Here is a 57,671-nt window from a genome sequence, read left to right as displayed (position 1 = left end):
ATCTTCTACGAGTCTCCACATCGCATCGTGGCGACGCTCGAGGCCGTGGCGGAGGTCTTTCCCCAGCGTGAGGTTGCCGTCTGCCGCGAGCTCACCAAGCTGCACGAGGAGGTCTTGCGCGGGCCCGCTGACCAGCTTGCCGAGGAGCTGCGTGCTCGCGGCGAGGTAAAGGGCGAGATTGCGCTGGTCATCGCGCCACCGAGCGAGGATGAGGAGGCCGGTATCGCGCCGGTTGGCGCCGCGGTAGCGGATCCCGACGAGGCCCTGCGCGAGGATATCCGCGCCGCGCTCGAGGAGGGGGAGCCCGCGTCTGCGGTGGCCAAGCGCCTGTCTCAGAAGTATTCGCGCCGCAAGCGCGATGTCTATGCCATGGTGCTCGATATGCAATAGATGGAGGATATCCAGCCCTTGCGCTAGAATCATCCTCTGTATGCAACGTTTTTCTGGAGGACAAACCCCATGGATCAAAGCAAGCCTTCGTTCTTTATCACGACGCCCATCTACTACGTCAACGCCGATCCGCACCTGGGCACGGCTTATTCCACCATCATCGCCGACGTTCAGGCTCGCTATCGCCGTTCCGCCGGCTATAACGTCAAGTTCCTGACCGGCATGGACGAGCACGGCGAGAAGGTCGCCGAGGCCGCAGCCAAGCATGGCATGACGCCGCAGGAGTGGACCGATAGCCAGGCCCCGCACTTCAAGGAGCTTTGGAGCAAGCTCGAGATTTCCAACGACGACTTCATCCGCACCACCGAGCCGCGCCAGCATCATGCCGTGCAGTATCTGTGGGAGCGCATGAAGGAGTCCGGTTACCTGTATAAGGGCAGCTACGACGGTTGGTATTGCGTGCCTGACGAGACCTACTTCACTGATACGCAGGTCCAGAAGGGCGACGAGGAGTACGGCAGCGTCGGCCAGCATCTATGCCCCGACTGCCACCGTCCGCTTGAGCGCGTGCAGGAGGAGTCCTACTTCTTTAAGCTTTCCGCCTTCCAGGACAAGCTTCTCAAGCTCTATGACGAGCACCCCGACTTTGTCGAGCCTGCGTTCCGCATGAACGAGGTACGTAGCTTTGTCGAGGGCGGCCTTAACGACCTTTCCGTGAGCCGCACGAGCTTTGACTGGGGCATTCAGGTCCCGTTTGACGAGGGTCACGTGACCTACGTGTGGTTCGATGCGCTGCTCAACTATATGACGGCCGTCGGCTACGGTGTCGACACCGACGAGGCGCGTGCCGAGCTGGCCTATCGCTGGCCCGCGCAGTTCCACATCGTGGGTAAGGACATCATCCGCTTCCACTGCGTCATTTGGCCCGCCATGCTCATGGCCATCGGCGAGGCCCTGCCCGAGCACGTCTTTGCCCACGGCTTCCTGACCGTGCGCAATGCCGAGACCGGCAAGGCCGAGAAGATGTCCAAGAGCCGCGGTAACGCCATCGCTCCGCAGGACGTTATCGACATGCTGGGCGTTGAGGGCTATCGCTATTACTTTATGACCGACGTGGTCCCCGGCACCGACGGCGCCATCAGCTTCGATCGCATGGAGCAGGTCTACAACGCCGATCTGGCCAACAGCTGGGGCAACCTCATTTCGCGCTCGCTCAACATGAGCGCAAAGTACTTTGACGGCTGCGCCCCGGCTAAACCGGCGTCTGCCGACGCGTTCGATAACCCGCTGGCAAAGATTGCCGACGGTTTGGTCGAGCGCTACATGGCCAAGATGGACATGCTCGATTACGGCGGAGCCAAGGATGAGGTCATGGAGCTCATCCATGCCGCCAACCACTACATCGAGGACTCCGAGCCCTGGGCGCTTGCCAAGGACGAGGCCAAGGCTGACGAGCTGGCATTTGTGATTTACAACCTGCTCGAGGCCATCCGCATCGCCGCCCACCTGCTGATGCCGCTCATGCCTCAGACTTCTGTCGAGGCTCTGCGCCGCCTGTCCTGTGAGGGCGAGGCCGCGAGCGACGACCTCAAGGGCATTTGCGCTTGGGGCCTGCTTGCTGGTGGTCAGCCCGTCGAGAAGGGCGATCCGCTGTTCCCGCGTCTGGCGTAGAGACCGCGCGAGCGCCATATCGGCAATTTGCTGTTTAGCTGTAAGGGCATGGCCGCCACGGTCCATGCCCTTTTGTTTCAAGACGCCGCCATCATGCTAAGGAGGCAACCATGACAACTTCGCCTTTGGCAAACCCCACGGCCACCAGGGAGCTGCTGGAGGAGTTTGGCCTTGCGACCAAGCATCGCCTGGGCCAGAACTTTCTAATCGACAATCATGTGATCGAGCGTATCTGCGAGCTTGCCGAGCTTGCAGGTGACGAGCGCGTACTCGAGGTGGGTCCGGGTTGTGGAACGTTGACACTTGCGTTACTGCAGGAAGCGGCGTGCGTTACGTCCATTGAGGCCGATCCCGAGCTTGAGCCGGTGCTCGATGCCCACGCCGCCGACTATGCCAACTTCCGCTTTATCATGGGCGATGCGCTCAAGGTGACGCCGGAGCAGATTGAGCAGGCCGCCGGTGGTGAACCCACGGTGTTTGTCGCGAATCTGCCCTATAACGTGGCGGCGACGATCATTCTTCAGTTCTTCCAGACGATGCCCGCGCTTAAGCGCGCTGTCGTCATGGTGCAAAAGGAGGTTGCCGATCGCATTGCCGCAGTGCCGGGCAACAAGACCTATGGCGGCTATACGGCAAAGCTCGGCCTGTATGCGCAGGTGACGGGTCGCTTTGAGGTGCCGCCGCGTTGCTTTATGCCGGCGCCGCACGTGGACTCGGCCGTCGTGCGTATCGACCGTGTTGACGGTGTGGTGCCCGAAGAACTCGATCGCGAATTTGTGGCCTGCGTGATTGACGCTGCATTTGCTCAGCGTCGCAAGACCATCCGCAATTCCATGAGCGCCAACGGTTTTGCCAAGGACGTGCTCGATGCCGCCTTTGAGGCTTGCGGTATCGCACCCACCACGCGCGCCGAGACGCTTGATGTTGCCGACTTTGTCCGTCTGGCCCAGGAGCTAATCCATGATGCCTAATGCCGAACGCGTGACGTTTACCAAGAAAAAGAAGACAGTTGCTTGTCCCGTGCCCTTGGCACCGCTTGCTGACACGCATGCGCATCTGCTTTCGTTTTGGGGCAAAGAAGTGCCCGAGACACTCGTGCGCGCCAAAGCCGCGGGCATCGACCTGTTGGTGACGGTCTTCGATCCCATTGCCGATAAGCGCAGCGTGACGGACTATAGCGACTGGCTGACGCGCGAGATTCTGCCGATGCAGGATATCCCGCAGATCAAGTATCTTGCCGGCGTGCATCCGTATGGCGCGCCGGACTATACCGACGACGTTCACGCACAGGTCGTTGCCGCACTCGATGACCCCTTATGCGCCGGTATTGGCGAAATCGGCCTGGACTACCACATGGACTATGATGACGATATCGCGCCGGCACCTCATAACGTGCAGATTGACTGCATGGCGCGCCAGCTCGAGCTTGCCGCGTGCCGTAACGTGCCGGTGGAGTTGCACCTGCGGCACGAGGACTCGGATGGGGAGCGCACCTCGCATATGGATGCGTACAACGTGCTTCGTGAGGTGGGCGTGCCCCAGGCCGGTTGTGTGCTGCACTGCTTTGGCGAGGACCGCGCCACGATGGAGCGCTTTGTGAAGCTGGGCTGCTATATCGCCTATGGTGGTGCGGCCACCTTTAAGCGCAACGACGACGTGCGCGAGGCATTTGCGGCGACCCCGCTCGACCGCATTTTGTTCGAGACGGATTGCCCGTATATGGCTCCGGAGCCCATCCGCGGTCTTGAATGCGAGCCCGCAATGATCTCCATTACGGCAAACGCGCTGGTTAACGACCGTGTCGATCGCACTGGTGAGGACGCCGAAACAATCGCGCAAGCCGCTTGGGAAAATGCCTGCAAACTTTTTCAAAAATAGTTCTTGCGTTCGCGATGGCGCTCCGTTATTCTAATTCCTGCACGCGGGCGTGGCGGAATTGGCAGACGCGTACGGTTCAGGTCCGTATGGGGGCAACCCCATGAAGGTTCAAGTCCTTTCGCCCGCACCATTGATTGAAAGAGCTCCCAGCAATGGGGGCTTTTTTGTTATGTGCCCATCGCAGGGACTTGAACCTGTGAAGGAGCGAGCGTCAAGAAAACGCGGAGCGTTTTTAGCGAGCTGGCGAGTCCGCCGGCAGGCGGGCGAAGCCGGTGCGGATCCGCGCAGCGGATAGGCGGACGTCCTTTCGCCCGCACCATGGATTGAAAGAGCTCCCAGCAATGGGAGCTCTTTTTGTTGTGCACGATCTCCTTGGACGGGTATCCTAGTACCAACGTGTGCCTATCAGAGGAGAGACCATGCTGTTTTCCGGTATCATCGCCGCCCTTACCAGCCTTTTGATTCCCATCATCATCCTGTTGCTGCTGCTCCCCAACGCCTGTTATGTCGTTGAACAGCAGCACGCCGTAATCATCGAGCGCTTGGGTAAGTTCAACCGTATCGTCAACGCGGGCTTCCACGTGAAGGTGCCCGTGATCGACCGCAAGGCCGCCACGGTGAGCCTGCGCACCATGAAAAACGGTTTTGGCATCGACGTTAAGACCCAGGACAACGTGACCATCGGTCTTGAGGTCTCCGCTCAGTACCACGTGAGCTACGACATGGGCGCCGGCCCGGCAGATTCGGGCATCTACAAGAGCTACTACATGCTGCAGGAGCCCGTCGACCAGATGCGCGACTTCATCACCGACGCCCTGCGCTCCTCCATCCCCGTCTACACACTCGATGAGGTCTTTGCCAAGAAGGATGACATCGCCAAGGATGTCAACGCTACCGTTTCCGAGCAGATGGCCGCCTACGGCTTCACCCTCGTGTCGACGCTCATCACCAAAATCGCACTGCCGACCGAGGTTGAGAACTCCATGAACGACATCAACGCTGCCCAGCGCAAGCGCGCTGCCGCGCAGGAGCTCGCCGAGGCCGACCGCATCAAGCGCGTCACCGAGGCGACCGCCGAGGCCGAGGCTATGGAAAAGGCGGGCGAGGGCATCGCCAACCAGCGCAAGGCCATCGCGCTGGGTATCAAAGATTCGCTCGAGATCATCCAGGAGACGGGTGTCGGCAATGACGAGGCCAACCAACTGTTCATGTTTACGCAGTGGTCCGAGATGATGACGGAGTTCGCTCGCACGGGTAAAACCTCGACGGTCGTGCTGCCGAGCGACTTTTCGCAGTCGGCCTCGATGTTCGAGCAGATGCTGGCCGCCGGCAAAGTTCAAAACGATTCGAAGGAGTAGACGCGCGTGAAATACACCGTCGTTTGCGTCGGTAAGCTCAAGGAGCGCTTTTGGAAGGACGCGTGCGCTGAGTACACCAAGCGCCTAGGTGCCTATGCCAAGGTGGATATCCGCGAGGTGGCCGATATCGACCCGGCTAAGGCGGGCGGCGTGGATGCCGCGCGCGACAAGGAGGGGGCGGCGATTCTTGCCGCCTTGCCATCTCGAGCGCATGTGATCCTGCTGGCTATCGAGGGCAAGGAGCGCTCGAGCGAGGAGTTTTCGGCGAGGCTCGACGATCTTATGCTGCGAGGCAGCAGCGACATTGCCTTTGTAATCGGCGGTTCGGACGGCGTGAGCGATGACGTGCGCGCACGAGCCGACGAGATGCTCAGCTTTGGACGCATTACCTTGCCGCATAACCTGGCGCGTGTGGTGCTGCTGGAGCAGATTTACCGTGCCTGCAAGATCAGTCGTGGCGAGCCGTATCACAAATAGGTCGGCAATACGAAACAATGGCGTGGGACAATACCTTTCGTTTTGAGGAATGTGTCTGAAAGGACTATGCGATATGAAGATTGGATTTGTCGGTTTTGGCAATATGGCGAGCGCTATGGCCGATGGCTGGATCGCTGCCGGTGTAGCTGCGAGCGACATGTGCGCCTGCGCGGGTCGCTACGACGCACTGGTTGAGCGCTGCGAGGCGCGCGGCATGGTCGCCTGCCACGATGCCGCCGAGGTTGTCGCCGCATCCGATATCGTGGTCGCTGCGGTCAAACCGTACATGATCGAGAAGGTATTCGCCCCGCTCAAGGATGCTCTTGCCAAAAAGGTCGTTCTGTCGGTTGCCTGGACCTGGGACAGTGCCAAGTGGGAGCAGGTCCTGCCGGGCGTCGCGCATATCTCGACGGTGCCCAACACGCCGGTTTCGGTGGGCGAGGGCGTCATCGCCTGCGAGAAGGCTTCGACGCTTAACGACGAGCAGCGTGCTGTGGTGCTCGACCTGCTCGGTAAGCTTGGCGCTGTCGTCGAGCTCGACACAAGCCTGCTGTTTGTGGGCGGCACGGTGGGTGGTTGCGCTCCGGCGTTTGTCGCCATGGCAATCGAGGCCCTGGGCGATGCGGCGGTCAAGCACGGTATCCCGCGTGCGGATGCTTATCGCATTGTGAGCCAGATGGTGCTGGGTACGGCAAAGCTGCAGCTTGCAACTGGCCAGCATCCTGCGGCGATGAAGGATGCCGTATGCTCGCCCGGTGGTGCCACCATCAAGGGCGTCGTTGCGCTCGAGGACGCCGGCATGCGCAGCGCCCTGGTCAAGGCAATCGACGCAACCCTCCAGTAAAACCGACCAAAAAAGGGACAGGTTTATGTTGGCAGGTTTTTCCTGCGGTTTTGTCCTTTTAGCGAAAAGTGCCCCGCAACTGGCTCAATTCCAGTTGCGAGGCACTTGCGTTTGCCCAGATAAAACCGACCAAAATAAACCTGTCCCTTTTTGGCAGGTTAGTCCCAGAAGCTGTCTTCTTCGTCCTCGGACTTGGGGCCGCGGTCGACATACATCTTATGGGTGCGCTTCTCCATTACAAAGGCAATAATCGCAAACAGCAGGATGCCGCCGGCGAAAAGGATGGCAAAACCGGTGCGGGTGCCAAACAAAAAGGAAAAAACTGCGTCCATTGGGTGCCTTCTTGCGTAGTTGAGTTGGGTCGTAAACGCTCATAAGTATATACTTGCCCATACATGTACAAGGTTGCAACCTAAATGGAATGTATATCGCCGGAGGATCTAATGCTTGATATCAAGTTTGTTCGCGAGAACCCCGATGCCATCGATGTCGCCATGGCTAACCGCCAGACGTCTTGGGATCGCGAGAAGTTCTTTGAGCTCGACGACGAGCGTCGTGCCGTCATCACCGAGGTCGAGGAACTTCAAGCCACGCGCAATGCCGAGTCCAAGAAGATCGGCGCCCTGATGAAGGAGGGCAAGAAGGACGAGGCCGAGGCCGCCAAAGAGGCCGTGCGCGCCGTCAACGAGAAAATTGACGGTCTGGCCGAGCGCCGCACCGCCCTCGAGCAGGAGCAGTACGACTTCATGGCTCACCTGCCCAACATTCCTTGCGAGGCCACGCCGTACGGCAAGGACGAGGACGAGAACATCGAACGCCGTCGTTGGGGCACCCCGCGCGAGTTCGACTTCGACTTTAAGCCGCACTGGGATCTGGGCACCGATCTCGACATCCTTGACTTCGAGCGCGGCAACAAGCTCTCCGGCAGCCGCTTCACCGTTCTCGGTGGCGCCGGCGCCCGTCTTGAGCGCGCCCTCATCAACTTCTTCCTCGATACGCACACCAGCCGTGGTTTTAAGGAGTGGTGGCCGCCCATCGTCGTCAAGCGTCAGACCATGTTCGGCACGGGCCAGCTGCCCAAGTTCGAGGACGACGCCTATCACGTCTCGGGCGACAACTTCCTGATCCCCACCGCCGAGGTCGTGCTCACCAACCTGCACGCCGGTGAGGTCCTCGACGCCGATACCCTGCCGCGCCGCTACACCGCCTTCACCCCCTGCTTCCGCGAGGAGGCCGGCTCCGCTGGTCGCGATACCCGCGGCATCATTCGCCAGCACGAGTTCGACAAGGTCGAGATGGTCAAGTTTGCCAAGCCGGAGGAGTCCGACAAGGAGCTCGAGAGCATGACCGCCGAGGCCGAGTTCCTGCTGCAGCAGCTGGGTCTTCCGTATCGCGTGATTAGCCTGTGCACCGGCGACCTGGGCTTCTCTGCCCGTCAGACCTACGACGTCGAGGTCTGGCTGCCGAGCTACAACGCCTACAAGGAGATCAGCTCCTGCTCCAACTGCGGTGACTTCCAGGCCCGTCGCGCCAACATCAAGTATCGCGACCCCGAGAACTTCAAGGGTTCGCGCTATCTGCACACCCTCAACGGTTCCGGTCTGCCGGCTGGCCGTACCATGGCAGCCATTCTGGAGAACTACCAGAACGCTGACGGCACCATCACGATCCCCGAGGTTCTGCGTCCCTACATGGGCGGCCTCGAGAAGATCGAGCCGGTCGCGTAGATTGGCTGCATAAGCGATTTGCTAGGGCACTCCTTTTTGGGGTGCCCTTTTTGTGTGCGGCCATACCATGCTGTGCGGACAGCTCAATAGAAAACACACGAACAACTGTTCTGTATACAGCCATCTACCTGCTATGCTTTTGCTAAATAAGAGCGAGAGAAAGGGGACGCGATGGAGCTGTTTGATGATCGGGTGGTTTTGTTTGAGAGCGACGAGGGCGGGGAGTACCTGCTTGGGACGTGTGAGCCGTCTGGCATGGGTGGCCTGGTGGTTCGACAGACGAGCGAGGGGCCGTTGACGCAATGGTGCTACGAGGAGTCGCCTCATGTGGTTGAGACGTTTGTGGCGCACGAGGGGCTTGTGGCCCTAGAGCATTTCTATGGGGTCCAGACATCTAATCAGGTTGCTCGCATGTTGAGCATCTCGTTTGCCGATTATGATTGTGCCCAGCGGGTGAGATCGCTCCTGAGGGAACTTGATGCTAAGTTTGACGTGATCGAAAAGCCAATCGATCGTACGGGGAATGGCGGTATATGCGGAGCAGCATGACAAGACTGCGTTCCACAAAAAAGTTTGAAATTGTGCTTGACTCCAATAAGCTAAAGTGGTTTTATATGTCTTGCGCTGCGGCGTTACCTCAGCTGGATAGAGGGTCTGACTACGAATCAGAACGTCATAGGTTCGAATCCTATACGCCGCACCAATTGAAATTGAAAGCCTCCGGCAACGGGGGCTTTTCTTTTATGCCGCCACCGCATGGATTCGAACCTCGGTCGAGGCGCGAGCGTCAAGAAAACGCGGAGCGTTTTTAGCGAGCGGGCGAGTCCGCCGGCAGGCGGGCGAAGCCGGTGCGGATCCGCGCAGCGGATGCGCGGAATCCTATACGCCGCACCAACCGAAATTGAAAGCCTCCGGCAACGGGGGCTTTTCTTTTAGGTGGACGCCGCATGGATTCGAACCTCGGTCGAGGCACGAACAACTTAATTATCACTCCATAAAATTTTTTCTAATTGTCGCTTGACCCATCGGGGGCTCGCGTGCATAATAATCCGTGCGTTGCGGCGTTACCTCAGCTGGATAGAGGGTCTGACTACGAATCAGAACGTCATAGGTTCGAATCCTATACGCCGCACCAACTGAACTTTAAAGCCTCCGGTAACGGAGGCTTTTCTTATATGTCGACATACTTGAGGAGTTGCTTTCGCCGTGTTTGAAAGTATCGAGTCGATCGACTGCATCAAATGAGTAAAAATCAAATTCGATAACTTTTTTTGAAAAAATGCTTGACCATTATTCAGTCCCTGTGCATAATAATCAACAAGTCGCGGCGTTACCTCAGCTGGATAGAGGGTCTGACTACGAATCAGAACGTCATAGGTTCGAATCCTATACGCCGCACCATTTGAGATTAAAGCTCCCGGCAACGGGGGCTTTTCTTTTACGTAAACACCGCATGGATTCGAACCTCGGTCGAGGCGCGGGCGTAAAGAAAACGCGGAGCGTTTTTAGCCCGCGGGCGAGCACGCCGGCAGGCGGGCGAAGCCGGTGCGGATCCGCGCAGCGGATGCGCGGAATCCTATACGCCGCACCATTTGAGATTAAAGCTCCCCGGCAACGGGGGCTTTTCTTTTGCGCCAGCTTGAGTGCTTTCGTCCAAAGGGACGATTTCCTGTCGACTCGTGTAAGATTCCGAGTAGATGTCGCGACTTATTCGCGACCACTCCTTCTTCAAGCGACCGATCAGGGTGATATTCCGTGGCAGAGCGTCCGACATACAAGCTCAGGTTTCTCGATCCCAAGAAGCGCTTTCCGGCGATGCCCGAGCAGCCTGCGGGACGCTCATATGGCGTGGTCTGGAAACTCTTTGGCGAGGATCAGCATGAATCTTGTTATGTCGTCGAATTCGTTGGCAAAAGCCATGTGTCGCTTTTGGGCTACGTAAGCGTTTCGGGTGAGGTGTACAAGGTGGACCGCCCCGTCAGCGAGGCTCCGCTGCCCAACGATCCCGACATGGAACTGGTCCTTGACGAGTCGGACTCCGGTATTGGTGAGATTATGGTGAGGGGAGCAAACGGCACGATGCGCGCGTGCGCGCGAACCGTCGGCTCTCCCGAAGGTCCCATGCGCGAACAGTCCGATCACGAGACATGGAATTCGACCCGCTCCCTTCCTTACGGTGAGTTCATGGCATCGATGTTCCTGCGCTACGTGATATTCGCTGACTCCGAAAATACCATTGCGAGCACGGCGGACGCCGACGGACTCGACGAGGGTATGCAAAACGTTGTCGACAAGATCAAGCTCGTAAAGTTGCCCGAGCCGGTCGAGGTGTTTTTGGGCTTTAACACGACACCGCTACCTGACGCTATCGAGACGCTGCTCTACCGCGTTGACCATGCCGAGAATCCGAGCGGTATCGAGCGCTATGCCGCCGCCCTTATGAGTGAAATTGACTTGCCTCGCTTGCGCACCATCGCCGCTAAGTCCGAGATGAGCCTGGCTCGCATCGATCGCTCAAAGCTTTTCTATCTCAATTTTGATCGCAGCCTGCTGGACCGGGACGAGATTGACATGCTGCTTGCCATCGAGTGCCGTCTTAACCGTCTCTCCGGCATCCTTGAGCACATCGGGGCCGGATTGGTCCCTGCGGCATCCTCGCCGAGCCTTGAGGGCTGCGCGCTCTTTGATGCGTGGCATATCGCCAAGACGACCAACGATGTTCCCCGACTGCTTGATACGGCCTCGAGCGATAACCCGTGGGGCAAACCGGGTACGGTGGCTTGCCAGCCGGGCGGTGAGTGGGATGTGCGTACCCGCTTCGCGCGTATTGTCGAGGCACTTAACGTGGTCACGCGGCTCGACTATACCTATCGGGCCAACGTTGCCGAAGGGATCATGCTCGTTCGGTTTGGGCAGTCTGTCGTTGATGCCATGCCGCAACGTGAATACGACGCTCAAGATGACGCCTGGCGCGAGTTGGACGAGGACGCGCGTGCGATCTGGGCCGCGGAGCACGATGCGCGCGTGGCACTCACGCTTGCGGCAGCGTGTTTTGCCGCGGGCACCTGCATCACGCGCTGCTATGTGCAGATTGCTGCTCCCGACAGTGAGCAGGGCGAGCGCGTTGTTGCAACGTATTTCTTTGGGCGCGCGGCCTATCTGGCCGATTGCGTGCCTGTCGCCAAGGATCTTGAGAGCATGGACATGGACGATATGCCGTGCAAGCGTGTGCTTGAGGCATATGAGTCAACCGCTCCGGAGACGATTGAACCTGCGGAGGTTCATGCTCGTCCGCGTGATGACCATCGCATGCTGCCGCCGGCGCTGCGCGATCTGCTGCTTGCCGATACGGCTGACGAGCTGGAGGTCATGGAAGAGGACGACGACCCATACGTGGCCCGTGTTGTTGAATTGCGCGAGCAGGCAAAAGTCGACCGTACAGGTGCTTTTGAAGGCTTTTCCCGTCTTGTTGAGGAGTTGGAGGCTAAGTGCGCCGTCGCCGAGCTTTTGGCGACAGGTCCGGTTCAAACGCAGTTTTGCGATAACCAGCTGGTGCGCATGGTGCTACCGGTGTTGGAAGAAGACCGCTCTGTGCGAATCCTTCGTGCGCCCGATGCGCTGTACTTTGCCCAGCACGAGATCTGCAGCTTTTACGCCGAGCAAGAGGACTTTGAACGAGCACTGCCCGAGGTGCGCCATCTTTACGATCTGGCGCGCTCGTCCATGCAGTCGCACTTTGCGCTCATCAACGTGCTTGCGCGTCTGGAGCGCTTTGACGAGATTATCGAGGTGGCGCGCCACGGCCTACGTATTGCCAGCGATCGTTCTGCAATCGGCTACCTGTTCTATCGCTTGGCGTTTGCCTATTGGAATTGCGATCAGCTCGACCTGGCGCTGGCTTGTTACCGTCTGGTGCCGCGCGGCGAGGAGTCGGGCAGCAGCGCGCTGGAAGAAATGCAGGGCCTTATGAACGAGATGGGCGTCAGCGGGCCTCCGACGTTCGAGGAAGCGGTCGAGACCATCCACAAGGCTGGACTAGAGCTGCCGCCAGTGTCCGCCGTGACGAATCAGCTGGCAGATGCCGCTGTGCAACTGGTCGACAACGGTTTCTTTTTCCTGGCGCGCGGTTGTATCTTCCAAATGTGGCGCACCATGGGCAACGACGAGCTCGGCTCCCTCAACCGCTCGCTGGGGTAGGCGAAGCTTTCAAGAAGGAAAGGCTGCTAGGCAATTAGAAAATTTCCTCTTGCTCATCCTTGGCTGTTTGGTTACTATAGAACGGCTGTTACGGAGAGCTGACCGAGAGGCCGAAGGTGCTCGCCTGCTAAGCGAGTATGCCCCAAAAGGGCATCTGGGGTTCGAATCCCCAGCTCTCCGCCAGTACGAATTTGAAGAAGGGTCCCATTTGGGGCCCTTTTTATTATCAAGAATGGCGGCTGGGGATTCGAACCCTCAAAAAAGGAGGCATCCTTTCGGACGCCTCCTTTCAGTGGACTTATTATTCTTGCGCCCTACACCTCGGGCGCCTTGGCGACGGTCTCGCTTTCTGCCGTGAGTGGGCGGTTGTCGATGCGACGGCCCAAGCGATCGAGCTTCACGAGCAGCCATTCAATGGGATTCGGCCCTGCGCCTTCCTCGTCGGCAACCAGGTCCATGACGGCGATCTTGGTGCCATCCTGCTTGAGCGTAACGCTGCCCACCTTGTCGCCCACATGCACCGTGCCCGAAAGATCGTCGTAGCTAACCTTTTCGGTCACCTCGCCGGCAAGGGAAAACACGGTCGCTTGCGCCGTAGGATCGGCGAGCGTGGCGTCGATCGTCTTATCCGTCCAGTCGGTTTGGCCAATGCGCGCCATAAGCGGGTTGCCGTTGGCGGTCTTTTCCTGCGTGTTGGCGATTGCGACCGTCACCTTGTGACCGTAGTACCAATTGGCAAGGGTTGCGGTATCGGTAAAGCGCTGGTCGGTGGTGGTGGAGTTCAAAACGACGGTGTAGATCTCGTCGCCATCGCGGTTGTAGGCACCCGTAAAGCAATAGCCTGCATCATCGGTGGTGCCGGTCTTGCCACCGATGTTGCCATCTTGGCCTAGCAAATAGTTATGCGTGTCCATGGAATGCGAATGGTCGGTGCCGTCGGCGCCCGTGACCTCGATCCAGGAATCCTCGCTCGCTACGACCTCGCGGATCGTGTCGTTTTTCATGGCCTCTTGCATCATCAGCGCTACGTCGTGTGCGGTTGAGTGCATATCGCCAGCCCACTCATCAAAGTCCAGACCATGCGGGTTTTCAAAAAGCGTGCCGGTGCAACCGAGCTTCTTAGCGCGCTCGTTCATGGCTTTCACAAATGTTGCCTCGGCGTCTTTGGTCTTAGGGTCGATCTTCTTGCCCACATATTCGGCGAGCACGATGGCGGCGTCGTTGCCCGAGGGAATCATCAGGCCGCGCAGTGCCTGCTCCACGGTGAGCTCGTCGCCTTCGAGTAGGCCGGCTGTTGAATTGCCCACGGTGGCTGCGGCGTTGCTCACCGTGACCTTCTCGTCCATCTTGCAATTCTCGACGGTTAGGATTGCGGTCATGACCTTGGTGATCGAGGCAATCTTGACCTGCTCATCGGCGCCGCGGGCATAGTAGACGGTGCCGTCTTTGCCCATGACGAGGGCATTGGTCGCATCGATATCGGGCAGGTTTTCGGCCGTGATGCCGCGCGCATCGGCGGTTTTGCCGCAAACATTGTCGGTCGTGAGCACTTGGGCGCCGGCGACGGTGGGCGCGCCAGCGGCAAGGGCGATAGCGCAGACAAAGCCGGCGGCAAGCTGGGCTGAGCGCTTTGCAAAAGAGGTGAGGGACTTCACGGATTTCGCTTTCGACGGGATGGTCTCTTCTGGAACTAGAGTATATCGTTTGCCGGCGTCGGCGATCATCGCGTGCGTGCGTGGCCCACATCCGCGCCCGAACGGGCACAAGGGTGCTTAAGGCCGACTTAATCACCCACGCTTGTTGTGTGTGGCGTGCGTCGCCTCGGGCATAATGGAGCGCGAGAGGAGCACGCATGAACGAGCGCATTTTGGTAGTTGATGACGAGAAGGCCATCGCCGACTTGGTTGGTATCTACCTTACAAAAGAGGGCTTTGATGTCCAGATTGCCTATAGCGGGGCCGATGCTGCCAAGGCAATCCTGGAGCAGGAGTTCGATCTGGCACTGTTGGATGTCATGCTGCCCGATATCGATGGCTTTGAGCTACTGCGTACGATCCGTTCCAGCCATACCTATCCCGTGATCATGCTGACGGCGCGCGATGCCCAGCAAGACAAGATCGAGGGCCTTTCGCTTGGCGCGGACGATTACGTGGTTAAGCCGTTCCGTCCGCTGGAGCTCATCGCGCGCGTGCATGCTCAGCTTCGTCGCTACACCAGCTACGGTAGCCGCGCGCAGGTGGCCGAGTCGCCGACCATCCAGCTCGACGGCCTGGAGATCAACCGCGATGCTCGTTCCGTAATGGTGGACGGTGCGCCGGTGCGCCTCACGCCCATCGAGTATTCCATCTTGCTGTATCTGGTCGAGCATCGCGGCAGTGTGGTGGCCGTGGAGGATCTGTTCCGCGCGGTGTGGAACGAGGATTTTATGCCCGGCTCCAACAATACGGTGATGGTGCACATTCGCCACCTGCGCGAAAAGATCGGTGACGACGCTCAAAAGCCGCGCTTTATCAAAAACGTCTGGGGCGTCGGCTACATAATCGAATAACGCCTTTAATGGTGGGGAAGTGGATATGACAAAAGACGATAGGCAGGCATTCGAGGTGCCCGATCGACTCTTTGAATACGTGAGGTCGGTCGTCGACAACCGCGCGCTTGCAACGGTGCTGCTCTTTTTGCTGAGCCTGCTGCTGATTGGCATCGATAACATCGCTGGAATCTTGGCGGTGCTGCTTGTCGGCTTTTTGCTGATCGATCGATTCGAAATCGTGCGCCGTTGCGTGGTGATTGGCGGTGCCGCGTGGGCCATGACGTTGGCGATTGGCGCCATGGCGCTCGGCGGCATCGAAGGGCCGGTGCTGTTCGATGCCGGCTTTGTATTCAACATGCTTGGCTTTGTGCTGGCGCTTGCCGTGTGCGTGCTGTTCTTTTGCGGCCGCGCCCTGTACTACCATGGCTACGAGCAGGGCGAGCAGCATGCCGATTGTGTGCTGGCCGCTCGTATTCAAGATCGCCTGATCGATCACCCCGACACCTGGGATAACATCGACGGCGACTTCTTGGAGGTCGAGGGCGCCCTTAACCGCGTGCGTGACCGTGAGCGCAAGGTGCAGCAAGCTCTGCGTGACGAGTCGCATCGCAAGGACGATTTGGTCACGTACTTGGCACATGACCTACGCACCCCGCTTGCCAGTGTGGTGGGCTATCTTTCGCTGCTGCAAGAGGCTCCTGAGCTGCCGGTTGAGCAGCGCACACGTTTTACGGGCGTGGCGCTCGACAAGGCGCACCGGCTCGATGCGCTCATCGAAGAGTTCTTCGATATCACGCGCTTTGACTTCCACGATATCGTGCTCACGCGCGGCTATGTTGATCTGGGGTTGCTGCTGGCTCAGGTGGCTGACGAGTTCTATCCCATCCTCAACGAGCAGCATAAGGAAGCCCAAGTTGATATTCGCGAGGACCTGACGGTGCTCGTGGATGGCGACAAGATGGCCCGCGTGTTCAACAACATCATGAAAAACGCCGTCGCCTATAGCTATGAGGGTTCGACTATCACGATTGAGGCCAGGCGCCAAGACGATGGCGGCGTGCGCGTGCGCTTTATCAATCAGGGCGATCCTATCCCTGCGGCTAAGCTCAAGGTGATCTTTGAGAAGTTCTATCGCCTGGATGCGGCGCGTGCGACCAATCGCGGTGGTGCCGGTTTGGGCCTTGCTATTGCCAAGGAGATCATCGCGGCACACGGCGGTACCGTTGCATGTGAATCGACGCCCGAACACACGATATTCACCATCGGGCTGCCCGCCGCATAGCCTGCGTGCCCTTACAAACACTTGACAATGTGCTCACGTGCGTATGAGCCGCGATTCCTACTATCGATACTGCTGAATTGATATCGATATGGAGGTGTGCGGTATGAAGGCTGCTGCGGCTGTGGAGCCCACGGAGCTTGAAGAACTCATGGAAGCGCAGGCCGAGGCCGCGCATGAGCGCGAGGTTGGGGATGCGACTCGCCCCACGGCAGAGGATCTTGCCGCCTCGCCGACGCGCATCGATGTCGAGGGCCTCGACCTGTTCTATGGCGACCACCATGCGCTCAAGGACGTGAATATCAAGATCCGCGACAAGCAGATCACCTCGTTCATCGGGCCTTCGGGCTGCGGAAAGTCCACGTTGCTGCGCTGCTTTAACCGCATGAACGACGGCATCAAGGATTGCCGCATCGAGGGCAAGATCGCGCTCGATGGTCAAGATATCCTGGGCGATTACGACATCTGCCGTTTGCGCCAGCGCGTGGGCATGGTGTTCCAGCGCCCCAACCCGTTTCCCATGAGCATCTACGACAACGTCGCCTACGGTCCGCGCGGTATGGGTGTGCGCGACCGCGTCATGCTCGATGAGCTGGTCGAGGACTCCCTTCGTCGCGCTGCGCTATGGGATGAGGTCAAGGACAAGCTCATGGAGTCGGGCCTGGGTCTTTCGGGTGGACAGCAGCAGCGCCTGTGCATCGCCCGCGCACTTGCCGTGCAGCCCGACATTCTGCTGATGGACGAGCCGACCTCGGCACTCGACCCTGTGTCGACGTTGGTGGTGGAGCAGCTGGCCTGCGAGCTCAAGGAGACCTGCACGCTGGTGGTCGTGACGCACAACATGCAGCAGGCCGCGCGTATTTCCGATTCGGTTGCGTTCTTTTTGCTGGGTGAGCTGGTGGAGCACGCGCCCACCGCGCAACTCTTCAAGAATCCGTCCGATCCGCGCACCGCGGATTATTTGACGGGGCGTTTTGGCTGACGCTGTCTTTTGCAGGTGCCTTTAGGGTTAAGATGCGGTCATATCGGCCGCAAAGGGGTTCAACATGATCTATTACGTCGAGGACGATGACAACATCAGGGATTTGACAGTCTACGCGCTGCGCAAGCAGGGAATCGAGGCCGAGGGCTTTTCGTGCGATGGCGAGTTTAAAGCTGCCGTGGCGCGACGGGTGCCCGATGCTGTGCTGCTCGATATCATGCTGCCCGACACCGATGGCTTGGCGATTATGCGTCGCCTGCGTGCCGATCGCCTGACGGCGACGGTGCCCATCATGATGCTTACCGCCAAGGACACCGAACTCGACAAGGTGATGGCGCTCGATGGCGGTGCCGACGATTACCTGACTAAGCCGTTTTCGCTCATGGAGCTTGCGAGCCGTTGCCGCGCACTGCTGCGTCGCGGCGGCATGGTCAAGCAGGCGAGCGATGTGCTCAGCGTGGGCGATATCGTACTTTCGCCCAGCCACCGCGAAGTGACCGTTGCCGGTGAACCGCTCAAGCTCACGCTGCGCGAATTCGACCTGCTCGAGTACCTCATGCGCAAACCTGGCGTGGTCTTTACCCGCGAGTCGCTGCTGCAGAGCGTATGGGGCTGGGACTTCGACGGCGGTTCGCGCACCGTCGACGTACATGTGCAGACGCTCCGCCAAAAGCTCGGCGAGCATGCGAGCGCCATCGAGACCGTGCGCGGCGTGGGCTATCGTCTGGCCGAGCCTTCGGCCGGTGATGGTGCCGAAGGTGACGACACCGCGTCCACTGCATCGGAGGAGTAACCCGTGGTCTTCGCCCCCCAGGGAAAACAAACGTTGTCGCACCGCGTTTTTGTGACGATCTTTGTTTGCGCCATGGCGGTTATCGTGGCGTTTACGGTGCTGGGTGCGTTCTTTGTGCAAAACACCTTGGCGGATGCCACGAGTGCCAATCTGGCGCAGGAAACCGAGCTCATTGCTGCCGCCCTCGACGAGCAGCAGGAGCCCATCCCGTTCTTGCGTAGCCTCGATCGCGAGGACTTACGCATCACGCTGATTAACAAGGATGGATCGGTTGCCTACGACAACGAGGCGTCGCCTTCCGCACTGCCCAACCATGGTGATCGCCCCGAGGTCATCGAGGCCTTTGAGAGTGGTTTGGGTTCCGCGGAGCGCGCAAGCTCTACGCTCGACGAGATTATGCTGTATCGCGCCGTCACCCTTGATAACGGCCAGGTCGTTCGCTTGGCGCAGGCCCAGCCTGGCGTTGCGGCGATTTTGCTGTCGATGCTGGCGCCGATGCTGCTTATCGCAGCAGCGGGTGCAGTACTCTCGTTTTTTATGGCGCGCCGTGAGTCCCGTGCCATCATCGCGCCGTTACAAGAGGTGGATTTGGATCACCCACGCCGTAGCTATGAGCACGCCTATGCCGAGATGGTTCCCATGCTTGAGCGCATCGAGTCGCAGCGCCAGGAACTCAAGCGCCAAATGGCGGTGCTAGCGGACAACGACCGTATGCGCCGCGAGTTCACGGCGAATATCACCCATGAGCTCAAGACGCCGCTTACGGCGATTTCGGGCTATGCCGAGCTCATCGCAAATGGCATGGTCGAGGGCGAGGACGACCTGCGCAACTTTGGCGGTCGCATCTATCGTGAGGCGGGCCGCTTGGCAGCGCTTGTCAACGACATCCTTACGCTGTCTAACTTGGACGAGGCCGAACGTGCGACTGAAGGCGAGACAGTGCCCATTGGTTCCACGGAGCCTATTGAGCTCTCGCGTGCGATCTACGCGGTTGAGCAGCGTCTTGAACAGGTCGCCCGTCAGGCGAATGTGACGATAAGTCATGAGACCAAGCCTGTGGTCATCGAAGGCGTGTCGCGCTTGATCGACGAGCTCATCTATAATCTGGCAAGCAACGCCATCCGCTACAATCGACCCGGCGGTACGGTTACGTTGCAGTGCGGCACCAACGACGAAGACCATCCGTTCCTCGCTGTCGCCGACACGGGAATCGGTATCGCGCCTGAAGAACAGGGCAAGGTATTTGAGCGGTTCTATCGCGTGGACAAGAGTAGGTCCAAGGCACGCGGCGGAACCGGCCTGGGGCTTGCCATTGTCAAGCATGCGGCCCTGTATCATCACGCCACGCTCGATCTGTCGAGTGAGTTGGGCGTGGGAACCACCATTACGGTGACGTTTCCCATACAGCAGGACGAGCCATTCGCATAGCGATACAACATAGATATTGATGTAGACGCCGCATTTGACTTTCGGGTGCGGCGTTGTTGCGCAATTTTACGATTGCTTCCGACATTTTTACAGGAGAGCCTGTTTCTTATGTATAGAGTTTGGTCTCGGTAAAAAGATGCGATAACATACGGACAGTTTTGTCAATCCGAACTGGGGAAATGAAAGGCAAGCTGCATGACCCTTCTCGAACTGTTCCAGCTGCTGAAGAAGCACCTCAAGCTGGTCATCACCCTTCCGGTGGTCTGCGCGATCGCCATGGGCATCGTGTCCTTCGTTGCGATGGACAACACCTATACCGCGACGACGAGCATGTACATTCTCGCCAAGACCGACGATAGCGGTCAGATGAGCTACAACGATCTCTCGGCGAGCCAGATGCTTTCCAACGATATCGCCACGCTGCTGGATAGCGATAGCGTTAAGAGCGGCGCCGCCAAAGAACTGGGCCTTACCGATCTGGATGACTACAAGGTGTCTGTTTCCTCCGAGACCACCACGCGTGTCATTACGCTTTCGGTTACCGGCACCGATGCCAAGGAGACGGCTGAGGTCGCAAAGGCCATTGCCAGCTCGGTGAGTACGGTCGCTCAGAACGTCGGCGCTGCCCAGAGCATCAACGTTATCGACGAGGCTAAGACCCCCGAAGCCCCCAGCGGCCCCAAGCGCACGCTGTATATTGCCGTCGCGTTCCTCGCCGGTATCTTTATCGCAGTTGCCTATGTCGTTTTGGCAGACATGCTCAATACCCGCATCCGCGGTGCCGAAGAGGCAGAAGAGCTCCTGGGTATTCCCGTTGTTGGCCGAATTCCGGCTATGAAAGGTGGTAAATAGGCATGGCTAAGGCAAAGAACACCGATAAGCTCGTTGTGCAGAATGCCGCCAAGACCCTTCTGGCCAACATCCGCTTTGCGAGCGTGGATGACCCCATTCGCACCATCACCGTTACCTCCTCGATTCCCAACGAGGGCAAGTCTACGGTTTCCATTAACCTTGCTCAGGCAATCGCCACGAGCGGCAAGAGTGTCCTGCTGGTCGAGGCTGATATGCGTCGCAGGTCCCTTGCCGATATGCTCGGCGTCCGCCCCCGCGGCGGACTCTATGCAGTCCTGTCCGAGCAGGTTTCTATCGACCAGGCGATTGTCGAGACGGGTCAGAAGAACTTCTACTTCCTCGATGCCGAGCCGCACATTCCCAATCCTGCCGACATCATCGTCTCCCATCGCTTTGCCAAGCTGGTAAAGGCACTGTCCGCCAAGTTCCAGTACGTCATCTTCGATGCTCCCCCGGTCGGCACCTTCATCGATGCTGCCGAGATTGCCAGCCTGACCGACGGCGCGCTGTTCGTGGTGCGCGAGAACTTTACCAAGCGCGAAGAGGCGCTCAACGCCATCGGTCAGCTTAAGAAGTCCGAGAAGGTCAAGCTCATCGGTACCGTCATGAATTACTGTGAGACCGAGACCAGCGAGTACTACTATTCTTACTACACCAAGGACGGTAAGAAGGTTAAGAAGGGCTCCGACAATCAGGGGACTTCCAAAAAGGGCATCTTCACCAACCGAGCAAACGTTTAGTTGATTAAGGCTGACCTATGCGTGACATTCATTGCCATATCTTGCCGGGTGTAGACGACGGCGCCGCCGATCTCGATGAGAGCTTGGCGATGCTCGAGGCTGCCAAGCGGGCCGGTGTAACCAGAATCGTTTGCACTCCTCACTGCCGTGATCCCTATTTTGATTACGACAAGATGTGGGATGCCTTTGAGCTGCTGCGTGATAACGCTGACGGTTTTCCGCTCCAGATGGGCTTCGAGGTCAACCATCGAAAGCTCGTTGAGCTTGGTATCGATGCCGCGGAGCACCTGCATTTCGATGGGACCAACGAGTTTCTGCTCGAGCTTTCGACGCATGCCGATGCGTATGCGTTTAGAGAGTACGAGAACACGATTTACGATTTGCAGTGCCGTGGCTACCAGGTGATCATCGCTCATCCTGAGCGCTATCGTGCGGTTCAAAAGGATGTAAGCGTGGCGGAGCGCCTGGTCGATATGGGCTGCAAGCTGCAAGCTTCGGCGGACTTTATTGCCGGCGGTCGCTTTGGTCGCGAGAAAAAGCCGGCACAGCGCCTGTTCGATCAGAACCTGTACAGCTTCATCGCGAGCGATGCCCATAACGTGGGTCATTACGATTGCCTGGCGAAGGCTCGCGCGAAGTTTAGCGTGCGCGGAGCTCATTTTCGCTAAAATCTGTCCCTAACGTTCGCATTGAATGAAAGGGCAGCATGGATATCCAACTTAAGACGGGATGCTTTGATGACGCGGCGTTGGTGCGCCGCGTCGTTTTTATGGACGAGCAGGGCTACGAGAATGAGTTCGACGCTATCGACGAGGATCCGAACTGCATTCATGTGACGCTCTATGTAGACGGCGAGCTTGCTGGTTGCTCGCGCGTGTTTCCCGAAGAGCTTGAGCGCGCGGCTGACGCAGGGGCTCCGGTGTCGCCGGCGTGCGACTTGGACGAAGGCGTCGCGGCGGGGGAGACCTACATTATGGGGCGCGTGGCTGTGCTGCCGAGCATGCGCCGTCGCGGTCTGGCGAGCAAGATTGTCGAGGCCAGTGATACGTGCGCGCGTGATGCCGGCGCCAAGCTCATTAAGCTGCATGCGCAGGAATACGTGCTGCCGCTCTATGCCAAGGCGGGCTACACGCAGATTGCCCCGGTGGACTACGAAGACGAGGGCCAGCCCCATGCTTGGATGGCCAAGCGCGTAGATGGCAGATAGGGACGTTCCTTTCCTGCCGGCAGTCGGGGACACTCCTTGGCAATTGGCGTATCAGAGCGTTTGGACATACAGTTTTTCGATTCCGTATGTATATATGCGCGCTAATGGGTTATAAAATCTAAGTCTGGACATAGCAGGTCTGCGATGCGGCTCGGGCAACCGGGCCGTTTTTGCGGACGGGGGTAGCGCGAAAGGACTGCACATGCGTCAATTTAAGACCGAGAGCAAAAAACTGCTCGACCTCATGATCAACTCCATCTACACCAATAAGGAAATCTTCCTGCGCGAGCTTATCTCTAATGCGAGTGACGCCGTCGACAAGCTCAACTTTAAGAGCCTGCAGGACCCGAGTGTCAAGCTCGACCAGGGCGACCTGGCTATTCGCGTCTCTTTTGATAAAGACGCCCGCACCATTACCATCTCGGATAACGGCATTGGCATGACCGCCGAGGAGCTCGAGCGCAATCTGGGCACCATCGCCCATTCCGGCTCCGAGGAGTTTAAGACCGAGAACGCCGAGCAACAGGGCTCCGATGTCGACATCATCGGCCAGTTTGGCGTGGGCTTCTACTCCGCCTTTATGGTCGCCAGCCACGTGAAGGTCGTCAGCCGCGCTTATGGCGAGGACACCGCCCACGTTTGGGAGTCCGACGGTCTTGAGGGCTACACCATCGAGGATGGCGAGCGTGCTGAGCACGGTACCGATGTCATCCTGACGCTGCGCGAGAACGAGAAGCTCGACGCCGACGGCGAGGCCGAGACCTACGATCGCTTCCTGACCGAGTGGGGCCTCAAGAGCCTGATTCAGCAGTACAGCAACTATGTGCGCTACCCGATTCAGATGATGGTGAGCAAGAGCCGCCAGAAACCCAAGCCCGAGGACGCCGGCGACGACTACAAGCCCGAGTACGAGGACTACCAGGAGCTCGAGACCATCAACTCCATGACGCCGATTTGGAAAAAGCGCAGCTCCGACGTTGAGCGGAAGGATTACAACGAGTTCTACAAGTCCACGTTCCACGACTTTGACGATCCCGCGCGCACTATCAGCTTCCATGCCGAGGGTACGCTTGAGTACGATGCGCTGCTGTTTGTGCCGGGCCGCGCCCCGTTCGATCTGTACAGCAAGGACTACGAGAAGGGCCTGGCGCTCTACAGCTCCAACGTGCTGATTATGGAGAAGTGCGACGACCTGCTGCCCGACTACTACAACTTTGTCCGCGGCGTCGTGGATTCTGCCGACGTGTCGCTCAACATCTCGCGTGAGACGCTGCAGCAGAACCGTCAGCTCAAGGCCATCGCCAAGCGCGTGGAGAAGAAGATTACCGCCGATCTTGAGGATATGCGCGACAACGACCGCGAGGCCTACGAGAAGTTCTTTGAGAACTTTGGCCGCGGTCTTAAGTACGGCATCTACTCGAGCTATGGCATGAAGGCCGATGAGCTCGCCGACCTGCTACTGTTCTGGTCTGCCAAGGAGCAGAAGATGATTACCCTGGCCGAGTATGCCAAGGGCATGCCCGGGGATCAGAAGGCCATCTACTACGCCGCCGGCGACTCGCGTGAGCGCTTGGCCAAGATGCCCGTGGTAAAGGGTGTGCTCGACCGCGGCTATGACGTGCTGTTGCTGACGCAGGATGTGGATGAGTTCACGTTCCAGGCTATGCGTGAGTACGTTGCCGCCGATATGCCTAAGATCTACGAGGACGACGCCGCCCGCGAGGCTGCCGAGAAGGCCGTTGCCGACGGTGCCGAGCCCGAGGTCGAGGATCGTCACCTGGAGCTCAAGAACGTCGCGACTGGCGATCTTGATCTGGCGACCGAGGACGAGAAGAAGGAGGCCGAGGACGCCACCAAGGAAAACGAGGACCTCTTTAGCGCTATGAAGGAGGCGCTCGGTGACAAGGTCGAGAAAGTTGCCGTCTCCGCGCGCCTGACCGATGCCCCCGCTTGCATCACCACCGAGGGTCCGCTTTCGCTCGAGATGGAGAAGGTGCTCCAGAAGGGGCCCGAGGGCGCGCCCGACGGCATGCCCAAGAGCCAGCGCGTGCTCGAGCTCAACGCCAAGCACCCGGTCTTTGACAAGCTTGTCGCTGCCCAGAAGGCAGGTGACGCCGACAAGATCAAGCAGTACTCCGGCCTGCTCTACGATCAGGCCCTGCTGGTCGAGGGTATCCTCCCCGAGGACCCCGTTGCCTTCGCGGCGGCTGTTTGCAACTTGATGTAGTTAAGTAGTTACGCCTTTGGGTCCGCCGTTCTAACGAACCTATTGGTTCCGTCGTTCTAACGAACGACGGACCGGTCGACGCTGCAAACGCCCCTAAGCGGCAATCTGACGTTCAATCGTCGGTCGCGTACCAAAGTACGCTTCCCTCCTCTTTCACGTCACCTTGCTCGCTCAGGGGCGTTTTCGCTGACTTATGCTCAACCTGCGACGCTTTCGTGGCCCTAAGTAGTCATCGGGGACGTTCTTGTTTGACTAGTCGTTTAAGAACGTTCCCAATGACTATTCGGATTGCTAATTTGTGCGGGCTGTGGTTTTGTGACCTGCTGAAATTAAAGATACTGTACAACTGTACACTAACTCATCTTCGTAGTATATTGCTACCCGCAAAACTCAGCACCATTGTGCCGCGAGGCACTAAAGCGCCTACGTACAATGGTTGTCGATAGTACGATTCGATTCAACGACAGGATGGATGGTCCAAGCGTGAGTCTCGGCAGCAAACTATCCAACGCAAAGGTCTCCTTTGCGATATTCAAGCGCGACATTAAGCGACTGCTTGTGAACCCCGTCGCCTTGGTGGTTACCCTGGGCGTGTGCGTTATCCCCTCGCTGTATGCCTGGTACAACATCGTGGCAAACTGGGATCCGTACGGAAACACCCAAGGTATCAAGATTGCCATCGCCAACAACGATCAGGGCACTCAGAATGACTTGGTGGGCGAGCTCAACGCGGGCGACCAGGTCGTCGATCAGCTCAAGGAGAACGATCAGCTGGGCTGGACCTTCGTCGATTCGGCCGCCGATGCCAAAGAGGGCGTCGAGAGTGGTGAGTACTATGCGGCCATCGTAATCCCCAAGAACTTCTCCGACAATCTTGTTTCGATGCTCGATGGCAATTACCATCAGCCGAAGCTCACCTATTACGTCAACGAGAAGAAGAGCGCTATTGCGCCCAAGGTCACCGACACTGGTGCCAATACCATCGAGGAGCAGATCAACTCGGAGTTTGTCTCCACGGTGGGCGAGACCGTCGCGGGCATTGCCAAAGATGCTGGCATCGACCTTAAAGACAAGGCGACCCAGACCCGGGATTCGCTGGCGGGCTCGGTGTCCGAGGCGTCTGATACCCTGGGCGAAGTACGCGATTCCATCGGCGACATGAACACCGCCATCGACAAGACGAGCAGCTCGATTGCTTCGGCCGATGCTGCGCTGGCGGGCCTGCAGGGGCAGGCGCCCTCTCTAACGCAGGCAATCTCCCAGGGCAACGACCTGCTGGGCGAGGCTCGCGCCACGGCGGGCAACTCTATCACCTCGCTCTCCAAGGCACTCTCGGAAGGTAGCCTTGCACTCACCAAGACGTCAGCCTCCGCGAACGCTGCGATTGGCAAGCTAACGGGTACGGTCACATCTACGACCACCCGCATCGACAACTCGCTCGAGTCTCTCCAGGCGACGATCGATCACAATAAGGCCGTTATCGGGCACTTGGAGATTCTCGTTAATGACACGTCGACAGGTTCCGAGGAAATTGACGCGCGCATTGTATCGACCATCGATTCGCTTCGCGAGCAAAACCAGAAGCTGCAGAGCATCAAGGATGGCCTTTCTGCACAGTCGAGCGCCATGGCAAACGACGCTACGGCAATCTCGAACGCGAGCAACGCACTCAACGCGGCAATTCAGACCGGTACGGCTAACCTCGGTCAGGCTCAGACCGATCTGGGTCAGAACGCACTTCCGAAGGCTTCGAGCGCGCTTGACTCCTTTGCCGCCGTTTCGGGCGATTTGACCGGCATTGTGTCGGGTATGACCCCCACGATAGCGAGCGCGCGCGGCACGCTGGCGCAGCTCGACGCCACGCTCAAGCAGGCAAAGACCACGCTGTCCCAAACCGACGCCTCCCTTGCCAAGGTTCAGGACAAGCTCGCGACCGCCGCCAATGACATTGCGGCGCTGCAGACCTCTGAGTCTATGGGCGAGTTAGCCGACCTCATGGACGTCGACGTCAATGACGTGGCAGATTTCATGGCATCTCCGGTTGAGCTGACGTCCAAGTCAATCTATCCGGTCAAGAGCTTTGGCTCGGGCATCGCGCCCTTCTACACCAATCTGGCGCTGTGGGTAGGCGGCTATGTGCTCATCGCTATCTATAAACTCGAGGTCGACCGCGAGGGCATCGGTAGCTTTACGGCGCGTCAGGGCTACTTTGGCCGCTGGCTGCTGCTGGTGATCCTGGGTGCGTTGCAGGCCATCATCGTTACGGTGGGAGATCTGGTCATTGGCGTTCAGTGCGTCAATCCGCTGCTCTTTGTACTGGGCGGCATCGCTATTTCGTTCACCTACGTCAACATCATCTATGCGCTGTCCACCACGTTTAAGCATATCGGTAAAGCCATTGGCGTCATCCTCGTCATTGTGCAGATCCCCGGCTCGTCGGGCATGTATCCCATCGAGATGATGCCCGGCTTCTTCCAATGGCTGCATCCGCTGCTGCCCTTCACCTACGGCATCAACCTGCTGCGCGAGACCGTTGGTGGCATGTATTCGTTCAACTACCTGTTCAACCTGTGCATCCTGGGCGTGTTCCTTGCCATCGCGCTCTTTATCGGTCTGCAGCTGCGCCCGTTGCTGCTCAACCTCAATCTGCTCTTCGATAAGCAGCTTTCCACGACGGGTTTGATGATCTGCGAGTCTAATGACCTGCCGCGCCAGCGCTATTCGCTGCGCACGGCCATGCGCGTCATGCTCGATTCGGATTCGTACCGTCGCGAGCTGCTCGATCATGCCGTGGCGTTTGAGCATCGCTACCCGTACTACATCAAGGGCGGTTTTGCCGCTGTAGTCGGCGTGCAGGTGCTGCTCTTCGTTCTGTCGACGGTTCTCGATATCGACAACAATGGCAAGATCATTCTGCTGGTCATCTGGATTATCTCGGTCATTGCCATCTGCGGCTGGCTCATCAACATCGAGTACATTCGCTCGAGCCTCAACACCCAGATGCGGATCTCGGCGCTTTCGGATGAGGACCTGCGCCGCGAGATGCGCGAGCATACGGCTGCCATTCCGGCCGCTCGTCGTATGTTCGGCTTGAATGCGAGCGAGCGGGGGTCTGAACCCAAGACTCAGACTGTCAGCCAATGTGGTCATCGCGATGCGGTCCATGTGCCCGAGAACGGGGATGACACGTTTGTGATGAATGAAAATAACGCCCCGATCGGCAAGCACTCCAAAGGAGGTGAGGCATAAATGAAAAACATCCTGCACCTGTTTAAGCGCGATGTCCAAAATGTGTCTCGCTCCGTGATCGGCATGGTCGTCGTGATGGGCCTGATCATCGTGCCATGTCTGTACGCGTGGTTTAACATCGCCGGCAGCTGGGATCCGTACGGCAACACCGGCAATCTTAAGATCGCCGTGGTCAACACCGACGAGGGTTACGAGAGCGATCTGATTCCCGTCGAGATCAACGTGGGCGAAAACGTGACGGCGACCCTGCGCGGTAACGAGAACTTTGACTGGGTTGTCCTCAACGACCGCGATAAGGCGATTGAGGGCGTTAAGTCGGGCGCGTACTACGCTGCCGTCGTTATCCCTAAAACGTTTAGCGCCGACATGATGACGCTTTTCTCGACCGAGGTGAAGCACGCCGATATCGAGTTCTACGAGAACCAGAAGGCTAACGCCATCGCCCAGATCGTGACCGAAAAGGGTTCGAGCGCCGTCCAGAGCCAGGTGAATGAGACCTTTACCAAGACCATCACGACCATCGGTCTAAAGACGGTGTCCAGCCTGCTCGATTACATGAGCACCGATCAGGTCAGCAACTTTATCGCCAACCTGTCCTCGACACTGGGCGATTCGGTCGAGGACCTGCAGGACGTTCAAGCCAACGCGACTTCGCTTGCGGGCATTTTGAGCTCGACCTCCGATTCGTTGACGTCGGCGAGCGGTATGCTCCAGCAGACGGGTAAGGTCGATGAATCTACCAAGCAGTTGATGGAGCACGCCGAGAGCGGCATTAGTGATTCCAAGGAAGCACTCAAGGCCGCCAACGACGCTATCAACGCCGCGATTGACGGAAGTGCGGGCTCGTTTGACAACGTGTCCGCCGAGCTCGCGAAGGCTTTCGACGCCGCAAACCAGCATGTTTACCTCACGGTGTCCCAGCTCAACGATGCCGCGGCGGCGCTCGATACGCGTGCCAAGGAAATCGACGACACGGCCGACCAGCTTCGCAGCTTTGCCGATCAGGTGAGTGACGAAAAGCTCCAGGACAGCCTCAAGTCTGTGGCTACATCGCTGGGCAGGATCGCGACGGAGTATCGTAACAATGCCAACGACCTGAGGGCAACCGCAAAGTCCCTTTCCGACAGCATGGCAGAGGTCAACAGCACGCGTGCCGAGGTCGACCAGGCCATCGCCGATGCCAAGGCGGGCATCTCGGGCGCTAAGTCCGACTACGATTCCACGTTCTCGGTCAAGGCCAAGGAGCTCAAGAAGACCATCTCGGGCGTTTTGGATTCGCTGAACGGTATTTCGAGCAATCTGGATAGTGCCGTGAGCGGCCTCACCGATGCATCCGGTTCGCTGGCAAAGGGTCTCTCCAAGGCCGCAAAGCTGGTCAACAAGGCTTCCGATCAGCTGGGCGAGGCGTCGGACAAGATCAGCGCGTTCAAGGACGAGCTCGACGGCGCCCTGATGTCGGGTGACCTGGCGACGATCAAGACGATGATCGGCAACGACCCCGAGGGCCTGGCCGTGTCGCTTTCCGGCCCCGTTGCGCTCGACCGCAAGCCGGTCTATCCGATCCGCAACTACGGTTCGGCCATGGCGCCGTTCTATACGATTCTGTCGCTCTGGGTCGGCTCGATCGTACTGGCGGCCATGATGAAGGTCTCGGTCGACGACGAGCTCATCAACGAGCTCATCCCCGTACGCCTGCACGAGATCTATCTGGGCCGTTACCTGTTCTTTGGCGGTTTGGCCCTGCTGCAGGCAACGCTCGTGTGCGCGGGCGACATTCTGTTCTTTGGCATTCAGTGCGACAACCCGCTGCAGTTTGTGCTGGCGGGCTGGGTCGCGAGTCTCGTGTTCTCCAATATCGTCTACACGCTTACGGTTTCGTTTGGCGATATCGGCAAGGCGCTCGCCGTCGTGCTGTTGGTTATGCAGGTCGGCGGTTCGGGCGGTACGTTCCCCATCGAGATGACCGGCCCTGTGTTCCAGGCGATCTATCCGTTCCTGCCGTTCACCCACGGCATCAACGCCATGCATGCCGCCATGGCTGGCGCCTACCATATGGAGTACTGGATTGAGCTAGGCATTCTGGCGAGCTATCTGATTCCGTCGCTGGCACTGGGCGTCGTCTTCCGCCGCCCGGTCATCAAAGCCAACGACTGGATCATCGAAAAGCTGGAATCAACAAAGCTTATCTAGTACAGCAACGTTAACGCCGATGCAGCGCTAATGCCAGCGAGCGAGCCGCATTTGCGCCAAGGTGACGTGAAATGAAAGGGCGCTGACCTTCTGGTCGCGCCCTTGAAATTGAACGTCAGATTGGCGTGAATGCGGCTCGCGCAGCGTCGGCCGGTCCGCCGTTCGGTAGAACGGCGGAACAAAATGCTTTAGTGGGCTGGATTGCGGTGCAACGCTGGTTGTTGCTACAGTAGCGGGGCGTGCCGGGGGTCCGGTGCGCCCCGTTTTATTTGACCATGAGGCGGCACGCGGCCATGCACGTGCGGACACCACGCCCAGACTGAGCGCGAGGATGCCCTATGGCTCAGAATGCCGTTGATGAAATCGAAAACATGCCCGATAGCCCTGTAGCGCGCGAAGACCTGGGTGCCGGCGGCACCTCCCGCGGCGCCGGCGCGCGTTCTCCGTTCTTCTGGAAGGTCTTGCTGCTTTCGGTGGCGGTCATCTGGGGCTATTCCTTTACCACCATGAAAGATGCGCTCGATACCATTCCGGTGTTCGAGCTGGTCTACGTTCGCTTTCTCCCGGCGTCACTGGTTATGTTTGCTATTTTCCATAAGCGCATCATCGCTCATTTCAATGCCCGCAACCTGATCGTCGGGCTGGGCATGGGTGCGCTCATGTGGGGAGCATACGGACTGCAAACGATTGGCCTGGCGCAGACCACGGCAGGCAAGAGTGCATTTTTGACGGGCACGTACTGTATCCTTGTGCCGTTTGCCAGCTATGTCCTGAGCGGCGAAAAGCTCACCCGCTATAACCTGGGTGCGGCACTGCTGTGCCTGGCGGGCATTGGCCTGGTGGCACTCGATAGCGTCGAGTTCAATGCCGGCGATGTTATTACCTTGGGCGGCGCGATCTTCTTCGCCATCCAGATGGCGGTGACTGCCAAGTACGGTCGCAAGATGGACATCAACGTCATCACGTTTTGGATGTTTGTGGGCAATGGCGTGCTGAGCCTGATCTCGTCGCTGCTATTCGAGACCCAGGCGCCTCTGTCCGTGTGGACGCCGAATTTTATCTGTGTGATGGCGTTTCTCTCGGTGGGCTGCACATGCGTGGCTCTGCTCATCCAAAACGTCGGCCTGGCGCATGTCCCGGCTTCGACGGGCTCGCTGCTCCTTTCGATGGAGTCGCCTTCGGGCGTGTTGTTTTCGGTGCTGCTGATGGGGGAGGCGCTCACCTCGCGCCTGCTCGCCGGCTTTGTGCTTATCTTCCTGTCGATTATCTTGAGCGAGACTCACTTCGATTTTTTGCGTCGAAAGCCGCGCCCGCAATTGTAAACAACTTGTTGCGCCGCCCTCCTGGGGCGGCATTTTTTATGCCTCGCCCTTAAAGTTGTACCTTGCGCTTTACGCTATCAAAGTGCTTACTGCAAAAACGTTACTGGAGGGCATTTATGGCACCAGCTCAGTCCGATCTTCAACCGCAATTAGCGCCCAAGGCCACCGCGGCGGCGCAGGCCGCTATCGGTGACGGTCTTGTTGCAGAAGCTCAGGCGTTTGCCAACGAGCTTGCCGCATGGCGCCATGATCTCCATCAAACGCCTGAGCTCGGTAACAACCTTCCGCAGACGTCCGCCTTTATCCAGGCGCGTCTGGACGAGATGGATATTCCCTATGCCGTGCTTGTTGACGGCACCTGTGTCGTTGGCCTAATCGGTGCCGGCGCGGCAGCTGCTGCTCGGGGTAACGGTACGTGCACGGACAAACAGGCCGGTACGGTCATCATGCTCCGTGGCGACATGGATGCCCTGCCTGTTGCTGAAGAGTCAGGCGAGCCTTTCGCCTCTACGAACGGCTGCATGCACGCATGCGGACACGATATGCACGCGACGGCGCTGCTTGGTGCGGCGCGCCTGCTCAAGGCCCGCGAGTCCGAGCTTGTCGACGCCAACGCCACGATTAAGTTGCTGTTCCAACCGGGCGAGGAAACTTTTGAGGGTGCCCGCGCCGCCATCGCCGACGGTCTGCTGCAGAACCCGCGTCCCCAGGCCGCCTTCGCCATGCACGTTAACAGCCAATCGCCGCTTGGCCTGGTGCTCTACGGCAGCCCGGCGCTCTCGGGCGTGTACGGTTTTCGCATCACGCTTCAGGGCAAGGGCGGCCATGGCTCGAGCCCCGAGATCTGCATCGACCCCATCACGGCCGGCGTGCATGTGCACCTGGCGCTTCAGGAGCTTATCTCCCGTGAGGTGCCGGCGGCCAAGGAGGTCGCGCTTACCGTGGGTAAGTTCGCTGGCGGCTTGGCGGCCAACGTCATCCCCGACACCTGCGTGCTCGAGGGAACGTTGCGCGGCTTCGACGTCGAGCTCATGGAGCACCTCAAGACCCGCATCGCCGAGGTCGTCAACGGTGTGGCCGCAACGTATCGCACGCCGGCGACTATCGAGACGCTTTCGGATGTTCCGCCGCTGGTACTCGACGACGGCATGACGCAGGCGTCGCTTGGCTACGTGGGCGCGGTGCTGCCCAAGTCCGCCTTCCTGCCGCTGTTCCACGCCATGGCGAGCGAGGACTTCGCGTTGATCTCGAGCGAGATCCCGAGTGCGTACTTTACCGTGGGCGCTGCCGTGACTGATACGGACGAGCATTTTGCTCAGCATCATCCCAAGGCACGTTTTAGCGATGCCGAGCTTCCCCTTGGCGCCGCGGCCTATACCGCCGTCGCTTTGGGCTATATCGCCGACCACCGGTAGCACCCAACCTTGCCTTTCAAGCCTGCGGGCATGGCCGTAAGGCCTATGCCCTTGTCTTTCAAGGCAATCTTGGGTGCTACCGGCGCCCGGCGCCGGCTATTCGTTTGTTAAATAAGGAGCAGTATGTCCCAGCAGCGTAAGTTCTTCCCCGGCTGGCTCGTGGTGGCCTCCGGCTTTGTGATCATGGCCACGTGCTACATCATTTTCGTCAACTGCATGAGCCTGTTCCAGCCGTTGATCGTCAGCGACCTGGGCATTTCCCTTGCGCAGTACACCATCTCCAACGCCCACTAGCGCTGCGTCTAAGCAGTTTGGCATGGCCGACTTGGGTAAGGTCACGGGCACCATTACCTCGTTCGAGATGGTTGGCGGCACGGTGGGCGCCATCGTCTCGGGAATACTGTTCGATGCCACGGGCTCCTTTACGAGCACATGGATCGTGTGCCTGGCGTGCTCGGTGGCAATGCTGGTGTTCCTGCTGGCGTCTGAGCCCATCGCGGCTAAGCTGCGCGCGAGCGTGGCGGGGGAGTAGGGACGACGTCGCTCGTAGCTCTTTGCCCCGTTTTGTCCGTGGCTGCCTTGGAAGCCGAATGGATGCTCGTACCGTCATTCGGTTTCCCATGCAGCCACGGGCTCAAGAGATGACCCGAAGTCTTTCCGTCCAACGGATTTTGTGATCCGAAGAGGCGGAAGGATTGCAGATTGCACACTGCGGCGGTGCATCTGGCCGAACGAGTCCCCATACCCTCGTTCGGTCAGATGCACCGCCGCTGTTTGTGTTTGTGCCGTATAATGACCACTACCTATGACGCGATACAAAAGAAAGGTGTTTGCCCATGCAGGCACAGAAGGCGGAGGGAACCCGCGACCTTATCGGCGCTGAGATGCGCGCCTGGCAAAAGATGCAGCAGATCGCTGCCGGCGTGTTCGAGCCGTTTGGCTTTAAGCCCATCGAGACGCCCGCCATCGAGCAGGTGGACGTGTTTGTCCACGGCATCGGCCAGTCGACCGACGTCGTGCGCAAGGAGATGTTCCGCGTCTTTAGCGGCGCCAACCTGGAGCGCGTCTTTGCTGAGGGCGGCGATAGCAAGCTCAAGCCCAAGCAGCGCCTGGCGCTTCGTCCCGAGGGCACGGCCGGTGTGGTGCGCGCCGTCGTGGAGAACAACCTGGTGCCCCAGGGCTCCACGCCGTTTAAGGCGTACTACGCCGAGGCCATGTTCCGTGGCGAGCGTCCCCAGAAGGGTCGCCTGCGCCAGTTCCACCAGGTGGGCATCGAGTGGCTCGGCGCTCCCGATCCGGCAGCAGACGCCGAGTGCATCATCATGCTCATGGAGTTCTACAAGCGCCTTGGTTTCGATCTTTCCAAGCTCCGTCTGCTCATTAACTCGATGGGCGATGCCCAATGCCGTCCGGCCTATCGCGAGCAGGTCAAGCAGTTTATCCTCGATCACGCCGACGAGATGTGCGACGAGTGCCGCGAGCGCGCCGAGCTCAATCCGCTGCGTGCCTTCGACTGCAAGAACGACCACTGCCGCGAGATCATGGCCGACGCACCGCTGATGGGCGACAACTTGTGCGATGAGTGCCGCGAGCACTACGAGCAGGTCAAGCGCTATTTGGATGCGGCGGGTATCGAGTATGTCGAGGATCCCACCTTGGTGCGTGGCTTGGACTACTACACCCGTACCGTCTTTGAGGTCGAGGCTCCCGGCGCCGGCGTCGGTTCCATCGGTGGCGGCGGTCGCTATGACGGCTTGGTCGAGCTCGAGGGTGGCAAGCCCACGGCAGGCGTCGGCTTTGCCGTCGGTTTTGAGCGTGCGCTGCTGGCCCTGCAGGCCTTTGGCAGCGACCTGGGTGCCGAGGAGGCCCCGTGCGTCTACGTCGCCAATGCCGGCAAGGAGCTGCGCCAGAACGTCTTTGCCATCACGCAGGAGCTTCGTGCCGCTGGCATCGTGACCGAGGCCGACTACCAGGGTCGTTCGCTCAAAGCTCAGTTTAAGCAGGCCGACAAGGTTGGCGCCAAGCTCATTTTGGTCCTGGGTGGCGACGAGCTTGCCGCCGGCAAGGTCAAGGTGCGCGACATGGAGAGCCATGACGAGGCCCTCGTCGATCTGGCCAACGTGGTCGAGGCGGTTCGCGAGCGCCTGTAGCGCATGATTTTTGAGCTGTAGTGCCGCTGAGGTGCCCAGCTCATTGCGAGCGATTGTTACGGGGGTGTTTCGCTTTTATGCGGAATGCCCCCATTTACGTATGCCGCCCACCGAGAAATACGACCATTTAGGGCAAAAACCCTTGCAATGCAGAAAATACTTTTGTGTGGTAAAGCGCAATCAGTGTCGAAAGTATTTCGCAAGCGCCTATAATGAATACCGCATGTTACGTGCATAGAAGGAGGAATGGGAGGAAACGTGGCTGAGAACCTAAGCAACCAGTCTGTACCCGAAGCCGCGGCGCGCGTCGCTGCCGTGGTCAACCGCCTCGTTAACCGAATCGGCTCGAATGCCGAGTCCAGGGAGCGTCTCGCCGAGATCGAGATCCCCGAGGAGCTGCGCGACAACTTGGCGCTGTTCCTGCGCCTGGAGCGCCGTGTGCTTAGCGAGTATGATCCCGAGATCGCGGACCTGTTCGACAAGATTTTGACAGCCGAGATTGTGGCCAATGCCGGAAATCCCGGCGCCCGTGCTGCCGACGAGTCCGTCGACGAGCAGGGCGTGCCCACCGCCGACGAGCCTACTGCTGTGGCGTTTCGTGAGGTCGTCGATCTGATTGACATCCTGCCGCTCGATAAGCAGCAGGTTATTGTCCGCGCCTTTACGAGCTTCTTCCATCTGGCAAACCTGTCGGAGGAGAACTACCGCGTGGCGCAGCTGCGCGAGCGCGAGGCAGGTGCGTCGACCGATACCGAGGTCGATCCCGCCAACGAACTCACCGTCGCCTATCACCAGTTGGTAAATGAGATGGGTGTCGAGGGCGCCAACGAGCTGCTCGACAAGCTCGAGTTCCACCCTGTCTTTACCGCACATCCCACCGAGGCCCGTCGTAAGGCCGTCGAGGGCAAGATTCGCCGTATCTCCAACCTGCTGGAGGAGCGTCCGCGCCTGGGCGGCTCCGACCTGGTGGAGAACGAGCGCCATATGCTGCAGGAGATTGACGCTCTGGTGCGCACGAGCCCCATCGCGCTCAAGAAGCCCACGCCGGTCGAGGAAGCCGATACCATCATCGACATCTTCGATAACACACTGTTCGATGTGATCCCCGTCATCTACCGTCGTTTTGACGACTGGGTGCTGGGCGACAAGGCCGGCACCGTGCCGCCGCTGTGCCCGGCGTTCTTCCATCCCGGCAGCTGGATCGGTTCCGACCGCGACGGTAACCCCAACGTTACCGCCAAGGTGAGCCGCGAGGTCGCCGCCAAGTACTTCACGCACATGGTGCTCAAGCTCGAGGACAAGTGCCGCCGCATCGGCCGCAACCTTACGCTCGAGGCCGCCTACAGCAAGCCGTCGGCAGAGCTCATGAACCTGTGGAACCATCAGGTCGAGATGAGCGCTCAGTACACGGCTCGCGCCGAGCTGATTTCCGAGCACGAGCCGCATCGCGCCGTCATGCTCGTCATGGCCGACCGTCTGAACGCCACCGTGCGCCGTATCACCGATACCATGTACCACAGCGCCGATGAGTTCCTGGAGGACCTGCGTGTCGTCCAGCGCTCGCTGGCCGCTTGCGGTGCCGTCCGTGCTGCCTACGGCCCGGTCCAGACCATCATCTGGCAGGTCGAGTCCTTCGGCTTCCATATGGTCGAGATGGAGTTCCGTCAGCACTCCGTGGTGCATGCCCGCGCCCTCAAGGATATCCACGAGAACGGTATCCATGGCGACCTGCAGCCCATGACGCGTGAGGTCATCGATACCTTCCGTGCTATCGGTTCCATCCAAAAGCGCTACGGCAAGAAGATGGCGCACCGCTACATCATCTCGTTCACCAAGAGCGCCCAGCATGTGGCCGACGTCTTTGAGCTTGCCCACCTGTCCTTTGCACACGAGGAGGATGTCCCCGAGCTCGACGTGATCCCGCTGTTTGAGCAGCTCGAGGACCTCGAGGGCTGCGTCGACGTGCTCGACCAGATGCTTACGCTGCCCGTGGTGCAAAAGCGCCTTGCCCAGACCAACCGCCGCATGGAGGTCATGCTGGGCTACTCCGACTCCTCCAAGGATGCCGGTCCTACCACGGCCATGCTCGCGCTGCACTCCGCGCAGGAGCGCATTGCCAAGTGGGCCGAGAAAAACGATATCGATCTGGTGCTCATGCACGGTCGCGGCGGTGCCGTGGGCCGTGGCGGCGGTCCGGCCAACAAGGCCGTGCTGGCGCAGCCCAAGGGTTCGGTCAACTGCTTCTTTAAGCTCACCGAGCAGGGCGAGGTCATCTTTGCCCGTTACGGCAACCGCACGCTGGCTCAGCGCCATGTTGAGTCCGTTGCCGCCGCAACGCTTTTGCAGTCGGCTCCGAGTGTCGAGAAGACCAACACCGAGACCACGCAGAAGTTCTGGGATATGGCCGAGAAGCTCAACGCCACAAGCCACGAGCGCTATCTGGACCTGCTGAACACCGAGGACTTTACACCGTGGTTCTCGACCGTGACGCCGTTGACCGAGGTCGGTCTGCTGCCGATCGGCTCGCGTCCCGCCAAGCGCGGCCTGGGCGCCAAGTCGCTCGACGACCTGCGTACCATTCCGTGGATCTTCAGCTGGAGCCAGGCTCGCATTAACCTGGCCGCTTGGTACGGTCTGGGTACCGCCTGCGAGCAGCTGGGCGATCTTGACCAGCTCAAGGCTGCCTACCAGGAGTGGCCGTTCTTCCGCACGTTCATCGACAACATCGAGATGTCGATCGCTAAGACCGATCAGCGCATCGCCAAGATGTATCTGCACCTGGGTGATCGCCAGGATCTGTCCGAGAAGGTCTTCACCGAGATGCAGCTCACACGTAAGTGGGTCCTTGCCATCGTCGGTGACGAGTGGCCGCTGCAGCGCCGCCGCGTGCTCGGCTGCGCCGTCCGCGTCCGTAACCCCTATGTCGACGCTCTGTCCATTGCCCAGGTCCGCGCCCTTCGCGAGGTGCGTATGAACCAGGACGAGATGGCCGAGGAGAAGAAGGCCGAGTACATGAGCCTGATTCTTTCGACTGTGACCGGCGTCTCGGCAGGATTGCAGAACACGGGGTAATCGATAGCCCTGTAGTCGTCCGGGCCCGCCATAGGTTTACTTTTAGGCACGTCCTCGGACATGCAAGAAGCCCTCGCTGCACACTTCGTGCGGCGAGGGCTTCTTGCGTCCTGCGGAGTGTGCCTAAAAGTAAACCTATGGCGGGCCCTGCGATGTCCGGTCTTCGGCGGATTACTGGCTGGGGGAATAATGGCGCGCTTCGCGCGTTTTGGATGGGGTCTATCTCGGTGGCGCATTTGGCGCTTCTCGTCTTACGACTGTTGCGGCTGCGGTCCCGTTTGGGATCACGGCCGTTTTGTTGTGGGTCAAATATGAACGTTGTGTTAATGAGTCGGTGGACGGTGGAGTTTTTCGGTGAGCGGCGTATCCTTCCAACGCTTTATCTAGTGTGTCAGTTGAAAGGAAGAGGGCGCTCGTCATTGTTTGAATGTGAACTGCCGTTTGACCACAAGACGTTACATCTGGAGCTCGAGGATAAGAACTTCGCGGGTGTGATGGAAGGTCATCAAAACGAGTTTAAGACTACAAAATCGCAGGAAGAGCTGGTAGAGGAGTCGCTTGCCAACCCTTATGGCTCGCCTTCGCTCGAGGAGCTTTGTGCTGGCAAGAAGGATATCGTCATCATTAGCTCCGATCATACGCGTCCCGTTCCCTCGCGTGTGACGATGCCTATTCTGCTGCATCACATCCACTCCGCTGCGCCCGAGGCTCGCGTGCGTATTCTGGTTGCTACGGGTATGCATCGTCCGTCGACGCACGAGGAGCTCGTCAACAAGTACGGCGAGGAGATCGTTGCCAACGAGGAAATCGTTATGCACGTCGCGACTGACGACAGCATGATGAAGAAGATCGGCACTCTGCCCTCTGGCGGCGAGTGCATTATCAACAAGATTGCCGCCGATTGCGATCTGCTGCTTGCCGAGGGCTTCATTGAGCCGCACTTCTTTGCCGGTTTCTCTGGTAGCCGCAAGTCCGTCCTGCCTGGCATCGCCAGCTACAAGACCATCATGTACAACCACAACGGTCAGTTTGTGAACGATTCCCATTCGCGTGCCGGCAACCTGTGCCACAACCACGTGAACGAGGATATGTTTGCCGCTGCCGAGATGGCTCACCTTGCCTTTGTGCTTAACGTGGTGCTCAACGGCAAGCACGAGGTCATCGGCTCCTTTGCCGGCGACATCCACAAGGCGCACGAGGCCGGCTGCGAGTTCGTGAAGAGCCTTGCCGGCGTTGAGCCCGTCGAGTGCGAGATTGCCATCACCACCAACGGCGGCTACCCGCTCGACCAGAACATCTACCAGGCCGTGAAGGGCATGTGCGCTGCCGAGGCCACACTTCCCGAGGGCGGCGTGATCATCGATGTCGCCGGTTGTGCCGACGGTCACGGTGGCGAGGGCTTCTATCACAACATCGCCGACAACGATCCGGCGGAGTTTGAGCGCGCCTGCATCGACCGTCCTAAGGACGAGACCCTGCCTGACCAGTGGACGAGCCAGATCTTTGCCCGCATCCTGGCGCATCACCCTGTGATCATGGTCACCGATCTGTGCGATCACCAGATGCTCAAGGATATGCACATGACGCCGGTCAACACCCTCGAGGAGGCGCTCAAGCTCGCCTTTGAGATGAAGGGCGCCGACGCCAAGGTCGCCGTCATCCCCGATGGCCTGGGTGTTGTCGTCGCACAGCACTAGTGCGCGGCTTAAACGAATCGTTTATAACCGACAAGAAAGATAAGGTTTTATGCTTACCAAACTCCTCTGCGAATTCGGCGCGACGGCCCTCATGATCGTCTTTGGCGTGGGCGTGCACTGCGATACCGTGCTCAAAGGCACCAAGTATCAGGGCTCTGGCCATATGTTTGCCATCACCACCTGGTCTTTTGGCATCTCGGTCTGCCTGTTTGTCTTTGGCGGTGCCGTGTGCATGAACCCCGCTATGGTGCTTGCCCAGTGCATCGTCGGTCTGGTGCCGTGGGGCAACTGCATCCCCTTCATGCTTGCCGATATGCTCGGCGGCTTTGTGGGTGCTGTGATCGCTTGGTTTATGTATGCCGATGAGTTCAAGGCTTCCGAGGGTGTCGTCGATCCCATTGCTCAGCGCAACATCTTCTCGACCAACCCCACCACCGAGGGCACGAACTATGCCCGCAACTTCTTCTGCGAGGCTATCTGCACCTTCGTGTTCATCAGCGCCATCCTTGCTGCTGCTAGCCGTGCTGGTGAGAACGTTCTGTTGCTCGCCATCTGCGTCGGCCTGATTGTCTGGGCCGTTGGCATGGGCATGGGCGGCATCACCGGCTTCGCCATGAACCAGGCGCGTGACCTTGGTCCTCGCATAGCCTATCAGGTGCTGCCGATCAAGAACAAGGCTGACAACAACTGGAAGTATGGTCTGCTTGTTCCTGGCATCGCGCCGTTTGTCGGTGCTATTGTCGCCGCGCTGTTTGTGCATGGTTTCTTGGGCATGTTCTAGTCTGAGGCTACATAGTTGTCCGCTGGCCGCATGGGGTAACTTCCCAGCGCGTCCTCGGACATGCAAAAAGGCTCGCCGCGCACTTCGTGCGGCGAGCCTTTTTGCGTCCTGCGGAATGCGCTGGGAAGTTACCCCATGCGGCCAGCTGCGGGATCTTAGTCGCGTTGGAACAAGCAACCCAACATATATATCTGAATTTGGATGGGAGGGGCGCTTTGTTTTTGGGTGCCCTTACAAGAAAACGTGACTTGGGGAAGGGATGGGCGCTTTGTTGGGATGGCGCACTACGTGCGGCGGGGGCTCTTTCGTCCTGCGGAATGCGCTGGGAAGTTACCCCATGCGGCCAGCTGCGGGATCTTAGTCGCGTTGGAACAAGCAACCCAACATATATATCTGAATATGGATGGGAGGGGCGCTTTGTTTTTGGGTGCCCTTACAAGAAAACGTGACTTGGGGAAGGGATGGGCGCTTTGCTGGGATGGCGCTTTGGGATGGGGGCTTACTTAGCTGAAGAGGGGCTGTATGGCTGATAGGTAGTCTTTGGCTACTTCGGCCCTATCTGCTTGGAAGTTGTGCCAGGCCCACCATTGGACCATTCCTACGAAGCTTGAGGCTATGTGGTGTAGTAGGAAGCTTCGGTCCATGGTGGCGGCGGGGCCGTTTGGGTCGGTGGGGACGGTTTCGGCTGCTCGTGACATGATGGTCTTGCGTAAGCAGTCGGCGAAGACGCGTGAGCCGGCGCCGGCTACCAGCGCTCGGACACCCTGGCGACGTTCCCATAGATTGTTGAGGATATGCTCGACCTGCACGAGTGGGTCGTCGAGCGGTGTGCCATCGTCATCGAGGGCGTGGGTGCAGATGTCGCTCACGAGCTCGGACAATAGGTCATCTTTGCTCTTGAAGAGGCCGTAGAACGTGGCCCGACCCACATGGGCGCGAGCGATGATGTCGCCGACGGTAATCTTGCCGTAGTCCTCTTCGCGCAGCAGCTCGGAGAACGCCGCAACGATGGCAGCGCGGCTTTTTGCCTTGCGGGCATCCATGGCTATGCGTCCGCGTGAACGAGCAGGCAGCGAAGCGTACCGGAGCAACCCTCGTAGGGGCGCTTACCGGCGCCGTAGCCGACGGCCTCGATGCGGTAGCGGGCCGGCAGGTGCTCGGACGTGCGCAGTGCGGCGACGGTGGCGGCGCCCGTGGGCGTCACGAGCTCACCAGCGACCGGTGCAGGCGTGAGGGCGATATTGCCCGCCTGACACAGGTTGACGACAGCGGGGACGGGAATGGGCATAAGGCCGTGGGCACAGTGGATGGTGCCGTGACCCTCGGAGAGCGACTCGACCACTATGTCTTCGATGCCCAGGTTGTCGAGGCAGATGGCGACGGAGCAGACGTCGACGATGGAGTCGACGGTGCCCACCTCGTGGAACATGACGGTCTCGGGCGTTTTGCCGTGGGCCTTGGCCTCGGCGGCGGCGAGCGCGGTAAAGATGGCGAGCGCGCGACGCTTGGCGCCATCGCTTAACTGCGAGCCATCGATGATGGCGGTGACGTCTGCTAAAGAACGGTGGTGATGGTGGTGGGCGTGATGATGACTCTCGTGGTCGTGGTCATGCTCGTGGCAGTGCTCGTGTTCGTGCTCGCCATGGTCATGATGGTGGTGCTCATGCTCGTGTGTGTGCTCGGCAGCTGCTTCGTTGCCGTAGAGCCAGGCCATATCGTGGTCGTGGTTCTCGAGTTCCTCTGCAAGCTGGACGTCGAAATCGCAGGCGTCGATGCCATGCTTGCTTACGCGTGTGACGGCGATCGTAAAGCCGTCGACCGGCAGCGTGGCGAGCTGCTCGCGCAGGTGCTCCTCGCTGGCGCCTAGGTCGAGCAGGGCCGCGACGGTCATATCGCCGCTGATGCCCGAGGTGCCGTCGATGATAAGCGTGTGCTGATGATTGGACATGGAATGCTCCTTAACGGGCGCAGGGCGTGCCGGCGCTCAGATGATTGATAAGACTTGCCTGGTAGGCGGCACCAAAGCCGTTGTCGATGTTGACGACCGAAACGCCGCTGGCGCAGGAGTTGAGCATGGCGAGCAGCGCGGCTACGCCACCAAAGCTCGCGCCGTAACCCACGCTGGTGGGAACGGCTATGACCGGACAGCTTACCAGGCCGCCGACAACGCTCGCCAGTGCGCCCTCCATGCCGGCAATGGCGATGACCACCTGTGCCTGGGCAAGTTCCTCGGCATGCGCGAGCAGACGGTGCAGGCCGGCGACACCCACGTCGTAGAGGCGGTCGACCTCGTTGCCATAGAACTCGGCCGTCAATGCGGCTTCCTCGGCGACGGGCAGGTCGCTCGTACCGGCGCAGGCGACGACGATGCGTCCGTTGCCGGTAGGGGAGGGCTTGCCGCCCACGAGGGCGAGCTGTGCGTCCGGGACATATCCCAGGTCGATGCCGTTGCCAAGAAGCTCGGCGGTGCGCGCGGCTTTTTCGGCATCCAGGCGCGTGACCAGGATGCGCTCCTGGCCGGCATCGCGCAGCGCTTTGATAATGGCGGCAATCTGATCGGCGGTTTTACCGGCCCCGTAGACAACCTCGCCGGCTCCCTGGCGCACCCCGCGCGAAAGATCGAGCTGCGCAAAGCCCAAATCGGCGGTCGGAGCCGTCTGGATGCGCGTGAGGGCGTCGGCAGGGGTGACTGCTCCGCCGGCAACATCGCTCAGCAATTGCTCAAGATCTCGCTTATCCATATATGTTCCCTTCGACGGCGCAAAGTCTAGCACTCAAAGGGTATGTTTCCGAACACTAAGACAAAATTGTTCGGAAACTATAGGACAGACTGATTCACTTGTTAGATGGATTGACTAGTCGCGCAGGATGATGTCCATGGCGAGCATCAGGTTGCGTTCGTCGATGGCAAACGGGGCCGCCTCGCGCGTCTTGGGCTTGGCGCAAAACGCGATGCCCGTGCCCGCGGCCTGAATCATGGGGATGTCGTTGGCGCCGTCGCCGATCGCGACCGTGTGGGCCATATCGACGCCGCACTCAACTGCCCAATCTAGCAGCTGGATGAGCTTGGACTCCTTGGTCACGATGTCGGCCGCCAGCTTGCCGGTGAGCTTGCCGTCCACGACTTCCAGGCGGTTGGCCAGGCAAAAATCGATGCCCGCGGCGGCCACGATCTTGTCGGCGACCTCGTGAAAGCCGCCGCTTACCACGCCGACCTTCCAGCCCTTGCTGTGCGCTGAGCGCACAAGCTCCAACGCGCCGGGGGTAAATGTCACGCGCTCAAAGGTGCGCTCGAACACGCTCTCGTCCAGGCCGGCGAGCAGCCCCACGCGCTCCTCGAGCGCCTGCTTAAAGTCAAGCTCGCCGCGCATGGCGCGTTCGGTGATCTGTGCCACCTGCTCGCCCACGCCGGCCTCTTCGCCCAACAGGTCGATGACCTCCTGGTTGATGAGCGTGGAGTCGATATCCATAACGATGAGGCGTGCAGTCATGGCGGGCCTTTCCGAGTGCTGTTTTATTGGGCATATTGTCGCACGTGACGAGCGCGGGCGGGTGCCGCGGTGCGTCAATTGTTTCGTCTCCGTCAAGTCTTTGGGCAGGAGCCACTTTTTCGCGGCACATCAGCACAGGTGCGATAAGATAGAACGCCATGTCTGGCTGCGCGGTTTACGCAGGCCGGGCAAATCTGTACGACACCGCCCGGAACGACACGGGGCGGCACAGATCCATAAAGGAGGATCACTGGTATGAGCCAGACCCGTCCCATCGACGAGCATTCCATGCACACCCGTACCTGCGGCGAGCTTCGCCGCGAGAACGTGGGCGAAGAGGTCACCCTCACCGGTTGGGTGAGCCGTCGCCGCGACCATGGCGGCCTTATCTTCTGCGACCTTCGCGACCGCGAGGGCATTACGCAGCTCACCTTCGACCCCGAGCACTCCGACGGCGACGCCTTTAAGATTGCCGAGACTATGCGTCCCGAGTGGCCCATCAAGATCCATGGCGTCGTGCGCGCCCGTGGCGAGGAGACCACCAACACCAAGCTCGCGACCGGCGAGATCGAGGTCCTGACCGATCATGCCGAGGTGCTCAACACTTCCGTCACCCCGCCGTTCCAGATCGAGGACGGCATCGAGACCAGCGAGGACACCCGCCTGCGCTATCGCTATCTGGACCTCCGTCGTCCCGAGATGATGGCCAACCTCAAGCTGCGCTCCGACTTTACCTTTGCCATTCGCGAGGCGCTGCACAACCGTGAGTTCATGGAGGTCGAGACGCCCTCCCTGTTCAAGTCCACGCCCGAGGGCGCCCGCGACTTCATCGTCCCCAGCCGTATCCAGCCGGGCAACTTCTACGCCCTGCCGCAGTCCCCGCAGCTCCTGAAGCAGCTGCTTATGGTCGGTGGCGTCGAGCGCTACTACCAGGTTGCCAAGTGCTTCCGCGACGAGGACCTGCGTGCCGACCGTCAGCCCGAGTTCACCCAGGTCGATATCGAGATGTCCTTCGTGGACCAGAACGACGTCATGAGCGCGCTCGAGGAGGTCCTGGCCGATGCCTTCGGCCGCATGGGCGTCGAGATGCCCACGCCGCTGCGTCGCATGAACTACTGGGAGGCCATGGACACCTATGGCTCCGATAAGCCCGATACCCGCTATGGCATGCACCTGGTCGACCTGACCGACATCTTTGCCAACTCCAAGTTCAAGGTCTTTGCGACTGCCGCAAACGAGGAGGGCTCTGTCGTCAAGGCCATCAACGCCAAGGGTGCCGGTGCCTGGGCTCGCGCCAAGATCGACAAGCTCGCCGGCGTGGCCTCCACGTTTGGCGCCAAGGGCCTTGCCTGGATCGCCTTCCGCGAGGACGGCTCCATTAACAGCCCCATCGTCAAGTTCTTCTCGGACGAGGAGATGGCTGCCCTGCGCGAGCGCATGGACGTCGAGCCCGGCGACCTTGTGATGTTCGCCGCCGGCCCGCGCCTGCTCTCCGACGAGATCCTGGGCGGCATGCGTTCCCACATGGCCAATGCGCTCGAGGTCAAGCGCGAGGGCCACGACTTCCTGTGGGTCGTCAACTTCCCGCTGTTCCACTGGGACGAGGATCGCAAGGCCTATGCTGCCGAGCACCAGCCCTTCACCCTGCCGACCGAGACCGACATCGCCAAGATCGAGGCCGACCCGCTGGCAGCCGGTTCCTGCACCTACGACTTTGTCATGGACGGCTTTGAGGCCGGCGGCGGCGGTATGCGTATCCACAACGCCGAAATGCAGATGTCCATGCTCAAGCTCCTAGGCTTTACCGAGGAGCGCGCCGAGTCGCAGTTCGGCTTCCTCATGGAGGCTCTCAAGTTTGGTGCGCCCCCGATGGGCGGCTTTGCCCTGGGCCTGGACCGCGTGTGCATGCTGCTCACCGGCTCCGACTCTATCCGCGACGTCATGGCGTTCCCCAAGACGGCCAGCGGCTCCGACCTCATGTCGGGCGCTCCGAGTGCCGTTTCCGGCGCCCAGCTCAAGGACGTCAGCCTGCGCTTGATGTAGGCAAGCGGCTACCTATTGCCTGTAACGAGGGAAGGACGTGTGCCTTCCCTCGTTTTTTATGCGTCGATGTTTCGAGGGCATGGGGAGACCGGGCATCGCGGAAACTGCGACCCAGAATTCGGCAAAATAATGGGGCACAGTTTCCGGTTGAGCTGTCTAACGGAAACTGTGCCCCAGAATGAGCGCTCAAAACGGGACAGGCTTTCCGCAACAACTGTTTGGCGGAAAGCCTGTCCCAGTTTCTTATAGTGAGTCTCTCTGAACGAGCTGCATGTGCATGACGGTGGTGGTTGGCTCGGCACCCTTGATCATGTCGAGCGCAATGTTGGCGGCCATGTGGCCTTCTTCGCGCAGGGGCTGGCGGACGGTCGTGAGCGCGGGGACGCAGCGCGTCGCAATCTCGTGATCGTCGAAGCCGACGACAGAAGCGTCCGCCGGAACGGATAGGCCTGCCTCGTTGAGTGCGGTGATGGCGCCAGCCGCGATACGGTCCGATCCGCAGAGCACGCCATCGAAAGCAATCTCGCGCGCGAGGATCTGGTGCATGGCCTGATAGCCGTCTCCGCTGTTCCAGCCGGTATAGATAACGTTTGCGTCTGGGAGGTCTTCGCCCAAGACGGCGCGGTAGCCGCGCAGGCGGTCGACAACAGCGGGGTTGTCTTGCGGTCCCAACACGGCGACGATATCTTTGCGCCCGCGCTCCTTCATGGCGAGTGCCGCAAAGCGTCCGCCCTCTTCGTCGTCAGAGTAGACCGTCGAGAACACATCGCGATAGGGGTGACCCTCGAGCTGGCCGCACAACACGGTGGGCACGCCCAGCTCGCGCAGTACCTCGAGCAGTTCGCTGCCCTTGTAGGGGGAGACGTTGATTACGGCGTCGAACGAGCGGCGCTCAAAGTGCTCGCGTGCGCGGTTGCGCTCATGCGTAGAAGACGCCTGCAAGATAACGGGCAGATAGGATGACTCCGACAGTTCTTCGGTAATGCCGCTCAAAAACTCGCTATAGGTGGGGTCGCTGAAGAGTTCACTCAGGGGCTCGGTCACGAGCACGGCGATGATTTCCGTGCGTCCGACAGCGAGCGCTCGGCCACGAGCGTTGGGGACAAAATTGACTTTCTTGGCCGCTGCGCGGACGCGCTTTTTGGTTTCCTCGCTAATGCGGGGCGAATCGTTGAGGGCGCGCGATGCCGTGGAGCGCGACACGCCGGCAGCTGCGGCAACCTCGGCAAGCGTAGGTGCGGTGCGAACTGGTTGGGTCATGGCGTCTCCTGGAAAATGCGGTCGATGTTGTCACTGATACGGGCTGGTGCGGATAAAGCTTACTATAGTGCGCCTGAACAGCGTTCATGATATCCGGCCACTGGTGGCATTTCACGTTCAAGCTGCTGTTGAACATGGCTTGCACGGGTGGGGCATAGATGGGCGCGGCCGTTGTCAGCCGCCTGGGAATGCTGTTTTGCGCTGAGTTTCGATACTCAGGGTGACATAAGTGTCGTGGTTGTACAACCGGTTGCACCGTTAACCCGACCAAATCGACCGTTCAGCGGACAACCGGTTGCACAGTTTTTTGCATCGCCCGTAAGATAAGGACAACCGGTTGCACAAGAATCACTAAGATGACGAAGGAGCATCACCATGGACGCCATTAACGATTGGGAAAACCAGGCGCTCACCCACAGGAACCGCCTGGCACCCCATGCGTACTTTATGGGTTACGAGACCGCCGATCTCGCTGCAACGTACAGCCGCGAGCTGTCGCGCGGGTTTGTCCAGCTGTCCGGCTCGTGGCAGTTCCGCCTTTTTGAGGGCCCCGCTGCCGTCTCCAATGAGAACCTCTCCACGTATAAGCCCGAGTGGGATCACGTGGAGGTTCCACACCTGTGGCAGGTAGATGGCTATGGCAATCTTGCCTATACCGACGAGGGCTTCCCGTTCCCGGTGGATCAGCCGTTTGTTCCCTCCGATGACCCCACGGGCGTTTACCAGCGCATCGTCAACCTTCCCGCCGTTCCCGCCGGCGCTCGCGAGATTATTCGCTTCGACGGCATCGAGAGCTATGGCGAGCTGTACGTCAACGGCCAGTTTATCGGTATGACCAAGGGTTCGCGCCTGTCCGCTGAGTTTGACGTGACCGACGCGCTCGTCGAAGGCGGCAACCTGTTTGCGGTCAAGGTCCTGCAGTACAGCGACGGCAGCTATATCGAAGATCAGGACATGTGGTGGGCCTCGGGCATCTTCCGCGATGTGTACCTTATGCAGCGTCCCGCAGCGCACCTGGTCGACTTTAGGTTCCGCACGCACCGCGAGGGCGATACCGCTCTGATCACGCTCGATACGATGGCCGAGGGCGCTACCCGCGTCGTGTATACGCTCAGCGATGGCCAGAATGTGGTCGCTACGGGCGAGTGCGTCGACGGCCATGCCGAGTGCAGCGTGACCGATGCCCACTTCTGGAATCCCGAGGACCCCTTCCTTTATGACCTGACGTTTGAGGTCTACGACGGTGACGAGGTCAGCGAGTTCGTTCCGCATCGCCAGGGTCTTGCCGAGGTGACGGTCGAGGGCAATCATATCTACCTCAACGGCACCTACTTTAAGATGCATGGCGTCAACCGCCACGATCACGACGATCATAAGGGCCGCGCCGTGGGCCTCGATCGCATGCGCCGCGACCTGGAGCTCATGAAGCAGCACAACATCAACGCGGTGCGTACGTCCCACTACGCCAACGATCCGCGCTTCTACGAGCTGTGCGACGAGTACGGCATCATGCTGGTCGCCGAGACCGATATGGAGAGCCACGGCTTCGAGAATATCGGCAATATCGCCCTGGTCACCGACGACCCTGCCTGGGAGCCGGCTTACGTTGACCGTGTTGAGCGCCTGGTGATGCAGGAACGCAACCACGCGTGCATCATCATGTGGTCGATGGGCAACGAGAGCGGTTATGGCTGCAACATCCGCGCGATGTACGCCAAAGCTCACGAGCTCGACGGTCGTCCGGTCCACTACGAGGAGGATCGCAACGCCGATACCGTCGACGTCATTTCCACCATGTACTCCCGCGTGTCGCAGATGAACGACTTTGGCGAGCATCCGTTCCCCAAGCCGCGCATCAACTGCGAGTACGGCCACTCCATGGGTAATGGTCCCGGAGGCCTGTCCGAGTACCAGGAGGTCTTCGATCGCTGGGATTGCATCCAAGGCCAGTTTATTTGGGAATGGTGCGACCACGGTTTGGCTGCTGTGACCGAGGACGGCGTTGCCTACGACATGTATGGCGGCGACAACGGCGATTACCCCAACAACAGCAACTTCTGCATCGACGGCATGGTGTTCCCCTGGCAGCAGCCGAGCCCGGGCCTTACCGAGTACGGCCAGGTCATCTGCCCGGTTCGCATGGCCTACGATGCCGAGGCGGGCGAGCTGACCGTCACCAACAAGCGTTGGTTTACCACCCTCGAGGATGTCTGCCTGTCGGCGGAGACCCTGGTGGACGGCGACGTGGTCTGCCGCAAGACGCTCATGCCCGGTGCGGTTGCCCCCGGCGAGTCCGTCCAGCTTCCGCTGGTGATTCGCGAGGCCGCAGTGGGCGAGACCCTGCTGACCGTGCACGCCTACACCATGGCGGCTCACGCCTGGTGCGAGCCGATGTTCCAACTGGGTGCAAGCCAGTTTGCCATCGCAAACCATCCGGCGCCGGCAATTGCCGCCCCCACTCGTCCTGAGCTTACGGTCGAGGAGACCGAGCAGGAGATTCGTATTCGCTCCCTCAACGGCGAGCTGACCTTCAGCAAGGTCAACGGTACCGTGAGCGAGTGGAAGGCATCCGGTCGCGACGTCATGACCTCCGGTCCCCAGGTTGGTTTTTGGCATCCGCTCGTCGATAACCACGCCCAGGAGTACGACTCCCTGTGGAAGGATAACTTCATCGATGTGATGCAGACGTCTACCCGCAATGTTTCTTGGAAGCAGGACGACAATGCGGTCGTCGTTACCGTGAGCCAGCGTATCGCTCCTCCCGTCCGCGCGTTCGGCATGCGCGTCGAGCTCGTCTATACCGTGCTTCCGAGTGGCCGCGTCGACCTCAAGGTTTCCGGCGAGCCCTACGGCGACTATTCGGACATTATCCCGCGCATCGGCATCTCCTTCGAGGTTCCCGGTTGTGATCGTGCCGTCGAGTGGTATGGCCACGGCCCGGGCGAGAACTATCCGGACTCGCTGCGCGCCAACCCGGTCGGTCATTACCGCACTACGGTCGACGACATGTTCACGCCCTACGTTATGCCCCAGGACTGCGCCAACCGCGAGGGTACCCGCTGGGTCGCCCTGCGCTCCAGCCACGGTGACGGTCTGGTCGTGACGCGTCCGAGCGACGCCGCTTCCAATCCGTTCTCGTTCTCCGCATGGCCCTATAGCTGCGAGGCTATCGATAATGCCAAGCATGTCTACGATCTTGTCCCGGGCGACACGGTTACGGTCAACATCAACGACCAGCTGCTCGGCCTTGGCTCGAACTCTTGGGGTTCCGAGGTGCTCGATTCCTATCGCACCCGTTTTGAGAGCTTCAGCTTTGAGGTGTCCCTGCGACCGCTGACGTCTGCCGATCTGGCTCAGGCGCTGGCACCCATTAAGGAGGCATAAGTCATGCATATCTTTAACTCGCGTGCCGATTTCGACGCCCAGATGAAGTCCGTCAAGAAGTGGATGCGTACCGGTCAGGCACTCGACGGCGTTTCTGAACTGCAGCACGATGTGGCGTACTCTATCGGCGACTCGCTGGTGTATTGGTGGGTGAACGCCCACGAGGCGGCTACTGCCGATCTGGTCGGTCACCGTCGCTACCATGCCGTGCTCGCCCCGCTCGACGGCAATCTGACCGTTGAGGTGGCTTCCAAGGCCGATCTTACCTGTACGCGCGCCTACAGCGATATCGATGATCGCGAGCGCTTTGAGGGTACGGGGGAGACCGTGACGATTCCCACCGGCGGCGTTGCCGTCGTCGAAATTGACGAGGCCTACCGTGTCGTGGCCGATGCCGCGGATCCCCGCGTCGTGGTACTGCACGTGACAGTCGAAGGTTATTCCTTCCCCAACAAGTAGTATTCGTCCGCCTGGACGTTTGCTTCGCGCCGTTAAGGGGGATGGATTTGTTGACTCCCTTTTCCCCATTCCCCTTAGCAGGTGCGCCGTCCGTGTTTGCACTTGCAGCTCGGACGGTTTTAGATGACATTTAACAGATGATTGGGAGGGCTTATGAGCTCTGAAAAACGAGGAACGATTGGTTCGTTCGCTCTGCTGGGCATGACGGTCGCCGCCGTGTTCGGTATCAAGAACATCATCAACAACAACGCGGCCATCGGCTTGGCAGCTGCGCCGTCGTTCTTCTTCGCCACGCTTTTGTACTTTGTCCCCTATACCCTGGTTACCGCCGAGTTCGTCGGCCTCAACAAGGACTCCGAGTCTGGCGTGTACGCATGGGTTAAGACCTCGATGGGTGGTCGCTGGGCGTTCCTGACGGCATTTAGCTACTGGTTCGTTAACCTGTTCTTCTTTGCGTCCGTCCTGCCCAACGTCATCATCTACGCGAGCTACGTGTTCTTTGGTGCCAACGCCGAGCTTTCGCAGCTGTGGATCACCATTATCGAGATCGTCGTCTTTGCTATCGCCACGTGGGTTTCGACCAAGGGCGCTAAGTGGATCGGCTCCATTTCCTCCTTCGGTTCGACCGCGGCTCTCGGCCTGACCGCCGTGTTCATCCTGCTGTCCCTGGCTGCTGCCTTTGGCGGCGTTGAGTTCGCTACGGCTCCTACTCCCGCTAACATGGCTCCCGACATGAGCAACTTCGCAACTGCGTGGGGCTTCTTCGGTACGCTTGCCTGGATCATCCAGGGCGTTGGCGGCGCTGAGTCTGTCGGCGTGTTCCTTAACGACCTTAAGGGCGGCGTCAAGGCCTTCGTGCGCACCGTCGTTATCGCCGGCCTGACCATCGGCCTTCTGTATGCAGGCGCTTCGCTGCTGGTTAACCTGTTCATCCCCGAGGGCGGCGTTGCCATCTCCACCGGTATCTTCGACGTATTCGGTGCTGTCTTTGCCCACTTTGGCATTCCCATGGAAGTGTCTACGCGCGCCATCGGCTTGATCCTTCTCGCCGCCACGCTGGGCTCCCTCATGATGTGGACCTCCGCTCCCATCAAGGTCTTCTTCACCGAGATCCCCAAGGGCGTCTTTGGTAGCAAGATCGTCGAGCTCAACGAGCATGGCATTCCTGCCCGCGCTGCTTGGCTGCAGTTCGCCATCGTCGTCCCCATCCTGATCATTCCGGCCCTGGGCTCCGGTAACCTCGACGACCTGCTCATGATCGTCACCAACATGACTGCTGCCACCGCTCTGCTCCCACCGCTGCTGATTTTGCTTGCCTACTTTATGCTGCGCAAGAACTTTGACGCCGCTCCCCGTGGCTTCCGCATGGGTTCGCGCAGCTTTGGCCTGGTCGTTGCCGCATTCCTGCTTGTGGTCTTCTGCTTCGTGCTTATCTGCGGCACCATTCCGCTCGATCAGCCGCTGTGGCTGACGCTGGTCTACAACGTTGGCGGCGTGGTTGTCTTCTTGGGCCTTGCCGTGATGTGGTACAACCGCTACATCAACCGCCTGCGCGAGACCGATCCCGAGGCCGCCGAGAACGAGCTTCGCCCTTCCGTCCTCGATATGATGGAGTAGCGGCTAGGATTAATCTACGGCTGTGGAATAAATCGATTCCCTTTCCTAAGGAGGGGCCTTACGAGGCCCCTCCTTTTGTGTTTTGGGGCATGGTCTTGGCTCCCGTGGTCAAAAAATGCCAAATATGAGTACTGTTGCAAAAGAAGTGCCATATTTTTCGGCCTGCTCTGAGCGAAAATGGGCTCAAAATCGATTTATCTAACTCCCTTTAAAGGGCGTTTGACGGCTTTCAACCTCTTCGAATCGCTCAAGCTAGGCAATTTGCTCTCGATTTTGCTGCTACTAAATTTGTAACAGTACTCATATTTGCCACTTTTTGACCACGGGGTATCCGGAGGGGCCCTCGATAAGCATCTAACGCTACAATAACTACCACGTGGCTGGGTTTGCCGGCCGAATGTGTGATGTCGTGGGAGGGGACATGGTCGAGTTTACAAAGACGATTAAAGATCCGTTGGGACTACACGCCCGCCCGGTTGCGCTGCTCTATGACATCATTGCCAAGCATCGTAGCGACGTGTCGGTCAGCATTGGCGACCGCCACACCGACGGCCGTGACGTGATGGGCCTCATGGCGCTTTACGGCGAATGTGGCGAGGACATCGTCTTTCGCGTTTCGGGCGTAGACGAGGCTTCGTGTGTCACGTCGATCAGAAACCTCTCGCTCTAAGCATGACAGGGCGCGGCAAAGGACAGCTCTTTGCCGCGCCTTTTTGTTTCGTATGGGAAACTTTTTCGAAAACTGAATAGGGACCCTTTTCAAAAAGTTAACCACGTGTTAGTTTACTATAGCGAACATAGACGTGGTTAACTTTTGCTGCGTCGATGTTGAGGACGAACTGACGTTAGGAGCGCACTCATGTCTTGCGGACCGCAGATGCCGGCTTTGCCGCTCTCGATGGTAAAGGCGGGCGAAACCGTGCACGTGTCTCGTGTAAAGGGCAATCAGGACATGAAGCACCACCTCAAGGACCTCGGCTTTGTCGAGGGCAGCGAGATTCACGTGGTGAGCTCGAGTGGTGCCAATATCATCGTCACCGTGCTGGGCGCACGTTTTGGCATCGATTCCAAGGTTGCCATGCACATCATGACCGTCGGTTAGTCCGCAGCATTTCATTAAAACCGAAAGGGGGACAAGAGGATGAAGACGTTGGGTGACGTTAAGGTAGGCGAGAGCTCTACTATCGTCAAGCTTCACGGTGAGGGCGCGCTGCGCCGCCACCTTATGGACCTGGGGCTCATCAAGGGCACTTCATTCAAGGTCGTAAAGGTTGCGCCGCTCGGTGATCCGGTCGAGATCAACGTACGCGGCTACGAGCTTTCCATCCGCAAGGAAGAGGCTGCCGTCGTAGAGGTCCAGTAAGGGCTTGCGGCGTATATTTCTGCAGGTAAAGTTAGGTATTTCTAACTTAATGCAGCAACTTTAAAGCACATTATCCAGCCTGCGCGGAGAAAGCAGCGCAGGCACACAAGGAAGAAGGATTGAATGGCGGATTCTCAGATCCATGTCGCGCTGGCGGGTAACCCCAACTGTGGCAAGACCACGCTTTTCAACCTGATCACGGGCGCCAACGGCTACGTTGGCAACTGGCCCGGCGTCACGGTTGAGAAAAAGGAGGCCAAGCTCCTAAGCGACAAGAACGTTACCATCACAGACCTCCCTGGCATCTACTCGCTTTCCCCCTACAGCCCCGAGGAGCAATGCTCGCGCGATTACCTCATGAGCGGCGAGCCCGATGTCGTCGTCCAGGTGGTCGACGCCACCAACCTCGAGCGCAACCTGTACCTGGCGCTTCAGGTTATCGAGACCGGCCTGCCCGTGGTCGTCGCCCTCAACATGGCCGACTTGGTCGAGAAGAACGGCGACAAGATCGACACGGACAAGCTCTCCAAGAAGCTCGGCTGCCCGGTCATGATGATCTCGGCCCTTAAGAACAAGGGCATCAACGAGCTGTTCGAGCAGGTCAAGAAGTCCGCTGCTTCCAAGGGCCAGGTGCCGGAGCACAAGTTCGATTCCTCCATCGAGGACGTTCTGGACCACATCGAGAACAATCTGCCGGCGAGCGTTCCCGCCAACAAGCGTCGCTACTACGCCGTCAAGCTGTTCGAGCGCGACGCGGACGCCTGCAAGCTCATCAACCTCACTAAGGAGAAGGCCGCTCGCGTGGAGCAGCTGGTCGCCCAGTGCGAGCAGGATTGCGACGACGACGCCGAGTCCATCATCACCGGCGAGCGCTATGGCGTGATTGCCCACATTATCGACGAGTGCATGACCAAGGCTCCGGCCAAGATGAGCACCTCCGAGAAGATCGACCGCGTGGTTACCAACCGTATCCTGGGCCTGCCGATCTTTGTGGTCATCATGTTCTGCGTGTACTACATCGCCGTTTCCACCCTGGGCGGCACGGTGACCGACTTCACCAACGACCAGCTCTTCGGCACCGACGGCTGGTACGTGCTCGGTCAGGGTCGCGACGCCTATGACGCGGCTGTTGAGGCTGCGGGCGACAACGCCGACTCGGTCGACCCGGCACAGTACGGCCCCTATGTCCCGGGTATCACCACCGCGGTGCATGACGCTCTCGTGGCGGGCGGTACCGAGGACGGTGGCCTCGTCGATTCGCTGGTCTGCGACGGCATCGTGGCTGGCATCGGCGCCATCATGGGCTTCGTCCCGCAGATGTTCCTGCTCTTTGTGATGCTGTCTTTCTTGGAGGACTGCGGTTACATGGCCCGCGTCGCCTTCATCATGGACCGCGTGTTCCGCCGCTTTGGCCTGTCCGGTAAGTCCTTTATCCCCATGCTCGTGTCCTCGGGCTGCGGCGTCCCCGGCGTCATGGCTACCAAGACCATCGAGAACGAGAAGGACCGCCGCATGACGGTCATGACCACCACGTTCATCCCTTGCGGCGCCAAGCTGCCGATCATCGCCCTACTTATGGGTTCCATCATTGGCGACTCTTCTACCACCGCTGCGTGGATCAGCCCGCTCTTCTACTTCCTGGGCGTCTTTGCCGTCATTGCCTCGGGCCTCATGCTCAAGAAGACCAAGCTCTTCGCCGGCCGCCCGACGCCGTTTGTTATGGAGCTTCCTGCCTACCACTTCCCGGCGATCCGCTCTTGGGCGCTGCACGTGTGGGAGCGCTGCTTCGCCTTTATCAAGAAGGCCGGCACGGTCATCTTTGCGTCCACCGTCGTCGTTTGGTTCCTCTCCAACTTTGGTAGCTACAACGGCGCCTTTGGCTACCTGCCTTCCATGGAGGGCATCCCCGAGGAGTTCATGGATTACTCCGTGCTTGCCATGTTCGGCAACCTGGTCGCTTGGATCTTCGCCCCGCTCGGCTTTAGCACCTGGCAGGCCACCGCACTGACCGTCTCGGGTCTCGTTGCCAAGGAGAACGTTGTCGCCACCGCCGGCTCGCTGCTGTCCGTTGCCGACGCCGGCGAGACCGACCCGAGCCTGTGGACCGCGTTTGCGGCTATGTTCCCGACCATGGGCGCTTGCGTCGCCTTTGGTGCCTTCAACCTGCTGTGCGCTCCGTGCTTTGCCGCTATCGGCACCATCCGTAACCAGATGAACTCCGGTAAGTGGACCGCGATTGCCATCGGCTACGAGTGTGCCTTTGCTTGGGTCATCGGCCTGTTCATCAACCAGTTCTATAACCTGCTTGTTCTTGGGCAGTTTGGTATCTGGACGGTTGTGGCCATCGTGCTGCTGGCTGCGATGCTCTTCCAGATCTTCCGTCCCATGCCCAAGCATGCATGGACCGACGAGGACGAGACCAACACCGCTTCTGCCACGGTTTCCGCCTAAGTCCGAATAAGGATTAGCCCCTTTTCACGAGCCCGGGTGTCCCAGCGACACTCGGGCTTTTTGGTGAGGGAGATGTGGCGTTTCCGCAGATAAAACCGACCAAAATAAACCTGCCCCTTTTTGGTAGGTGGAGAATGGGGTAAAGTAAGTGATGGTTAACTAGAGGAGGCTTGCTATGGCACCTATCGATATTGTTGTACTGGCTGTTATCGGCATTGCGTTTGTCGCCGTGTGCGTGCGCATTTATCGTAAGGGCACTTGCGCCGACTGCGCTCAAGGTGGCGTTTGCACAGGACATTGCTCCAACAAAAAGACCTGCGCCGCACTTAAGGGCGTAGACAAAATCGCCGAAGACTTGGGCCGCGGTATCAAGTAAGGTCCGTCATCCAAGCGCCCCGCGAGCATCCGTTCGCGGGGCGCTTTGCACATTTGGGGGAGAGCGCGGCGAGTTGAAGAGTGATTTTGGGGTATCGTTACCTGTACTGTTAATTGGCAACTTATCTATAACGGAGTAACCCCATGAGCGCTCGCGTAACCATGAAGGACATAGCCGCCGAGCTTGGCGTTTCCATCAATACCGTGCATAAGGCCCTGACGGGCAAGGCCGGCGTGAGCGAATCCGTGCGTGCCAAGGTGAATGCCAAGGCCGAGGCCATGGGCTACCATCGCAACACAAGTGCCTCAAGCCTGCGGCGCAAGGATATCAACCTGGTGTTTTGCCTGCCCCGCGCATCGCGCGAGGGGGCGTACTTTTTCCGTTACCTTTGGGAAGGCTGCAACCGCTTTGAGCAGGAGGTCATCGATCAGGGCATTACGGTTGAGCGCGTAGAATTTGGCGTGGGCGGCTACGCCGATGCGCTCGAGCAGATTGATGAGCGTCTGCAGGTAGGCGAGAAGATTGACGGTCTGCTTGCCTATGTTCCGGGCGATGACCGCGCAACCGAACTCTTGAGGCAGATTGCCGAGGCGGGTGTGGCGATCGAGCTCGTCGACGGCGACCGACCGCACCTCGATCGCCTGGGTGCCAGTCTGGCGGACTATTCCGCGGCGGGCAGTCTTATGGCAGAGCAGGCGGCTAACCTGGTCCACGCTTCTGGGGCTGACGCCCGCGTGCTCCTGTTGGCGGGCGACCCTTATACCGACTCGC

At 59.4% G+C, this 57,671-nt stretch carries 47 protein-coding genes and 5 tRNA genes (2 of these 52 cut by a window edge); 45 read left to right on the top strand and 7 right to left on the bottom strand.

Annotated features, from left to right (window positions below):
* The 8 genes from rsmI to proC all read left to right on the top strand — a co-directional run.
* Positions 1–390: the final stretch of a 16S rRNA (cytidine(1402)-2'-O)-methyltransferase gene (rsmI, locus tag DXD48_RS01460; RefSeq protein WP_117563698.1), read on the top strand. Its footprint begins 489 nt before the window's first position; only the last 390 of its 879 coding nucleotides appear in the window; the start codon falls outside the window, past its left edge; its stop codon occupies positions 388–390.
* A gap of 69 nt (positions 391–459) precedes the next feature.
* Positions 460–2,061 carry a methionine--tRNA ligase gene (gene metG / locus DXD48_RS01455; protein ID WP_117563697.1) on the top strand — a complete coding sequence of 534 codons (1,602 nt, stop codon included), beginning with the start codon at positions 460–462 and terminating at the stop codon, positions 2,059–2,061.
* Between the two features lie 110 nt (positions 2,062–2,171).
* The gene (rsmA, locus tag DXD48_RS01450; RefSeq protein WP_117563696.1) at positions 2,172–3,032 is read left to right on the top strand and encodes a 16S rRNA (adenine(1518)-N(6)/adenine(1519)-N(6))-dimethyltransferase RsmA; all 861 of its coding nucleotides are present in this window, start codon (positions 2,172–2,174) and stop codon (positions 3,030–3,032) included.
* Positions 3,022–3,939 carry a TatD family hydrolase gene (locus DXD48_RS01445; protein ID WP_117563695.1) on the top strand — a complete coding sequence of 306 codons (918 nt, stop codon included), beginning with the start codon at positions 3,022–3,024 and terminating at the stop codon, positions 3,937–3,939. Before rsmA ends, DXD48_RS01445 begins: the two co-directional genes overlap by 11 nt.
* Positions 3,940–3,982: 43 nt before the next feature.
* A tRNA-Leu gene (locus DXD48_RS01440) sits at positions 3,983–4,069 on the top strand.
* Positions 4,070–4,358: 289 nt separating this feature from the next.
* Positions 4,359–5,297, top strand: a complete 939-nt coding sequence (locus DXD48_RS01435) for an SPFH domain-containing protein (RefSeq protein WP_055250521.1) — start codon at positions 4,359–4,361, stop codon at positions 5,295–5,297.
* Positions 5,298–5,303: 6 nt separating this feature from the next.
* On the top strand, positions 5,304–5,774 hold the full coding sequence (gene rlmH, locus DXD48_RS01430) for a 23S rRNA (pseudouridine(1915)-N(3))-methyltransferase RlmH (protein WP_117563694.1): 471 nt from the start codon (positions 5,304–5,306) through the stop codon (positions 5,772–5,774).
* Positions 5,775–5,847: 73 nt separating this feature from the next.
* Complete coding sequence (gene proC / locus DXD48_RS01425; protein WP_089572672.1) at positions 5,848–6,618, top strand: pyrroline-5-carboxylate reductase; 771 nt, start codon at positions 5,848–5,850, stop codon at positions 6,616–6,618.
* 158 nt (positions 6,619–6,776) lie between these two features.
* Here proC and DXD48_RS10155 read toward each other — a convergent pair whose 3' ends face one another.
* Positions 6,777–6,950: a DUF6724 family protein gene (locus tag DXD48_RS10155; RefSeq protein ID WP_168170424.1), complete on the bottom strand. Its 174-nt coding sequence runs from the start codon at positions 6,948–6,950 to the stop codon at positions 6,777–6,779.
* Between the two features lie 111 nt (positions 6,951–7,061).
* Here DXD48_RS10155 and serS point away from each other — a divergent pair, with 111 nt between their 5' ends.
* The 7 genes from serS to DXD48_RS01390 all read left to right on the top strand — a co-directional run bounded on the left by serS (position 7,062) and on the right by DXD48_RS01390 (position 12,725).
* Positions 7,062–8,345 (top strand): serine--tRNA ligase, encoded by a 1,284-nt coding sequence (gene serS, locus DXD48_RS01420; RefSeq protein WP_117563693.1) that lies wholly within the window; start codon positions 7,062–7,064, stop codon positions 8,343–8,345.
* Between the two features lie 171 nt (positions 8,346–8,516).
* A complete protein-coding gene (locus DXD48_RS01415) occupies positions 8,517–8,894 on the top strand; it encodes a hypothetical protein (RefSeq protein ID WP_117563692.1) in 378 nt (125 codons plus the stop codon).
* A gap of 77 nt (positions 8,895–8,971) precedes the next feature.
* Positions 8,972–9,048 (top strand) — tRNA-Arg (locus DXD48_RS01410).
* A 355-nt stretch (positions 9,049–9,403) separates the two neighbouring features.
* Positions 9,404–9,480, top strand: a tRNA-Arg gene (locus tag DXD48_RS01405).
* A gap of 189 nt (positions 9,481–9,669) precedes the next feature.
* Positions 9,670–9,746: transfer RNA gene (locus DXD48_RS01400), tRNA-Arg, on the top strand.
* A gap of 354 nt (positions 9,747–10,100) precedes the next feature.
* Entirely contained in the window at positions 10,101–12,542 is a 2,442-nt protein-coding gene (locus DXD48_RS01395) for a lipopolysaccharide assembly protein LapB (RefSeq protein ID WP_117563691.1), read from the top strand.
* A 92-nt stretch (positions 12,543–12,634) separates the two neighbouring features.
* Positions 12,635–12,725 (top strand) — tRNA-Ser (locus tag DXD48_RS01390).
* 131 nt (positions 12,726–12,856) lie between these two features.
* On the opposite strand, the gene DXD48_RS01385 is transcribed toward DXD48_RS01390, so the two are convergent.
* Positions 12,857–14,197 (bottom strand): D-alanyl-D-alanine carboxypeptidase family protein, encoded by a 1,341-nt coding sequence (locus tag DXD48_RS01385; protein ID WP_158548905.1) that lies wholly within the window; start codon positions 14,195–14,197, stop codon positions 12,857–12,859.
* A gap of 197 nt (positions 14,198–14,394) precedes the next feature.
* On the opposite strand from DXD48_RS01385, the gene DXD48_RS01380 reads away from it, so the two are divergent.
* The 20 genes from DXD48_RS01380 (at position 14,395) to larD (ending at position 40,456) form a co-directional block, all read left to right on the top strand.
* Positions 14,395–15,090, top strand: a complete 696-nt coding sequence (locus DXD48_RS01380) for a response regulator transcription factor (protein WP_117563689.1) — start codon at positions 14,395–14,397, stop codon at positions 15,088–15,090.
* 25 nt (positions 15,091–15,115) lie between these two features.
* Complete coding sequence (locus DXD48_RS01375) at positions 15,116–16,354, top strand: sensor histidine kinase KdpD (RefSeq protein ID WP_117563688.1); 1,239 nt, start codon at positions 15,116–15,118, stop codon at positions 16,352–16,354.
* Between the two features lie 103 nt (positions 16,355–16,457).
* On the top strand, positions 16,458–17,333 hold the full coding sequence (gene pstB, locus DXD48_RS01370) for a phosphate ABC transporter ATP-binding protein PstB (protein WP_199407866.1): 876 nt from the start codon (positions 16,458–16,460) through the stop codon (positions 17,331–17,333).
* A 64-nt stretch (positions 17,334–17,397) separates the two neighbouring features.
* Positions 17,398–18,126: a response regulator transcription factor gene (locus tag DXD48_RS01365; RefSeq protein WP_055250507.1), complete on the top strand. Its 729-nt coding sequence runs from the start codon at positions 17,398–17,400 to the stop codon at positions 18,124–18,126.
* 33 nt (positions 18,127–18,159) lie between these two features.
* Complete coding sequence (locus tag DXD48_RS01360) at positions 18,160–19,554, top strand: cell wall metabolism sensor histidine kinase WalK (RefSeq protein ID WP_233502291.1); 1,395 nt, start codon at positions 18,160–18,162, stop codon at positions 19,552–19,554.
* 195 nt (positions 19,555–19,749) lie between these two features.
* Positions 19,750–20,406, top strand: a complete 657-nt coding sequence (locus DXD48_RS01355) for a YveK family protein (RefSeq protein WP_055250503.1) — start codon at positions 19,750–19,752, stop codon at positions 20,404–20,406.
* A 2-nt stretch (positions 20,407–20,408) separates the two neighbouring features.
* Positions 20,409–21,146, top strand: coding sequence for a CpsD/CapB family tyrosine-protein kinase (locus DXD48_RS01350; protein WP_117563686.1), 738 nt, complete (start codon positions 20,409–20,411; stop codon positions 21,144–21,146).
* Between the two features lie 17 nt (positions 21,147–21,163).
* Positions 21,164–21,814, top strand: coding sequence for a tyrosine-protein phosphatase (locus DXD48_RS01345; protein WP_022094060.1), 651 nt, complete (start codon positions 21,164–21,166; stop codon positions 21,812–21,814).
* A 38-nt stretch (positions 21,815–21,852) separates the two neighbouring features.
* Complete coding sequence (locus DXD48_RS01340) at positions 21,853–22,353, top strand: GNAT family N-acetyltransferase (RefSeq protein ID WP_117563685.1); 501 nt, start codon at positions 21,853–21,855, stop codon at positions 22,351–22,353.
* A 202-nt stretch (positions 22,354–22,555) separates the two neighbouring features.
* Positions 22,556–24,580 carry a molecular chaperone HtpG gene (htpG, locus tag DXD48_RS01335; RefSeq protein ID WP_117563684.1) on the top strand — a complete coding sequence of 675 codons (2,025 nt, stop codon included), beginning with the start codon at positions 22,556–22,558 and terminating at the stop codon, positions 24,578–24,580.
* Between the two features lie 483 nt (positions 24,581–25,063).
* Complete coding sequence (locus DXD48_RS01330) at positions 25,064–27,829, top strand: YhgE/Pip domain-containing protein (protein WP_233514951.1); 2,766 nt, start codon at positions 25,064–25,066, stop codon at positions 27,827–27,829.
* Complete coding sequence (locus DXD48_RS01325; RefSeq protein WP_117563683.1) at positions 27,830–30,019, top strand: YhgE/Pip domain-containing protein; 2,190 nt, start codon at positions 27,830–27,832, stop codon at positions 30,017–30,019.
* A 338-nt stretch (positions 30,020–30,357) separates the two neighbouring features.
* Positions 30,358–31,341, top strand: coding sequence for a DMT family transporter (locus DXD48_RS01320; RefSeq protein ID WP_117563682.1), 984 nt, complete (start codon positions 30,358–30,360; stop codon positions 31,339–31,341).
* A 116-nt stretch (positions 31,342–31,457) separates the two neighbouring features.
* Positions 31,458–32,756, top strand: coding sequence for a M20 family metallopeptidase (locus tag DXD48_RS01315; protein WP_117563681.1), 1,299 nt, complete (start codon positions 31,458–31,460; stop codon positions 32,754–32,756).
* 123 nt (positions 32,757–32,879) lie between these two features.
* The gene (locus DXD48_RS10065) at positions 32,880–33,050 is read left to right on the top strand and encodes a hypothetical protein (RefSeq protein ID WP_158548904.1); all 171 of its coding nucleotides are present in this window, start codon (positions 32,880–32,882) and stop codon (positions 33,048–33,050) included.
* Positions 33,051–33,072: 22 nt separating this feature from the next.
* A complete protein-coding gene (locus DXD48_RS01310) occupies positions 33,073–33,288 on the top strand; it encodes a hypothetical protein (RefSeq protein WP_117563680.1) in 216 nt (71 codons plus the stop codon).
* Between the two features lie 304 nt (positions 33,289–33,592).
* Entirely contained in the window at positions 33,593–34,906 is a 1,314-nt protein-coding gene (gene hisS, locus DXD48_RS01305) for a histidine--tRNA ligase (protein WP_117563679.1), read from the top strand.
* Between the two features lie 258 nt (positions 34,907–35,164).
* Entirely contained in the window at positions 35,165–37,978 is a 2,814-nt protein-coding gene (locus tag DXD48_RS01300) for a phosphoenolpyruvate carboxylase (protein ID WP_370446291.1), read from the top strand.
* Between the two features lie 419 nt (positions 37,979–38,397).
* Positions 38,398–39,675 carry a nickel-dependent lactate racemase gene (larA, locus tag DXD48_RS01295; protein ID WP_233502289.1) on the top strand — a complete coding sequence of 426 codons (1,278 nt, stop codon included), beginning with the start codon at positions 38,398–38,400 and terminating at the stop codon, positions 39,673–39,675.
* A 49-nt stretch (positions 39,676–39,724) separates the two neighbouring features.
* Positions 39,725–40,456 (top strand): D/L-lactic acid transporter LarD, encoded by a 732-nt coding sequence (gene larD, locus DXD48_RS01290; protein WP_117563676.1) that lies wholly within the window; start codon positions 39,725–39,727, stop codon positions 40,454–40,456.
* 503 nt (positions 40,457–40,959) lie between these two features.
* Here the strand turns inward: larD and DXD48_RS01285 are convergent.
* From DXD48_RS01285 to serB, 4 genes are all read right to left on the bottom strand, one after another.
* Entirely contained in the window at positions 40,960–41,499 is a 540-nt protein-coding gene (locus DXD48_RS01285) for a TetR/AcrR family transcriptional regulator (protein ID WP_089572652.1), read from the bottom strand.
* 2 nt (positions 41,500–41,501) lie between these two features.
* A complete protein-coding gene (locus tag DXD48_RS01280) occupies positions 41,502–42,404 on the bottom strand; it encodes a LarC family nickel insertion protein (protein WP_117563675.1) in 903 nt (300 codons plus the stop codon).
* A gap of 10 nt (positions 42,405–42,414) precedes the next feature.
* Entirely contained in the window at positions 42,415–43,197 is a 783-nt protein-coding gene (gene larB, locus DXD48_RS01275) for a nickel pincer cofactor biosynthesis protein LarB (protein WP_117563674.1), read from the bottom strand.
* 114 nt (positions 43,198–43,311) lie between these two features.
* The gene (gene serB / locus DXD48_RS01270) at positions 43,312–43,947 is read right to left on the bottom strand and encodes a phosphoserine phosphatase SerB (protein WP_117563673.1); all 636 of its coding nucleotides are present in this window, start codon (positions 43,945–43,947) and stop codon (positions 43,312–43,314) included.
* Between the two features lie 255 nt (positions 43,948–44,202).
* Here serB and aspS point away from each other — a divergent pair, with 255 nt between their 5' ends.
* A complete protein-coding gene (aspS, locus tag DXD48_RS01265) occupies positions 44,203–45,990 on the top strand; it encodes an aspartate--tRNA ligase (protein ID WP_117563672.1) in 1,788 nt (595 codons plus the stop codon).
* A gap of 243 nt (positions 45,991–46,233) precedes the next feature.
* On the opposite strand, the gene DXD48_RS01260 is transcribed toward aspS, so the two are convergent.
* Positions 46,234–47,250: a LacI family DNA-binding transcriptional regulator gene (locus DXD48_RS01260; protein WP_117563671.1), complete on the bottom strand. Its 1,017-nt coding sequence runs from the start codon at positions 47,248–47,250 to the stop codon at positions 46,234–46,236.
* A gap of 375 nt (positions 47,251–47,625) precedes the next feature.
* Between DXD48_RS01260 and DXD48_RS01255 the strand changes: the two genes are divergently transcribed.
* From DXD48_RS01255 to DXD48_RS01215, 9 genes are all read left to right on the top strand, one after another.
* Positions 47,626–50,634 carry a glycoside hydrolase family 2 TIM barrel-domain containing protein gene (locus DXD48_RS01255; protein ID WP_117563670.1) on the top strand — a complete coding sequence of 1,003 codons (3,009 nt, stop codon included), beginning with the start codon at positions 47,626–47,628 and terminating at the stop codon, positions 50,632–50,634.
* Positions 50,635–50,637: 3 nt separating this feature from the next.
* Positions 50,638–51,093, top strand: coding sequence for a hypothetical protein (locus DXD48_RS01250; RefSeq protein WP_117563669.1), 456 nt, complete (start codon positions 50,638–50,640; stop codon positions 51,091–51,093).
* 153 nt (positions 51,094–51,246) lie between these two features.
* Positions 51,247–52,710 carry an amino acid permease gene (locus DXD48_RS01245; RefSeq protein ID WP_117563668.1) on the top strand — a complete coding sequence of 488 codons (1,464 nt, stop codon included), beginning with the start codon at positions 51,247–51,249 and terminating at the stop codon, positions 52,708–52,710.
* Between the two features lie 421 nt (positions 52,711–53,131).
* Positions 53,132–53,380, top strand: coding sequence for an HPr family phosphocarrier protein (locus DXD48_RS01240; RefSeq protein WP_035136856.1), 249 nt, complete (start codon positions 53,132–53,134; stop codon positions 53,378–53,380).
* A gap of 189 nt (positions 53,381–53,569) precedes the next feature.
* On the top strand, positions 53,570–53,812 hold the full coding sequence (locus DXD48_RS01235) for a FeoA family protein (RefSeq protein WP_233502288.1): 243 nt from the start codon (positions 53,570–53,572) through the stop codon (positions 53,810–53,812).
* Between the two features lie 39 nt (positions 53,813–53,851).
* Positions 53,852–54,073, top strand: a complete 222-nt coding sequence (locus tag DXD48_RS01230; protein ID WP_006234774.1) for a FeoA family protein — start codon at positions 53,852–53,854, stop codon at positions 54,071–54,073.
* A 123-nt stretch (positions 54,074–54,196) separates the two neighbouring features.
* A complete protein-coding gene (locus DXD48_RS01225; protein WP_117563667.1) occupies positions 54,197–56,524 on the top strand; it encodes a ferrous iron transporter B in 2,328 nt (775 codons plus the stop codon).
* Between the two features lie 175 nt (positions 56,525–56,699).
* The gene (locus DXD48_RS01220) at positions 56,700–56,900 is read left to right on the top strand and encodes a hypothetical protein (protein ID WP_035136858.1); all 201 of its coding nucleotides are present in this window, start codon (positions 56,700–56,702) and stop codon (positions 56,898–56,900) included.
* A gap of 143 nt (positions 56,901–57,043) precedes the next feature.
* Positions 57,044–57,671, top strand: the 5' portion of a protein-coding gene (locus DXD48_RS01215; RefSeq protein ID WP_117563666.1) for a LacI family DNA-binding transcriptional regulator. The gene runs 452 nt beyond the window's last position; only the first 628 of its 1,080 coding nucleotides appear in the window; it begins with the start codon at positions 57,044–57,046; the stop codon falls past the right edge of the window.

This window comes from Collinsella sp. TM05-37, from assembly GCF_003436455.1.
Taxonomy (GTDB): Bacteria; Actinomycetota; Coriobacteriia; order Coriobacteriales; family Coriobacteriaceae; genus Collinsella.
Note: the sequence above shows the minus strand (reverse complement) of the source record. Positions and strands in the feature narration are given on the sequence as shown.

Excerpts from the sequence above, each read along its gene's own strand:
- metG (WP_117563697.1), top strand. The coding sequence starts at position 460 with ATGGATCAAAGCAAGCCTTCGTTCTTTATCACGACGCCCATCTACTAC.
- rsmA (WP_117563696.1), top strand. The coding sequence starts at position 2,172 with ATGACAACTTCGCCTTTGGCAAACCCCACGGCCACCAGGGAGCTGCTG.
- DXD48_RS01445 (WP_117563695.1), top strand. The coding sequence starts at position 3,022 with ATGATGCCTAATGCCGAACGCGTGACGTTTACCAAGAAAAAGAAGACA.
- DXD48_RS01435 (WP_055250521.1), top strand. The coding sequence starts at position 4,359 with ATGCTGTTTTCCGGTATCATCGCCGCCCTTACCAGCCTTTTGATTCCC.
- proC (WP_089572672.1), top strand. The coding sequence starts at position 5,848 with ATGAAGATTGGATTTGTCGGTTTTGGCAATATGGCGAGCGCTATGGCC.
- DXD48_RS10155 (WP_168170424.1), bottom strand. The coding sequence starts at position 6,950 with ATGGACGCAGTTTTTTCCTTTTTGTTTGGCACCCGCACCGGTTTTGCC.
- serS (WP_117563693.1), top strand. The coding sequence starts at position 7,062 with ATGCTTGATATCAAGTTTGTTCGCGAGAACCCCGATGCCATCGATGTC.
- DXD48_RS01415 (WP_117563692.1), top strand. The coding sequence starts at position 8,517 with ATGGAGCTGTTTGATGATCGGGTGGTTTTGTTTGAGAGCGACGAGGGC.
- DXD48_RS01380 (WP_117563689.1), top strand. The coding sequence starts at position 14,395 with ATGAACGAGCGCATTTTGGTAGTTGATGACGAGAAGGCCATCGCCGAC.
- DXD48_RS01375 (WP_117563688.1), top strand. The coding sequence starts at position 15,116 with ATGACAAAAGACGATAGGCAGGCATTCGAGGTGCCCGATCGACTCTTT.
- pstB (WP_199407866.1), top strand. The coding sequence starts at position 16,458 with ATGAAGGCTGCTGCGGCTGTGGAGCCCACGGAGCTTGAAGAACTCATG.
- DXD48_RS01365 (WP_055250507.1), top strand. The coding sequence starts at position 17,398 with ATGATCTATTACGTCGAGGACGATGACAACATCAGGGATTTGACAGTC.
- DXD48_RS01355 (WP_055250503.1), top strand. The coding sequence starts at position 19,750 with ATGACCCTTCTCGAACTGTTCCAGCTGCTGAAGAAGCACCTCAAGCTG.
- DXD48_RS01350 (WP_117563686.1), top strand. The coding sequence starts at position 20,409 with ATGGCTAAGGCAAAGAACACCGATAAGCTCGTTGTGCAGAATGCCGCC.
- DXD48_RS01345 (WP_022094060.1), top strand. The coding sequence starts at position 21,164 with ATGCGTGACATTCATTGCCATATCTTGCCGGGTGTAGACGACGGCGCC.
- DXD48_RS01340 (WP_117563685.1), top strand. The coding sequence starts at position 21,853 with ATGGATATCCAACTTAAGACGGGATGCTTTGATGACGCGGCGTTGGTG.
- htpG (WP_117563684.1), top strand. The coding sequence starts at position 22,556 with ATGCGTCAATTTAAGACCGAGAGCAAAAAACTGCTCGACCTCATGATC.
- DXD48_RS01325 (WP_117563683.1), top strand. The coding sequence starts at position 27,830 with ATGAAAAACATCCTGCACCTGTTTAAGCGCGATGTCCAAAATGTGTCT.
- DXD48_RS01320 (WP_117563682.1), top strand. The coding sequence starts at position 30,358 with ATGGCTCAGAATGCCGTTGATGAAATCGAAAACATGCCCGATAGCCCT.
- DXD48_RS01315 (WP_117563681.1), top strand. The coding sequence starts at position 31,458 with ATGGCACCAGCTCAGTCCGATCTTCAACCGCAATTAGCGCCCAAGGCC.
- DXD48_RS10065 (WP_158548904.1), top strand. The coding sequence starts at position 32,880 with ATGTCCCAGCAGCGTAAGTTCTTCCCCGGCTGGCTCGTGGTGGCCTCC.
- DXD48_RS01310 (WP_117563680.1), top strand. The coding sequence starts at position 33,073 with ATGGCCGACTTGGGTAAGGTCACGGGCACCATTACCTCGTTCGAGATG.
- hisS (WP_117563679.1), top strand. The coding sequence starts at position 33,593 with ATGCAGGCACAGAAGGCGGAGGGAACCCGCGACCTTATCGGCGCTGAG.
- larD (WP_117563676.1), top strand. The coding sequence starts at position 39,725 with ATGCTTACCAAACTCCTCTGCGAATTCGGCGCGACGGCCCTCATGATC.
- DXD48_RS01285 (WP_089572652.1), bottom strand. The coding sequence starts at position 41,499 with ATGGATGCCCGCAAGGCAAAAAGCCGCGCTGCCATCGTTGCGGCGTTC.
- DXD48_RS01280 (WP_117563675.1), bottom strand. The coding sequence starts at position 42,404 with ATGTCCAATCATCAGCACACGCTTATCATCGACGGCACCTCGGGCATC.
- larB (WP_117563674.1), bottom strand. The coding sequence starts at position 43,197 with ATGGATAAGCGAGATCTTGAGCAATTGCTGAGCGATGTTGCCGGCGGA.
- serB (WP_117563673.1), bottom strand. The coding sequence starts at position 43,947 with ATGACTGCACGCCTCATCGTTATGGATATCGACTCCACGCTCATCAAC.
- aspS (WP_117563672.1), top strand. The coding sequence starts at position 44,203 with ATGAGCCAGACCCGTCCCATCGACGAGCATTCCATGCACACCCGTACC.
- DXD48_RS01260 (WP_117563671.1), bottom strand. The coding sequence starts at position 47,250 with ATGACCCAACCAGTTCGCACCGCACCTACGCTTGCCGAGGTTGCCGCA.
- DXD48_RS01255 (WP_117563670.1), top strand. The coding sequence starts at position 47,626 with ATGGACGCCATTAACGATTGGGAAAACCAGGCGCTCACCCACAGGAAC.
- DXD48_RS01250 (WP_117563669.1), top strand. The coding sequence starts at position 50,638 with ATGCATATCTTTAACTCGCGTGCCGATTTCGACGCCCAGATGAAGTCC.
- DXD48_RS01245 (WP_117563668.1), top strand. The coding sequence starts at position 51,247 with ATGAGCTCTGAAAAACGAGGAACGATTGGTTCGTTCGCTCTGCTGGGC.
- DXD48_RS01240 (WP_035136856.1), top strand. The coding sequence starts at position 53,132 with ATGGTCGAGTTTACAAAGACGATTAAAGATCCGTTGGGACTACACGCC.
- DXD48_RS01235 (WP_233502288.1), top strand. The coding sequence starts at position 53,570 with ATGTCTTGCGGACCGCAGATGCCGGCTTTGCCGCTCTCGATGGTAAAG.
- DXD48_RS01230 (WP_006234774.1), top strand. The coding sequence starts at position 53,852 with ATGAAGACGTTGGGTGACGTTAAGGTAGGCGAGAGCTCTACTATCGTC.
- DXD48_RS01225 (WP_117563667.1), top strand. The coding sequence starts at position 54,197 with ATGGCGGATTCTCAGATCCATGTCGCGCTGGCGGGTAACCCCAACTGT.
- DXD48_RS01220 (WP_035136858.1), top strand. The coding sequence starts at position 56,700 with ATGGCACCTATCGATATTGTTGTACTGGCTGTTATCGGCATTGCGTTT.